This is a genomic window from Tumidithrix helvetica PCC 7403, assembly GCF_965232925.1.
GTDB classification, from domain to species: Bacteria; Cyanobacteriota; Cyanobacteriia; order Pseudanabaenales; family Pseudanabaenaceae; genus Tumidithrix; species Tumidithrix helvetica.
Genome location: NZ_CBDDRA010000020.1, coordinates 57,672 through 113,373 on the forward strand (window position 1 = coordinate 57,672; position 55,702 = coordinate 113,373).

General features: G+C 44.3%; 52 protein-coding genes, 1 tRNA gene and 4 pseudogenes (1 of these 57 running past the window's edge). 24 read left to right on the top strand and 33 right to left on the bottom strand.

The window, feature by feature from the left end:
* Window positions 1–1,405, top strand: the 3' portion of a protein-coding gene (locus ACP2WE_RS17925) for an ABC transporter substrate-binding protein (protein WP_425216918.1). 170 nt of this gene lie to the left of the window's left edge; the window shows 1,405 of its 1,575 coding nt (coding positions 171–1,575); its start codon lies beyond the left edge, outside the window; its stop codon occupies window positions 1,403–1,405.
* Between the two features lie 256 nt (window positions 1,406–1,661).
* Here ACP2WE_RS17925 and ACP2WE_RS17930 read toward each other — a convergent pair whose 3' ends face one another.
* Both ACP2WE_RS17930 and ACP2WE_RS17935 read right to left on the bottom strand, forming a co-directional pair.
* Window positions 1,662–2,060 (bottom strand): type II toxin-antitoxin system VapC family toxin, encoded by a 399-nt coding sequence (locus tag ACP2WE_RS17930; RefSeq protein WP_425216919.1) that lies wholly within the window; start codon window positions 2,058–2,060, stop codon window positions 1,662–1,664.
* Complete coding sequence (locus ACP2WE_RS17935) at window positions 2,057–2,302, bottom strand: type II toxin-antitoxin system Phd/YefM family antitoxin (RefSeq protein ID WP_425216920.1); 246 nt, start codon at window positions 2,300–2,302, stop codon at window positions 2,057–2,059. Before ACP2WE_RS17935 ends, ACP2WE_RS17930 begins: the two co-directional genes overlap by 4 nt.
* A gap of 322 nt (window positions 2,303–2,624) precedes the next feature.
* Between ACP2WE_RS17935 and ACP2WE_RS17940 the strand changes: the two genes are divergently transcribed.
* The gene (locus ACP2WE_RS17940) at window positions 2,625–3,950 is read left to right on the top strand and encodes an adenylosuccinate synthase (protein WP_425216921.1); all 1,326 of its coding nucleotides are present in this window, start codon (window positions 2,625–2,627) and stop codon (window positions 3,948–3,950) included.
* 88 nt (window positions 3,951–4,038) lie between these two features.
* A complete protein-coding gene (locus ACP2WE_RS17945) occupies window positions 4,039–4,593 on the top strand; it encodes a 50S ribosomal protein L25/general stress protein Ctc (RefSeq protein ID WP_425216922.1) in 555 nt (184 codons plus the stop codon).
* Between the two features lie 167 nt (window positions 4,594–4,760).
* On the opposite strand, the gene ACP2WE_RS17950 is transcribed toward ACP2WE_RS17945, so the two are convergent.
* A complete protein-coding gene (locus ACP2WE_RS17950) occupies window positions 4,761–5,390 on the bottom strand; it encodes a Crp/Fnr family transcriptional regulator (RefSeq protein WP_425216923.1) in 630 nt (209 codons plus the stop codon).
* Window positions 5,391–5,640: 250 nt separating this feature from the next.
* Between ACP2WE_RS17950 and ACP2WE_RS17955 the strand changes: the two genes are divergently transcribed.
* The gene (locus ACP2WE_RS17955; RefSeq protein WP_425216968.1) at window positions 5,641–7,002 is read left to right on the top strand and encodes an NAD(P)/FAD-dependent oxidoreductase; all 1,362 of its coding nucleotides are present in this window, start codon (window positions 5,641–5,643) and stop codon (window positions 7,000–7,002) included.
* Between the two features lie 66 nt (window positions 7,003–7,068).
* Here the strand turns inward: ACP2WE_RS17955 and ACP2WE_RS17960 are convergent, their stop codons facing one another.
* The 10 genes and pseudogenes from ACP2WE_RS17960 to secG all read right to left on the bottom strand — a co-directional run.
* On the bottom strand, window positions 7,069–7,200 hold the full coding sequence (locus ACP2WE_RS17960; RefSeq protein WP_425216924.1) for a hypothetical protein: 132 nt from the start codon (window positions 7,198–7,200) through the stop codon (window positions 7,069–7,071).
* A 555-nt stretch (window positions 7,201–7,755) separates the two neighbouring features.
* A pseudogene (locus ACP2WE_RS17965) lies at window positions 7,756–8,093 on the bottom strand (DUF5713 family protein).
* A complete protein-coding gene (locus tag ACP2WE_RS17970) occupies window positions 8,038–8,193 on the bottom strand; it encodes a hypothetical protein (protein WP_425216970.1) in 156 nt (51 codons plus the stop codon). The pseudogene ACP2WE_RS17965 and the gene ACP2WE_RS17970 overlap by 56 nt, the downstream one beginning before the upstream one ends.
* Window positions 8,194–8,211: 18 nt before the next feature.
* Window positions 8,212–8,592 carry a PIN domain-containing protein gene (locus ACP2WE_RS17975; RefSeq protein ID WP_425216925.1) on the bottom strand — a complete coding sequence of 127 codons (381 nt, stop codon included), beginning with the start codon at window positions 8,590–8,592 and terminating at the stop codon, window positions 8,212–8,214.
* A gap of 69 nt (window positions 8,593–8,661) precedes the next feature.
* Complete coding sequence (locus tag ACP2WE_RS17980; RefSeq protein WP_425216926.1) at window positions 8,662–8,946, bottom strand: hypothetical protein; 285 nt, start codon at window positions 8,944–8,946, stop codon at window positions 8,662–8,664.
* A gap of 120 nt (window positions 8,947–9,066) precedes the next feature.
* Window positions 9,067–9,144: pseudogene (locus tag ACP2WE_RS17985) on the bottom strand (toxin-antitoxin system HicB family antitoxin); the annotation flags it as partial.
* Between the two features lie 137 nt (window positions 9,145–9,281).
* Complete coding sequence (locus tag ACP2WE_RS17990) at window positions 9,282–10,151, bottom strand: NPCBM/NEW2 domain-containing protein (protein ID WP_425216927.1); 870 nt, start codon at window positions 10,149–10,151, stop codon at window positions 9,282–9,284.
* A 436-nt stretch (window positions 10,152–10,587) separates the two neighbouring features.
* Window positions 10,588–12,654, bottom strand: coding sequence for an elongation factor G (locus tag ACP2WE_RS17995; protein ID WP_425216928.1), 2,067 nt, complete (start codon window positions 12,652–12,654; stop codon window positions 10,588–10,590).
* 219 nt (window positions 12,655–12,873) lie between these two features.
* Window positions 12,874–14,412 carry an SGNH/GDSL hydrolase family protein gene (locus ACP2WE_RS18000; protein WP_425216929.1) on the bottom strand — a complete coding sequence of 513 codons (1,539 nt, stop codon included), beginning with the start codon at window positions 14,410–14,412 and terminating at the stop codon, window positions 12,874–12,876.
* Between the two features lie 328 nt (window positions 14,413–14,740).
* Window positions 14,741–14,959 (bottom strand): annotated as a pseudogene (secG, locus tag ACP2WE_RS18005) (preprotein translocase subunit SecG); the annotation flags it as partial.
* Window positions 14,960–15,133: 174 nt separating this feature from the next.
* On the opposite strand from secG, the gene ACP2WE_RS18010 reads away from it, so the two are divergent.
* On the top strand, window positions 15,134–15,457 hold the full coding sequence (locus ACP2WE_RS18010; protein WP_425216930.1) for a carbon dioxide-concentrating mechanism protein CcmK: 324 nt from the start codon (window positions 15,134–15,136) through the stop codon (window positions 15,455–15,457).
* 102 nt (window positions 15,458–15,559) lie between these two features.
* Here the strand turns inward: ACP2WE_RS18010 and ACP2WE_RS18015 are convergent.
* Window positions 15,560–16,029: ATP-binding protein (locus ACP2WE_RS18015; RefSeq protein ID WP_425216931.1), on the bottom strand; the 470-nt coding region annotated here is incomplete at its 5' end.
* A 1-nt stretch (window position 16,030) separates the two neighbouring features.
* A pseudogene (locus tag ACP2WE_RS18020) lies at window positions 16,031–16,583 on the bottom strand (circadian clock KaiB family protein); the annotation flags it as partial.
* 138 nt (window positions 16,584–16,721) lie between these two features.
* On the opposite strand from ACP2WE_RS18020, the gene recJ reads away from it, so the two are divergent.
* Complete coding sequence (recJ, locus tag ACP2WE_RS18025; protein ID WP_425216932.1) at window positions 16,722–19,184, top strand: single-stranded-DNA-specific exonuclease RecJ; 2,463 nt, start codon at window positions 16,722–16,724, stop codon at window positions 19,182–19,184.
* 131 nt (window positions 19,185–19,315) lie between these two features.
* On the opposite strand, the gene ACP2WE_RS18030 is transcribed toward recJ, so the two are convergent.
* From ACP2WE_RS18030 to ACP2WE_RS18040, 3 genes are all read right to left on the bottom strand, one after another.
* On the bottom strand, window positions 19,316–19,489 hold the full coding sequence (locus ACP2WE_RS18030; protein WP_425216933.1) for a DUF8639 family protein: 174 nt from the start codon (window positions 19,487–19,489) through the stop codon (window positions 19,316–19,318).
* A 54-nt stretch (window positions 19,490–19,543) separates the two neighbouring features.
* Window positions 19,544–20,149 carry a low-complexity tail membrane protein gene (locus ACP2WE_RS18035; protein WP_425216934.1) on the bottom strand — a complete coding sequence of 202 codons (606 nt, stop codon included), beginning with the start codon at window positions 20,147–20,149 and terminating at the stop codon, window positions 19,544–19,546.
* Window positions 20,150–20,477: 328 nt separating this feature from the next.
* Window positions 20,478–20,549, bottom strand: a tRNA-Thr gene (locus tag ACP2WE_RS18040).
* Between the two features lie 60 nt (window positions 20,550–20,609).
* Between ACP2WE_RS18040 and ACP2WE_RS18045 the strand changes: the two genes are divergently transcribed.
* Window positions 20,610–21,005, top strand: a complete 396-nt coding sequence (locus tag ACP2WE_RS18045) for a VOC family protein (RefSeq protein WP_425216935.1) — start codon at window positions 20,610–20,612, stop codon at window positions 21,003–21,005.
* A gap of 34 nt (window positions 21,006–21,039) precedes the next feature.
* On the opposite strand, the gene ACP2WE_RS18050 is transcribed toward ACP2WE_RS18045, so the two are convergent.
* From ACP2WE_RS18050 to ACP2WE_RS18060, 3 genes are all read right to left on the bottom strand, one after another.
* A complete protein-coding gene (locus ACP2WE_RS18050; protein ID WP_330482775.1) occupies window positions 21,040–21,552 on the bottom strand; it encodes a MogA/MoaB family molybdenum cofactor biosynthesis protein in 513 nt (170 codons plus the stop codon).
* On the bottom strand, window positions 21,549–21,890 hold the full coding sequence (gene psb28, locus ACP2WE_RS18055) for a photosystem II reaction center protein Psb28 (RefSeq protein WP_425216936.1): 342 nt from the start codon (window positions 21,888–21,890) through the stop codon (window positions 21,549–21,551). Before psb28 ends, ACP2WE_RS18050 begins: the two co-directional genes overlap by 4 nt.
* Window positions 21,891–21,956: 66 nt before the next feature.
* Complete coding sequence (locus tag ACP2WE_RS18060; protein ID WP_425216937.1) at window positions 21,957–23,174, bottom strand: M20 metallopeptidase family protein; 1,218 nt, start codon at window positions 23,172–23,174, stop codon at window positions 21,957–21,959.
* Window positions 23,175–23,386: 212 nt separating this feature from the next.
* On the opposite strand from ACP2WE_RS18060, the gene ACP2WE_RS18065 reads away from it, so the two are divergent.
* Window positions 23,387–23,737, top strand: coding sequence for a phenylpyruvate tautomerase MIF-related protein (locus tag ACP2WE_RS18065; RefSeq protein ID WP_425216938.1), 351 nt, complete (start codon window positions 23,387–23,389; stop codon window positions 23,735–23,737).
* A gap of 14 nt (window positions 23,738–23,751) precedes the next feature.
* Here the strand turns inward: ACP2WE_RS18065 and ACP2WE_RS18070 are convergent, their stop codons facing one another.
* A complete protein-coding gene (locus ACP2WE_RS18070) occupies window positions 23,752–24,576 on the bottom strand; it encodes a YdcF family protein (protein WP_425216939.1) in 825 nt (274 codons plus the stop codon).
* Window positions 24,577–24,661: 85 nt separating this feature from the next.
* Here ACP2WE_RS18070 and ACP2WE_RS18075 point away from each other — a divergent pair, with 85 nt between their 5' ends.
* A complete protein-coding gene (locus ACP2WE_RS18075) occupies window positions 24,662–25,954 on the top strand; it encodes a hypothetical protein (RefSeq protein ID WP_425216940.1) in 1,293 nt (430 codons plus the stop codon).
* A 1,009-nt stretch (window positions 25,955–26,963) separates the two neighbouring features.
* The gene (locus ACP2WE_RS18080; protein WP_425216941.1) at window positions 26,964–27,803 is read left to right on the top strand and encodes a hypothetical protein; all 840 of its coding nucleotides are present in this window, start codon (window positions 26,964–26,966) and stop codon (window positions 27,801–27,803) included.
* 101 nt (window positions 27,804–27,904) lie between these two features.
* Here ACP2WE_RS18080 and ACP2WE_RS18085 read toward each other — a convergent pair whose 3' ends face one another.
* Window positions 27,905–28,423, bottom strand: coding sequence for an RNA recognition motif domain-containing protein (locus ACP2WE_RS18085; RefSeq protein WP_425216942.1), 519 nt, complete (start codon window positions 28,421–28,423; stop codon window positions 27,905–27,907).
* A gap of 376 nt (window positions 28,424–28,799) precedes the next feature.
* Between ACP2WE_RS18085 and ACP2WE_RS18090 the strand changes: the two genes are divergently transcribed.
* On the top strand, window positions 28,800–29,336 hold the full coding sequence (locus ACP2WE_RS18090; RefSeq protein ID WP_425216943.1) for a CAP domain-containing protein: 537 nt from the start codon (window positions 28,800–28,802) through the stop codon (window positions 29,334–29,336).
* A gap of 15 nt (window positions 29,337–29,351) precedes the next feature.
* Here the strand turns inward: ACP2WE_RS18090 and ACP2WE_RS18095 are convergent, their stop codons facing one another.
* On the bottom strand, window positions 29,352–30,203 hold the full coding sequence (locus tag ACP2WE_RS18095; protein WP_425216944.1) for a tetratricopeptide repeat protein: 852 nt from the start codon (window positions 30,201–30,203) through the stop codon (window positions 29,352–29,354).
* 250 nt (window positions 30,204–30,453) lie between these two features.
* On the opposite strand from ACP2WE_RS18095, the gene ACP2WE_RS18100 reads away from it, so the two are divergent.
* The 6 genes from ACP2WE_RS18100 (at window position 30,454) to ACP2WE_RS18125 (ending at window position 38,587) form a co-directional block, all read left to right on the top strand.
* Entirely contained in the window at window positions 30,454–31,605 is a 1,152-nt protein-coding gene (locus ACP2WE_RS18100) for an NAD-dependent epimerase/dehydratase family protein (RefSeq protein ID WP_425216945.1), read from the top strand.
* 239 nt (window positions 31,606–31,844) lie between these two features.
* A complete protein-coding gene (locus ACP2WE_RS18105; RefSeq protein ID WP_425216946.1) occupies window positions 31,845–32,222 on the top strand; it encodes a response regulator in 378 nt (125 codons plus the stop codon).
* Complete coding sequence (locus ACP2WE_RS18110; RefSeq protein WP_425216947.1) at window positions 32,209–33,237, top strand: diguanylate cyclase; 1,029 nt, start codon at window positions 32,209–32,211, stop codon at window positions 33,235–33,237. The genes ACP2WE_RS18105 and ACP2WE_RS18110 overlap by 14 nt, the downstream gene beginning before the upstream one ends.
* Window positions 33,238–33,348: 111 nt before the next feature.
* Window positions 33,349–34,062 (top strand): response regulator, encoded by a 714-nt coding sequence (locus ACP2WE_RS18115; RefSeq protein WP_425216948.1) that lies wholly within the window; start codon window positions 33,349–33,351, stop codon window positions 34,060–34,062.
* A 135-nt stretch (window positions 34,063–34,197) separates the two neighbouring features.
* Window positions 34,198–35,541 (top strand): glutamate-5-semialdehyde dehydrogenase, encoded by a 1,344-nt coding sequence (locus ACP2WE_RS18120; protein WP_425216949.1) that lies wholly within the window; start codon window positions 34,198–34,200, stop codon window positions 35,539–35,541.
* 490 nt (window positions 35,542–36,031) lie between these two features.
* The gene (locus ACP2WE_RS18125; protein ID WP_425216950.1) at window positions 36,032–38,587 is read left to right on the top strand and encodes a sensor domain-containing protein; all 2,556 of its coding nucleotides are present in this window, start codon (window positions 36,032–36,034) and stop codon (window positions 38,585–38,587) included.
* A gap of 78 nt (window positions 38,588–38,665) precedes the next feature.
* Here ACP2WE_RS18125 and ACP2WE_RS18130 read toward each other — a convergent pair whose 3' ends face one another.
* The 3 genes from ACP2WE_RS18130 to ACP2WE_RS18140 form a co-directional block, all read right to left on the bottom strand.
* On the bottom strand, window positions 38,666–39,187 hold the full coding sequence (locus ACP2WE_RS18130; RefSeq protein WP_425216951.1) for a sterol desaturase: 522 nt from the start codon (window positions 39,185–39,187) through the stop codon (window positions 38,666–38,668).
* A 399-nt stretch (window positions 39,188–39,586) separates the two neighbouring features.
* Complete coding sequence (locus ACP2WE_RS18135) at window positions 39,587–39,934, bottom strand: STAS domain-containing protein (protein WP_425216952.1); 348 nt, start codon at window positions 39,932–39,934, stop codon at window positions 39,587–39,589.
* A gap of 425 nt (window positions 39,935–40,359) precedes the next feature.
* Entirely contained in the window at window positions 40,360–41,034 is a 675-nt protein-coding gene (locus ACP2WE_RS18140) for a response regulator transcription factor (protein WP_425216953.1), read from the bottom strand.
* 344 nt (window positions 41,035–41,378) lie between these two features.
* On the opposite strand from ACP2WE_RS18140, the gene ACP2WE_RS18145 reads away from it, so the two are divergent.
* Entirely contained in the window at window positions 41,379–44,342 is a 2,964-nt protein-coding gene (locus ACP2WE_RS18145; protein ID WP_425216954.1) for a PAS domain-containing protein, read from the top strand.
* An 11-nt stretch (window positions 44,343–44,353) separates the two neighbouring features.
* Window positions 44,354–45,178 carry an ABC transporter permease gene (locus tag ACP2WE_RS18150; protein ID WP_425216955.1) on the top strand — a complete coding sequence of 275 codons (825 nt, stop codon included), beginning with the start codon at window positions 44,354–44,356 and terminating at the stop codon, window positions 45,176–45,178.
* Between the two features lie 5 nt (window positions 45,179–45,183).
* Here ACP2WE_RS18150 and ACP2WE_RS18155 read toward each other — a convergent pair whose 3' ends face one another.
* Window positions 45,184–45,381, bottom strand: coding sequence for a hypothetical protein (locus ACP2WE_RS18155; RefSeq protein ID WP_425216956.1), 198 nt, complete (start codon window positions 45,379–45,381; stop codon window positions 45,184–45,186).
* A 96-nt stretch (window positions 45,382–45,477) separates the two neighbouring features.
* Here ACP2WE_RS18155 and ACP2WE_RS18160 point away from each other — a divergent pair, with 96 nt between their 5' ends.
* Entirely contained in the window at window positions 45,478–46,662 is a 1,185-nt protein-coding gene (locus ACP2WE_RS18160; protein ID WP_425216957.1) for an RNA-guided endonuclease InsQ/TnpB family protein, read from the top strand.
* A gap of 154 nt (window positions 46,663–46,816) precedes the next feature.
* Here the strand turns inward: ACP2WE_RS18160 and ACP2WE_RS18165 are convergent, their stop codons facing one another.
* The 3 genes from ACP2WE_RS18165 to ACP2WE_RS18175 form a co-directional block, all read right to left on the bottom strand.
* Entirely contained in the window at window positions 46,817–47,425 is a 609-nt protein-coding gene (locus ACP2WE_RS18165; RefSeq protein ID WP_425216958.1) for a DUF3455 domain-containing protein, read from the bottom strand.
* 42 nt (window positions 47,426–47,467) lie between these two features.
* Window positions 47,468–47,860: a C6orf136 family protein gene (locus ACP2WE_RS18170; RefSeq protein ID WP_425216969.1), complete on the bottom strand. Its 393-nt coding sequence runs from the start codon at window positions 47,858–47,860 to the stop codon at window positions 47,468–47,470.
* A 235-nt stretch (window positions 47,861–48,095) separates the two neighbouring features.
* Entirely contained in the window at window positions 48,096–48,329 is a 234-nt protein-coding gene (locus ACP2WE_RS18175; RefSeq protein ID WP_425216959.1) for a hypothetical protein, read from the bottom strand.
* A gap of 413 nt (window positions 48,330–48,742) precedes the next feature.
* Here ACP2WE_RS18175 and ACP2WE_RS18180 point away from each other — a divergent pair, with 413 nt between their 5' ends.
* Window positions 48,743–49,645: a pentapeptide repeat-containing protein gene (locus tag ACP2WE_RS18180; RefSeq protein WP_425216960.1), complete on the top strand. Its 903-nt coding sequence runs from the start codon at window positions 48,743–48,745 to the stop codon at window positions 49,643–49,645.
* Window positions 49,646–49,789: 144 nt separating this feature from the next.
* Here the strand turns inward: ACP2WE_RS18180 and ACP2WE_RS18185 are convergent, their stop codons facing one another.
* Together ACP2WE_RS18185 and ACP2WE_RS18190 are read right to left on the bottom strand one after the other, a co-directional pair.
* Window positions 49,790–51,433 carry an MBL fold metallo-hydrolase gene (locus ACP2WE_RS18185; protein ID WP_425216961.1) on the bottom strand — a complete coding sequence of 548 codons (1,644 nt, stop codon included), beginning with the start codon at window positions 51,431–51,433 and terminating at the stop codon, window positions 49,790–49,792.
* The gene (locus tag ACP2WE_RS18190) at window positions 51,426–51,815 is read right to left on the bottom strand and encodes a hypothetical protein (RefSeq protein ID WP_425216962.1); all 390 of its coding nucleotides are present in this window, start codon (window positions 51,813–51,815) and stop codon (window positions 51,426–51,428) included. The genes ACP2WE_RS18185 and ACP2WE_RS18190 overlap by 8 nt, the downstream gene beginning before the upstream one ends.
* Before the next feature lie 200 nt (window positions 51,816–52,015).
* Here ACP2WE_RS18190 and ACP2WE_RS18195 point away from each other — a divergent pair, with 200 nt between their 5' ends.
* From ACP2WE_RS18195 to ACP2WE_RS18205, 3 genes are all read left to right on the top strand, one after another.
* The gene (locus tag ACP2WE_RS18195) at window positions 52,016–52,855 is read left to right on the top strand and encodes a septal ring lytic transglycosylase RlpA family protein (RefSeq protein ID WP_425216963.1); all 840 of its coding nucleotides are present in this window, start codon (window positions 52,016–52,018) and stop codon (window positions 52,853–52,855) included.
* Window positions 52,856–53,514: 659 nt separating this feature from the next.
* Window positions 53,515–54,552, top strand: a complete 1,038-nt coding sequence (locus tag ACP2WE_RS18200; protein WP_425216964.1) for a pentapeptide repeat-containing protein — start codon at window positions 53,515–53,517, stop codon at window positions 54,550–54,552.
* A gap of 58 nt (window positions 54,553–54,610) precedes the next feature.
* Window positions 54,611–55,528, top strand: a complete 918-nt coding sequence (locus ACP2WE_RS18205) for a histone deacetylase family protein (protein WP_425216965.1) — start codon at window positions 54,611–54,613, stop codon at window positions 55,526–55,528.
* Window positions 55,529–55,702 lie beyond the last annotated feature (174 nt).

The following is a 55,702-nucleotide window of genomic DNA, read 5'->3' on the forward strand; positions in this document are numbered from 1 at the left end:
GCTCTATACCTACAAATTGGGAACAACTGAATTAGTGCCGCAGTTGGCAGCCGATTTCCCCAAGGTCAGCGATGACGGTCTGGTTTATACAATTCCCGTTAGAACTGGAATCAAGTTTCACGATCGCACGGATTTTGACGCGAGAGCGATGGCATTTTCTTTGCGTCGATTTATGCGCTTACAGGGAGCCCCTTCCTATGTGCTCTCAGATGTGATTGAAAAAATTGCCGCACCTACGCCAACGGAACTAATTATTACGCTGAAACAACCCTTGCAGTTTTTCCCAAAGTTGTTAGCCTTTACAGGCGCATCGGCGATTTCGCCGACTGTATACAAACATATTACGGGGTTTGAACCGAATAAGTTAATTGGTACAGGGCCTTATCAACTCACCCAATATAACGAAGGAAGTGTGTTGCATCTAGATACTTTCCCTGATTATTGGGGTAAAAAACCCGAAAACAAAGGAATTGATATTCAGTTTTTCTCGTCGGGGGCGAATCTCTTTAACTCCTTTAAAACGGGTGGAGTCGATGTGGCATTTCAGACACTCAGTCCCAACCAGATTCGCAATTTAGAAGTGAATGCCGCAAAGCAAGGTTGGACTGTTGCCTCGGGGCAAGGCGGGACGATTCTCTATATGGCATTGAACGTGCAGCAGCCTCCATTGACGGATGTTAGGGTGCGGCAAGCGATCGCTGCGGCAATCGATCGTCCGCTCCTACAAGAACGTGTATTTCAAAATCAACGAAGTTCTCTTTACAGCCTACTACCCAATACCTTGGCTGATTACAAGCCGACATTTCAGAAACTCTATGGCGATGGTAATGGCGATCTAGCCAAGAAATTACTGACCGAAGCGGGCTATTCCGAGCAAAATCCAGCGCGGATAACCCTGTGGTATCCGCCCCAATATGCTGGCAATGGTGACCTCGTGGTGAGTACGCTCAAAGCCACCATGGAAAAAGCTGTCGGGAAAATCTTGCAGATCAAAACGGAACGAGTGGAAAATACGGTAGGTTACGGATTTTTAGAACAGGGTGCCTATCCTGCTTATCTATTGGACTGGGTTCCCGATTTCTTCGACCCAGATAACTATATCAAGCCGTTTCTAGACTGTGAGGAAACAAAGGACAACTTCTGTACAAAGGGAAGCACAAAAACACAAGGGTCGTTTTATAATAGCCCTGAAATGAATAAACTGATCGTTCAGGAAAGACAAGAGCGCGATCCGAACAAGCGTTCCTTACTATTGACCCAAATTCAAGAGCTGCTTGCTAAGGATGTCCCACTCATTCCACTTTGGCAAAATAAAGAATATGCTTTCGCCCGCCCAAACCTCAGCGGTGTAACGGTTGAACCAACCCAGCAACTTCTCTACTGGACGATTAAAAGGGCAAAATAAATTAAGGTAGGCAACCTCACGAGTGGATAAAAGTAACGATAATATGCTGTCGGCAGTCCTCTTCAGTCTTCAATTTCTGTAGGCACAGTAAAAAAATCTGAAGTTATCGCTTTTATTGATCGCTGGGATGAAGATGAAATTATTATTCCTAGTTGTTCAGTTTATAATATTAAGACTTTCAAGATATAGAATAGAAATCAAGGTTCTGTTAGAAGTTCGTTTGGTATGTGTTGGCAACTTGACGCGGAATGCTCGTTCACGAACTAGCTGCCCAGATAACAGAAACCTCATATCGATCGAACATGGAATCTGCACTCACAAGAGTCATGCCCTCGATCTGAGTTTGGGCAATCAACATCCTGTCAAAGGGATCGCGATGGAGTAAAGGCAGTGCTGATGCCCTTAAAGCATGGGAGGCGGTGATTTCTAGCGATCGCGCTCCTAATTGAGCCATGCGAGTAGAGATGTAATCATCGATTGGTTCTGGAAGTGGAAGCTTGCCGATCGCCACTTTAATTCCTATTTCCCAGACACTAGCAACTGAGAGCCAAACTTCATTCGTCTCATCAACAATTTGGGCAATTGCCTGCTCACTTAACTTTTCTGGTTGAGAAAACCACCACAGCCAACACTGGGTATCTAACAAAAGCTTCACGTTACATCACCTTCAAAAGCGGCTAAAAGCTCTTCTGGCAGAGGTGCATTAAAGTCATCTGGCACGACAAACTTCCCTCGATCTTGTCCCAAGCTAGATCGACGATCTAAAGATGTGCGAAATGGAACCAACTTGGCAATGGGAATGCCTCGGTTTGAAATCACAATTTCTTCTCCATTCTCTACGCGAGATAATAGACGAGAGAAATTTGTTTTAGCTTGATGGATGTTTATCGTTTCCATACTTTTTAGGACTAAGTCTGTAAACTAAGTTTAGTGTGATTATCGCGATCGCGCAAGAGATAGATTTTTGGACTTGCGATCGTAGTTAGCCCCAATTCTCAGTTTGCGTGCAAGATATCTGTGTTAATACCATTTTCAAAAAATGATGCAACGCATCTTTTTGAAAAGACCGCGCTCGGCGCGGAACCCCAAATTCGATCTGTTGCAAATTTAAGAGAAATTGGTATAAGAATGCATAAAATCGTGATTGACAAGAGATCCCTTATCTGGCAATACTAGATATTTGTGAGATCTTTCTTTATTAAGAACTTAATTTAAACTCTTGGCTAACGTAATTGTTATTGGGGCGCAGTGGGGCGACGAAGGTAAGGGCAAAATCACAGACTTGCTGAGTCGTTCTGCAAACGTTGTAGTGCGCTATCAAGGTGGTATTAATGCCGGGCATACCGTAGTTGTTAACGACCAAACCTTTAAATTGCATCTGATCCCATCTGGGATTTTATACCCACAGACCGACTGCATCATTGCCAGTGGTACGGTAATCGATCCCAAGATCCTTTTAGAGGAGCTGGCACAGCTTAAGCAGCTTGGGGTGACGACAGACAACCTGTTTATTGCTGAAACTGCTCATGTGACGATGCCCTACCATCGCCTCATCGATCAAGCATCCGAAAAGCAGCGAGCAGAGCATAAGATCGGCACAACGGGGCGAGGCATTGGCCCAACCTATGCAGACAAAGCCGATCGCATTGGTATCCGCGTGCTCGATCTGATGGATCCCGAAGTTTTGCCAAAACGACTGCGCTGGGCAGTAGAGCAAAAAAATATTATTCTGGACAGGCTGTATGACCTGCCACCACTCGATCCCAAAGAAGTGATCGAGCAATATCAAGGATATGCCGAGCTATTACGCCCCCATGTGGTGGACGCTTCGCTTAAAATTGATGATGCGATCAAAAAACGTCTCAATATTTTGTTTGAGGGCGCACAGGGTACGCTTTTAGACCTAGATCACGGAACCTATCCCTATGTCACATCCTCTAATCCTGTAGCGGGGGGTGCTTGCATCGGGGCTGGGGTCGGGCCTACGATGATCGATCGCATCATTGGCGTAGCAAAAGCTTACACAACCAGAGTGGGTGAGGGACCTTTCCCAACTGAGTTGAATGATGAGACTGGGGCTTTGCTCTGCGATCGCGGCGCAGAGTTTGGCACGACGACCGGTCGGCAACGACGTTGCGGCTGGTTTGATGGCGTAATTGGGCGCTATGCAGTCAGAATCAATGGTTTGGACTGTTTGGCAATCACCAAGATGGATGTACTAGACGAACTAGACGAAATCAAAGTATGTATTGCCTACGAGCTTGACGGTCAAGTCGTACGCGATTTCCCTAGTAACTCTCGTGCTTTTGCCCGTGCTTTACCCATCTACGAAACGCTCCCTGGCTGGCGCAAACCAACCAATGACTGTAAGACCCTTGCCGAATTACCCACAGAGGCAAGAGCTTACCTGAAGTTTTTAGCAGAATTAATGGAGATTCCGATCGCGATCGTTTCCCTTGGTGCAAGTCGAGGACAGACGATTATCGTTGAAGACCCCATTCATGGGCCCAAACGCGGGCTGCTAAGTTTGGAGACAAGCCTCTAAAAGACAAATCTCTAAAAATTCAGCCAACAGTAAAAAAGAAACTGACAACTGATAAACGTTAACTGATAACCGATAACTGACTACAGATATGCAACTTACAATCGAATCCCAAACCCGTTCTGAAAAAGATACCCCTCGTGCCCTGCGCCGTTCTGGCAAAATCCCTGGAACCGTCTACGGTCATAAAGGCTCTGAATCTACAGCCATTTCCCTAGATGCTAAAGACGTTTTTACCTTGCTGCGTACCGCAGTAATTAATAACACCTTAGTTGAACTCAACATCTCGGATGGTGACTTTAAGGGCAACACGCTATTAAGAGAAGTACAGCACCACCCTTACAAAAATGAGGTCTATCACCTTAGCTTCTTTTCGATCGCTGCTCAAACCAGTGTAGAAGTAGAAATCCCCCTACACTTTGTGGGAGTTCCCGTGGGCGTAAAAGTCGGCGGTGGCTCTGTGGACGTGACCATGAAAGCCGTTCGCGTTTCTTGCCCCCCCAATAGCGTACCTGAAACCATCGAAGTAGACATCACAAACCTCAATGTGGGCGAAGGGATTCACATTAGCGACCTCGTTTTCCCAGAAGGCGTTGTGCCCATTACCGACACCACACCTTTGGTTGTGACCATTCTCAAGAAATAGAAATTACCTCTCCCCTAACCCCTCTCCTAACAGGAGGAGAACCGAGTTTAGCTTTTGGGTAGATTTGATTACCTACAAAGTTTCGGGAATATAAGTAATAAAAAGACGGCTACTAATCTTAAGATTGGTAGCCGTCTTCTCTATAGTGAAATTTTTCCAGCGGATCGCTAGACTGCCTCTTCCGCAATGACGATGTGGCGATCGCGATCGATCCATAACCAGCCGTCTGCCTGTAGTTGCCCTAAAGCTCTAGTTACGGTGACGCGCGTGCTACTAATTGCATTGGCAAGATGTTGATGGGTTAATCGAATGCTGAGCCTCATACCGCCATCGGTGGGTTGCCCAACTTCTTTTTTTAGAAATAGCAAGATTTCTCGCAATCGATCTTCCACCCGTTTGTTGCTAACTAAAGCTAGCATTGCCTCAGCTTGTTGCAAGCGACGATTAAGGTGACGAAAAATACTGAGGGAGAGTTCGGGTGATTCCTCAATTTCAGCCATGGTGAAGCGCATTAAATCGACATCAGACAGTGCGATCGCTTGGTAAGGCTCCAGCATCGTGAGGGGCAAACCAAAAGGCATCGACTGAAAAGCTAGACCCACTAAAACCTCATCCCCACTGGGATGCAATGTACTCAGTTGAACCACTCCCCGACAGACAACCCAGACCTCATGGCTATGCATGGGAATCGATTGGCTGCTCTCAAAGAAAGATAAATTTCTGCCTCGGTAGATTTCTTCTAGCGATCGCCGCCAGTCAAATCGGAAAGCTGCTTCGGAGTTTAAAAGGTAGGTCATAGGTATCGTAGTACACATCACCATACTAGTAGCCTTGACTTAAGACGAGGTTAAGAGCAGCTATTGAGTAGGTAAAGCTTTCGATCCCAAACAGCACCAAGTCAAAAAAAGTTTCCCTGAATACCAATGTTTTCAAAGAAATTGATCATAATTTGTAATATCTGTTTGTAATTTTTCACAGGCATTGGTCTCAGTTACAAACGGTAGCAAAGAATTCGTGCTTACAAGACTCGTATTTAGCAGGTAAATGATGCTCACAATCCAGAAAGAAAGCACAAAAGCAGCGATCCAAGACGCCTCAGCAGATCGCAAACATCATACGATCGTCGTGGGTGGCGGTTTTGGGGGACTCTATGCCGCCAAAGAGCTAGCAAAACTACCGATTAAAGTCACCCTGATCGATAAGCGTAACTTCCATTTGTTTCAACCGCTCCTCTATCAAGTCGCAACGGGTACGCTCTCGCCAGCCGATATTGCGTCGCCGCTACGGGCGGTTTTGGCGAACAAAAAAAACACAACGGTTTTGATGGCTGAGGTGGCAGATATCGATCCCCAAGCCAAAAAAGTCGTTCTCACCAGCCAAGAAGAGTTGAGTTACGACTCTTTAATTGTGGCAACGGGTGTAAGCCATCACTATTTTGGTAACGAACAATGGGCAGATTTGGCTCCAGGACTCAAAACCGTAGAAGATGCGATCAATATGCGCCGCCGCATTCTGGGGGCATTTGAAATTGCCGAAAAAGAGACCGATCCCGAAAAGCGGAAGGCATTACTGACCTTTGTGGTGATTGGTGGCGGTCCCACAGGTGTAGAACTGGCGGGAGCGATGGCAGATCTGGCAAACCATACCTTAAAGAACGAGTTCACAGGCATTGATACCACTGAAGCTAAAATTCTTTTGCTTGAAGGCTTCGATCGCATTCTCCCACCCTACCCGCCTGAGTTATCTGCTGCTGCCGAAAAGTCGCTGACTCAGCTAGGTGTAGAGGTGAAAACCCGCGCGCTGGTGACAAATATTGAAAATCATGTGGTGACCTACCGTTGTGGGGATCGCGTCGAGCATGTCGAAGCCAAAACGATTCTCTGGGCAGCGGGTGTCAAAGCCTCAGCGATGGGCAAAACCCTTGCCGATCGCACGGGGGCAACGTTAGATCGAGTCGGTCGCGTTACCGTAGAGGCAGATATGGCGATCGCGGGATATCCCAATATCTTTGTGATTGGGGATCTGGCAAACTACGCCCACCAAGGCGATAAGCCCTTACCTGGTGTCGCACCTGTTGCCATGCAGCAAGGTGAGTTTGTCGCCCGTTTGATCGAATCGCGGGTCAAAGGAAAACCTGCACCTAAGTTTCGCTACCGCGATCGCGGCAGTTTAGCGGTGATCGGTCGCAATGCTGCGGTGGTAGATTTAGGATTTATCCAATTTACTGGCATCATCGCATGGTTGACCTGGACATTCCTGCACATTCTCTATCTTGTGGAGTTTGATAACCAATTGATCGTGCTCTTGCAATGGGGATATAACTATTTCACCCGAAATAGCGGCGCACGCTTGATTACAGGTCAATACCTTCAGGTGATGGAGGAAATGGAGGGAATTAAACCCAGCTAGTTATAGCTATTAGCATTGAGCGATTAACCCAAGTTGCTGTGTTTTGGGAGGAAATTTATCCCAGTCTTATTCTGTGGCTTGGGCTTTGATAAAAGCTGTGACCTCGGCGGGACGAAGCCCTAATTGACGGGCAGTTTGTTTTGGAGATAAGTTTAAAGCCCTCAATCTAGCAATTTCTTGGGTTTGCTCGGGAGTCATACATAAACTTAAGGATAGTGAGATCTCGCTATATTAAAGCTCTTGTAATGGGGAGATAACTGTTTTGCCCAAAACATTGGCGCACGCTTGAATGCAGATCGATAATTTTAGATAATTGAGGGAGTGGAAGGAATTATATTGGTTCGCTCCACAACAGGGCAAAGGGGTGCATGTTTCCTGCGATCGTTATGGATGTCATGTGCGATCGCGATGGCTGGGTTGGGGAATCACAAAAAAAGCCCGCAGGAGTTATCTTGCGGGCTAGAGGTTTGTAGATACGTCGCTAGTAAACCTATTGTTGCTTTTTCAAGAGATTGGCTGTGCGATCGCGGTACTTGTTTCCTGCGATCGTTACGGATGTTTTGTGCGATCGCGATCGCTGGGTTGGGGAATCACAAAAAAAGCCCGCAGGAGTTATCTTGCGGGCTAGACGTTTGTAGATACGTCGCTAGTAGACTTATTGTTGCCTTTTCAAGAGGTTGGCTGTGCGATCGCGGTACTTGTTTCCTGCGATCGTTACCGATGTTTCCAGTGATCGCGATCGCATGGGTTTGACTACCAGTCACGAGTTGCAATGACATCTTCGATGTCTACCTCAAAGCCATAAGCCTTAACAATAAACTCGAAGTCAGCACCGATTGCCTCACGAGCACCTGTTTCAAGTTCGCTGTCGTTCTCCTCAAATTCCGCAGCAAGTTCGTTGAACTCATTGGTTGCTGCATGTGTGAGATGGAATAGACTTTCGTTGTCTTTTGGGTTTTTCTCTCAATTGCCTCACACAGAACGATTAAAATTTGCTTGGCTTTATCTACAAGATTATTAGGAAAATAGTCATCTTCATACATGTCCTGAAGGAATTTGTGACTCAGTATTTGTCGGTTCGTAATGGTCATGGATTTGTGGAACGGTTGTGAGAATATTTTTTGAGACCCAACGGTGAAGTTGAGCCGCCAAAGTCAAACTCTGGCTTTGAAGATAGCACTTCGCCTCCATCGTACTGTTAGGTGGCGATCAACTGGGAGTGACATTTTGCCATAACTCGGCTGTAATAAACCTTGACAGATGCCCCACATTCGTTGTCACAATCACAATATCAGGGATTCCCAGAGTTATGGCTTGAGCCACCAAAACCATATCACCATCAATTGTTTTGTCACCTGCCGTCGGTTGACCTTGCTGACGAGCCTGCGCCCAAAATTGTGCAGCTTGGCGCATCGCAGCCGTTGTAATTGGCAAATATTCAATCAACTCAGCCAAGTTATCAAGGCGAGAAATGCCCTTCGTCTTGTTTGCCCGCATTAACTCTCGGCGAACCTCATAGTCAGCAATTTCTGGAATTATAATGCGACTACCTGAATGTGATGTGGGTTTGGAGCCACTTGGCACAAGCATTACTTTCGGTAGACAACTTTGGATTAGTAACTAGACCAAGTGGTGCAGCATCCAAGATTATGACTCGACTCACCAACTCAAACCCTTCATCTCAACTGGAAACAATTTACGATCGGAGAGACGATCCTCATCCAACGAACGGATCAAGTATTGACCTGTTTCTTTCTGTTCCTCGACATCTTCATCATCTATCCAAGACTGAAGCAGATTAACTGCCTTGGTTTGTTTTTGCCTTAATCCAATAATACTTTTTAAAAGCTGCAATGTCACAGACTCAATTGAAAGCCCTTTCTGCTTAGCTTCCTGTAAGAGATACTGTTCAACTTCTGACGGTAAATCGAGGGTTAGCGTCATGGATTTTTTGAGTATGTTCACTCTGATTCTAACATTCTTGGCGATCTCAATACTAGAATGAGTTTGATTTTACTTATGAAACTTGACTCAGAATTTCGCCTAAATGTTGTTGAAAACCCTAGAAATTCCATCACGATCTGCGAGGTCATACAGACTTCTGTGTAATGAGTCAGGAATTTGAACTTGAATAATACTCATGGCAACTTTCCTATCAAACGTAAAAACTCTGAAGGCTCAATATTTATCACTCGGTGCAGACACGCACTCTGAGTGGTGTGGGAGGGAAAGGCTAAACACCCTTCTCGACCCAATTATGCTGACAGCAATACATATTACTAACCCTTCAAAATTCTTGCTTCAGTAAAGAAAAGTCCGCTTTCATTTTTGCCATTACTTGTTACTTCTAGCGTTAACGTTTTCTTCCCCGCTACATCCAGTGGTACGGAAATTATTTGGTTCCCTTGGCTACGACGACACTCACCAGCCCAAAGAGGCTTTCCATCAGCTGATATTTTCACAGTGTAAAGACCATTAGTCGTACTACCAGCAGGTAAATCAGGTAACCCAAACTGTAAAAGAGCAGCCTTCTGAGATCCGTCTAACTTGAACACAAAACGACTCTCATTTGCATAGTAGTTAACGCCGAAGAATGACGTGTAAGATTTACCTAAAATCACAATCTCTTTCTTCTCAAACTGTATCTTTCCTGTGTCTGAGGCAGATTGAATTAATGAATCAGGTTGAAAATCACTGCTCTGTGAATACTTGCTGAGATCAGGTGGCGGTGTAGAAAGATATGATTTCTCATCAAAACCTGGCAAGTCACGATTGACGATAATGATGTTATTGTTGCCAACGATTGACGGGCTATCTTTCCGATTGAAGGATTCTTTTGGATCGCTTACAAGCTGCGAATTATCTCCACTATTTGCTACAGAGTTTTTATTTCCTACTACATTTTTATCTCCTTGAATTGATGGATTTATATTTTCCGTTACTGTAGTTGTGTTGACTGGTTTATTGAAACTCATTTGACCGTTTTTAACGGTAACTGCATCTTGCGACACAAGAAGGTATAGAAAACCGCAGCCAGCAGACAAAATCCCACCTAGAACACTTCCAAGAAAAAGTCCTGTGTAGAATGCCGCCTTCCGATTGAACCGAGGAATAGGAACTTTAGATGGTGTGGGTACTTGAGTTGTCAACTTTAAATCTCCGCATCTTTAAAACTTACTAATTAACGTTTCACTAAAAAATATAATATTCGGATTCAGGATTTTCGATGTATTAAAATTTCACTTGGACTAGGCAGCATAATTATTAAGTTCTATCCCAATTGCGATGGAACTACGATATAATACTGAAATTACCGTGTAATCTTAAGTTTGTCCACCGCACTTAATAAATCTAAATTATTATAATATTCTCATAATTTCACCTCTACTTCTCTTGCTTGTATGTCGGAAATTGCAAACATTTACAAGCAATCCAATTGACAAACGATGAGGCTAAAGCACTTGAGTCGCAGCACGGAAAAAAGTTATTTGTCTATCGCCCCTAGCCCAATCTAGCTCCAAATAGCTCAGCAAGAGTTTGACTTCGCTGAACTATTTGGAGTTGATAATTGAAATCGCTTTTCCATTAAGAGACAACGATCGCACTGGCTAACTTTTCGGGTACTTCTTGCAAGCGATCGAAGGTAGCGTTAAAAAAGCCAACGCCCATCGTTAGCGATCGCAGTTCCAAAATTAGCGTCTGCATTTCCGCTTCGGGAATATAGGCTGACACTGTATCCCAATTTTGCCAACTGTCCTTGGCATCATAGCCGAGAATCTGTCCGCGTCTGCCACTCACCAATCGCAACACGCTCGACGTATATTCATTGGGAATGGAAATCTCCACCAACGCGATCGGTTCCAGCAAAGTCGGTTCGCATTGCTTCATTCCTTCCTGCATCGCCAGTCTTGCCGCCTGTTTAAAGGCTTGTTCGGAACTATCCACAGAATGATAGGAACCATTGGTGAGGGTTACGGCAATATCCACAATCGGGAAGCCTAGCGAACCTTTGCTCAGATATTCGCGCACACCTGTCTCCACCCCTGGAATATATTGGCGCGGGACTGCGCCACCCACAATGGTTTCAGAGAACTGAAAGCCTTCACCTCGAGCGAGGGGTTGAATGTTGAGATAGACATCACCAAACTGCCCGTGACCGCCAGATTGATGCTTGTATCGTCCGTGCGAAGAAGTAGCTTTGCGAATCGTTTCTTTATAAAGAACTTGAGGAGCGCTCTTGGTCATTGCCAGATTGTATTTGCGCCGCATCCGATCGATCGCAACTTGTAGGTGGATTTCTCCCTGTCCCCACAGCACGACCTCGTGGGTTTCCAGATGTTGCTCCCAACGTAGGGCGGGATCTTCTTCGCAAAGTTTATTGAGGGTGGCACTGAGCTTGACTTCATCGCTGCGTTTTTCAGGCGCGATCGCCCAAGCAAACACAGGGGGTGAAGCGATCGCAATCGGCAGCGGATCGATCGCATTCGGCACAGAAGTTAGTGTATCTCCCGTTTTGATGCCTTCCATCCGCGCGATCGCCACAATATCCCCTGCGTAAACTTCAGATACGGGCTGCTGCTGTCCGCCCATCAGGCGATATAGACCACCGATCCGAATGCCATTCAGCACAATGCCATCAGTGAGTTTACCTAGCCACAGACGCACGAGCGAAAGCTTTCCACCTTGCGGCGTGTAATAGGTTTTGAGAACTTGAGCGATAGAAGTTTCCACCCCCTCTTTGGCATAACCTTCTTTGGCATAGTTAGCAAGTTGTTGGCGATGGGCGATCGTTACGTCGGGTTGTGGCGCTTCGACCAGCAAGGCTTTGAGCAGGGGACGCACACCATAATCTTGGTCGGCAATTCCAAAAAAGACAGGCACAATTTGATCGGCACTCAATTCCTTCTGAATATCTTCGATCACCTCCTCTTGGGGTGGATTGATTTCTTCAAGGAGTTCTTCTAAAAGGCGATCGTCAAAATTCGCCAGTGCTTCCAGCATCTTTTCCCGTTCTGCTTTTTCTTGCTCTGCCAGTTCTTGGGGCAAAGCAATGCGATTGGGTGCAGCATTGGCGCGATATTGATAGGCTTCTTCGGTGACCAGATCGACAAAGCCAGTCAGATCCGAACCCAAGCTAATCGGATATTGCTGCGGTACGAGGGGGCGTTTCGAGACGGCTTTGAGCGCTTGTAAAAGCGTCAGAAAGGTAGGGGCATGACAGGCATCGCCAGAGCAAGCCCGATCCATTTTGTTGACAAAAATAATGTGGGGAATTTCCCAATCGTCTAGAAATTTGAGTAGGGGAGACAGGGTATTGACGCGATCGCTGGAAGGTTCGCAGACGACGATCGCCGTATCCACGCCCATAAGCGCGTTGTAGGTTTCTTGGAGAAATTCCACCGAGCCAGGACAATCGATAAAATTAAACCGAATGCCCTGATATTCCGTACTCGCAACATTCACCTCCACACTCATGGCGCGATCGCGCGCTTCTGCCGAACTGTCTCCAACCGTATTTTTGTCCGTTACCTTGCCTTTACGCGTAATTGCACCCGTAACTGATAGAAAGCTTTCGAGAAGGGTCGTTTTGCCACTTAGATAAGGCCCGACCAGAGCAATATTGCGGGTATCTAAAACTTGTCGATCGTTCATAACGCATCTGCCTTTTGTAAATCTGCGTTGAAATCGTCTTTTTAGGGAATGAGAAACCATCCTGCATAGGTTTTCTCATTCCCTAACTTCAGACTTCTATAGAAACGATCTTAGAAAGTATTGCGCACTACATCTCGATTTTGTAACGACTCAAAACATTTGCCCAGTTATTTGCAAAGTATCTTTGATATTTCTTTAAATTACTTTACAGATGAAAGTTTACAGAGGCAGGGCAGGAGCTGTCGCCTTGACAAGGGATAGCGGATCGAAAGTAGGAATAAAGTTGTCTGGCAACTGCATGATGCGCTCTAGGGCTGATTGGCTTCCTAAGGAAAGGGAAATGCGATCGGGAGCGGCAAAACTCTCAACCTTAGGCGCGAGGCTTTGAGCGATAGTTACTAAAGCATCGACTCCCAAGATAAAGTGACCAGCAGTCGTCGGATGGACGTCATCCCAAAAGAGGTACTGATTGGGGTTTTGGCTCGAAATGACAGCATTGGGGTCGCCGAGAACCATAGCATTGGGATCTAAGAAAGGATCTGTGACATTGGTAAATCCATACCGAGATGGATTGGCAATCACATTGTTGAACTTGCTATAGAAATCCAAGGGAATGAAATGACTGTCAGGTAAAGCCCCTGCTAAAGCCCAAACGGCTGCCCCAAGCAAGCGATCGTGCGCCAAGGTTAAATTTGTGAGCCTAGATTCTTCCGCTGCTCCAGCCGCCAAGGCATGGGGAGTTTTTCCTAGGTCTGGTAGGTTAGGGATGAGAAAATTGCGGGCGCCTAAACTATAGAGCGATGCGATCGCTGTCGTGAGATTGGTTACAGATTGCAGCGGCGTTAAGACATTACTGCTGTCAAGATAATCATTGCCTCCAGCTAGAATCACGTATAACGCCTTAGAATCAGCAGCTTTGCCAACACTAATGTGGTCTTTGATAAACCACGACACCTGCTGAAGCACACCAGGAATTAACCCTGCAATCGTGCCGACTGGCCCGCTAGTATAGCCAGTTTGAGCATCCCCAAACGCAAAATTAACGCCCTGAGAAACCGTGGCTCCATGAAAGAAGGGACTGACTCCCAACCCGCTAGAGGTAAGAGCAATAGGAGAAAGAATGGACGATGTGGGCGAAAGAAAGCTGATTTTGCTGGATACTTGGAGCGGCAGACCCAGCCCTACTGACAAATAATCAATCCAGTTGGGACCATTGCTAAAGCGCCCTGCAAAATAAGGATCGCTGGGGACTATCGGAATATTAGCGCCCAGTTTTTGGGCAAAACTAGTTATGTTAAAAATATTGCCCTGATCGGAAAGACTGTCTCCAAAGACATAGAGTTTGCTAAAGGGTGAGTCTGAACGGATAGGAGTAGAAGCGCTAAACACCGCACCTGTTGGCAAAATTGACTTCTGTACCAAGGCAGGCACTGATGGAGAAAAGTTGGCGATAGAGTTCCGAACAAAGGCACTGTCTTGAAAGCTATCTAAGTCGTTGAATTGGCGTGATGAACTTGTAGTTACAGGAAAGCTAGGTACGATCGCCTTATCTGTTACAGTGTTTTGCATTTTCGCCAAGGCAGGCACTGGCGATGAAGAAATTCTCGTCTCAATCGGAATTAGCGTGTAAAAATATTGGGCGATCGCAGGATTTTGGTGAGTGAATGCGATCGGGTTGGAATCGTTAGCATTTGTGACTTCGTCTCTTGAAGCAGCTTTTGCCGTAAATTTGCGATCGGCTCTAGTCATCGACTTCATAAAATCCTCTCACAGCAATTGCATTAACCTATTAATTTCATTAATCTTGCTAGAAAAAGGAGGCGATCGCAACGCTGCGATCGCATTTCTATAAAGTACTCACCTATCAGGCACAAAGATACTTGCCACCAAGCCGCAAACACGAAAAAATCTTGGCTGAGCCAAATTACGATTACTTCTCGCTTGGGGCTGTGCTGGGCTTTTCACTAGGTAAGGTCTGAGGCACAGGAATAGCAGGTGCAGCCGAGGGAACGGGGTTTGATTGGGAGGGGTTACCAGAATTAGTAGGTGTAACTACATCTGCTGGCTTGGCAATACTCGCGGGAGAAATCCAACCGCCGCTTAAAATTACGGTCAAGGCTAAAAACAGCACGGTCAACGCCCATGTCACTCGATTGAGCGTAGTCTCTGCACTTTTGGTGCTAGAAAACAGTTGCGCTTGACCACCAATGCCTCCCAAGCCGTCCCCTTTGGGACTATGCAACAGGACTAAAAAAATTAGAGAGGCGGCAATGACTGCCCAAACGATCTTGATCGAAGTGTACATAAACTTATGAGGTGAAATCGAGATTGAATACGCAAACGTTTATCATATAGCTTAGCCCATTGCTTTGAATGTACGAACATATAAATCAAGGCTAAACAATAACATTTCAGCCCCTTTCAGATTTATGATGGTTGACTGGGTAGTCACTGACAAAATAATTTTTGGAGAGCATTCATGGGAGTCGCCGTTGGTATGGTTGAAGTGTTGGGGCATCCTCCTGCACTATCTGTAGCTGATGTCATGGTAAAAGCTGCTAACGTCACGTTGGTTGGCTACGAGAAAGTCAGTGGTGCGCGGCTCACAATCATTGTACGAGGGCCAGTGTCAGAGGTGAAAATTGCGGTAGCCGCAGGCGTTGAAGCTGCCCATAAGATCGAAAAACTGAGCGACAAGGACAAATCTTTATTCCTGTCTTCTACCGTAATTCCCCGCCCTCATGAAAATCTTGATTGCGTTCTCCCGATTCACTTCCGTGAGGCAATGGAGCAATTGGGTTAGCAAGGCTGGGCTAGATCGCGAACTAGGCGAGCATTTCGCATAGCTCCTATCGAGTTTCCCCTCGGTATGAGCGCAGATAATTTCTTTAAATCCAGTCGATCGCTAGTAAACGGGCAAGGTGAAATGAAAACTGCTGCCTTGAATGCCTGCATCATCTACCCAAATCTGACCGTAATGGGCGCGAATAATGCGGCGACACAGGGATAGACCAATGCCATACCCATCGGCTTGATCGTCTCGTTCGAGTCGATAGCGATCGTCAAACACGCGATCGCGTTTCTCGGTCGGAATGCCAGGACCATTGTCAACAATCGAAACTTCGATTTTCTGGGCAGTACGATGCAACACATTTAACTCGATTTTCCCGCCAGAGGGCGTGTACTTGATCGCATTTCCCAATAAGTTCATTAAAACTTGGCGAATTTTCTCCTCATCGGCATAGACAAGCGGTAGATCGTTGGGAATGTCCGTGATAAAGGTCTGCTGCTTTGCCTCAAGGCTATTGATCAGGTAAAAATCATTCGATACGCTAGTGCAGAGCTGTTCGAGACGCAGCTTTTGTCTTTGAATCTNGAAACTCAGAACTTGAGTTGCGTCCTGCCTCTAAAATGTCGGTAATCATGGCATCAGCAACCTTAATCTGACTGCGTGCATGTTTAAATAAATGCTTAGTCATCTTGGGATCGAGCTTGTCACCACTGATTTCAATCGTTTCTAAGGCAAGCGATACGGCAGTGAGAGGATTGCGCAGATCGTGCGCCAGCATGGCAATCACCCGATCTTTAAAGCGGAGTTGTTCCTCTAGATCGGACTTGTCTTGGGCTAGCAGAAATACTTCATCAGCTAACCGAATTACCTCGGTTGAGTAAGCAAGACTATTACTTAGATCCTTGGTTTGACTTGACAGATCGAGGTTTTGTGCTTGTGTCTGCCAAGTGAGCCAGCAGGTTTCTAACTGGCTAATTAGATTTTTGCCAGCAATGGTTTGACGTGGAGGTGGCGTAATCTTGACAAGAGCAGGGGTCATGACTACTTTAAACAGTTCAGCAAGTTGAGGCTGTCCTGTTACATTAATTACTTGCAGATCGGAGATGCAGCTTTCATCTCTTTGCAAAAATTGCTCCATCTCCCTGACTAACTCATTAGCACTGGGACGCTCATCAATAAAGAGCAGTAGCTGAAGAGTTGACTTAGATGGAGTTGCACGCACTGATTTCCAACCTAGAGAACTTAAGCTTAGTTTAACAATTATATAGTTGCTTGCATGACTTTACCTAATCAGCGATGGCAGATTTTCTCACCTCAGCCACATTTAGCCGAGTTCATTGCCACTTCAACGGGCTTATCAACCATGCTGGCACAGGTACTGATCAATCGGGGCATGGATACGGTCGAATTAGCCCAGCGTTTTTTAGAGCCAGACAGCGAGCTTTTACCCGATCCCAAAGACGAATTTCAAGACTTAATTCCCAGCCTCGATCGCATTGAGAAAGCCATTCGCAGCCAAGAAAGCATCGCTATTTGCGGCGATTATGATGTCGATGGTATGGCCAGCACGGCTTTGTTAATTCGGACATTCAGGGCATTGGGGGCACAGGCTGACTACGCCATTCCGAGCCGTATGACCGAGGGCTACGGGATTAACGATCGCATTGTCAGAGAGCTTAATGGCAAAGGGGTGACTTTACTGATTACGGTCGATAACGGCATCGCTGCCTACGACGCGATCGCTTTGGCAGAAAGTCTGGGCACATCGGTAATCGTCACCGATCACCACGATATTCCGATTGAATTACCCCCCGCCACAGCAATTTTAAATCCGAAATATAAAGTCAATCCCAGTTCGCCCTATGCCACGATCGCTGGGGTAGGGGTTGCCTATGTCTTGGCATTGGAATTGGCCGATCGCTTTGGCAAGCGAGCCGAACTCGCCGATCCGCTTTTAGAACTTTTTACCCTAGGCACGATCGCCGATCTTGCCTCGCTGACAGGAATTAATCGCCGTCTCGTCCAAAAAGGGTTGCGCCTCTTGGCACAGTCAAAGTTGCTAGGTGTTACGGCTTTAATTAATGAGTCTGGCATTGTCAAAGAGAAACAAACGGGGTTAAAACCCGAAGCGATCGGGTTTGGGCTAGGCCCGCGTATCAATGCGGTGGGGCGGATTGGCGATCCTAGAACCGTGATCGATCTGTTGACCGCCGAAGAAATGGGGCAAGCGATCGTCTTGGCGCAAGAATGCGAAGCCACCAATCGGGAACGACAGGTTAAATGTGCCGAGATCGAACAGGAAGCGATCGCTTACATCAGTGCCAAAATTCAAAGCAAAGAACTCGATTTAAAACAGGAACGGGTTTTAGTTGTCGTCGATCGCGAAGTCAAAAAATTCTTAGCAGATCGAGCCAAGCCTAAGGGAACCAAAAAGAATACCAAAACGGAACCTCTTTCCGCTGAAGCAGGTTGGCATCATGGGGTAATTGGTATTGTTGCCTCGCGTTTGGTGGAAAGGTATGGCGCACCTGTTTTTATCGGTAGTGTGGAAGACGAGACGTTGGAAATTGGCGAAGATTCGGAATTGAACCAAGAGGAGAACCACAGCAAAACTCGATTCTCTGTACGCGGCATTCCCGAATTTCACGTATTCAAATCTTTGGAATTCATCAAATCCATTCGCGATAAGGGGGGTGGACATAAAGCTGCGGGCGGTTTCTCGATTTCCACTGCTAATCTAGATCTGTTGCGTCAAGCGTTAAGAGAGTTTGCCGATCGCGAAGCGGTCACTGCCGAACATATTCAACCCCTAATCGAAGTGGATGTGCTTGCCGATCTTGGTCATATTTCCATGACCCTATTGCAAGAAATCGATCGCCTTCAACCCTGCGGCATTGGCAACTCCGATCCCGTATTCTACAGTCGTGATGTGCGAGTGCTGGCTCAGCAACGTCGCGGCAAAGAGAAGACCAAACATCTTGCCCTCGAACTCGACAAAGGGAATGGGGAGAAAATTAAAGCGATCGCTTGGCGTTGGGGAGAATATTGCCCAATCCCCGATCTCGTCGATCTGGCTTACAAACTACGCGCAAATCAGTGGCAAGATACGACTTCTGTGGAATTGGAAGTTATTGGGATTCGAGCTGCCAGTCAGGATGCCAGTCAAGATAATGACTATGCCGTGAATTCCACGCCAATGGAATTCGCTCGCAAGGATTGGCAGCCGATTCTAGACTATAAGTCTGCACCAAATTTGGAAGTAGTTCCTAAGTGGCAAACCCTGGCGGAGGCAAGCAAGCCCCTCGCTCGACCGATCTTGCTCTACGGCTACGATCGCCCTGCGAATTTATTTAAAGGGGATGTCGATTGCGATCGCCCGCGTCGTCGGTATACTTCTCTCGTGCTGTGGAGTTTGCCGCCTTCGGTGACACATTTACGTTGGCTGATTGCACTTGCCCAACCCGAATTTATTTGTGTCGGACAGCAAATCCCCAAAATCCCTACTGATGAAGAATTGCTATCTCAAGTGGAATTGTTAGTGGGCAGCGATCGCCTCAACTTATTAGATCTGGCGCAGCAGTGGTGGGTGGCTCCCTGCACCATTGTGGCAGCCCTACGACAACTGGGCTATTCTTGCCCCAATTTCCCATCTACCTATGCTCTGGATGATGAATTGCAACGTTTGCAGAAATGGTACAATTGTTCCCTTGAGAAGCTGTCAAATATTTGTAAGAGTTGATTGTAAGAGCTGATTTGAGAGCATTTCAGTTTCACCATGAACTTCTTTGAGAGGTGGAACTCAGCACTCAGAACTTAGCACTCAATTGATTACCAATTCAGTTGTCAATTCAGATGAAATGATTGCAAGAATCAATAGTCACTGTCAGCAACGCAGATCCCCTGACATTTAATACCGTTATTGGCAGTGCGACGGCAATGGGGACATAGGATTGGCTCGTCTATAAGTTCGTTCTTAAGTTCGCGAGAGGACTCATGATGATTGTGGCGTTGAAACGTCATAGCGTTAAGGGCGGAAGGCTGCATAATAAATTTTGAGGATTTGAATAACAGCCTAACAAACCTAACAGGATGCAAGTACTACTTTTGGGTAGAAACTGGCTCAATGGGTATAATTTTATCAACCCGAAAGCCAGCCAATGTAAAATCTTGAGGGATTTTTTCGGTTGGATAGGGTTCGATCTTCGCAAATTGTTGCTCGTCGATCGACAACACCCCTAAAACGCTAATCGGTACTTGCAAAAATAGGTTCGCTGCCGCAAATGCAATAGAGGCAATCAATAGCCCGACAAAACGAGATTGCGTAAGTACAGAAGATGCGATCGCCGTTAAAGGGGGCAATTGATATAGAGCACACAAGATTCCCACCATCGCCATCGCTGTTGCAGCACTGAGGATTCGCTGTCTCGGTGTTTTAAATAAACTCAAGATCTGTCGCTGTTGGAAGGTGATTTTATCAGGCTTCATCGCTAAAACGAGAAGGCTGAAAATTTCAAAAGGACGAGACCACTGCATCAAAAAAATAGGAATCACTCCTACCCCTACCATCAGCAAAATTTCTAGCCACAGGATTGGTAGGCGATCGCTTACCGATAAACCAAACCAAACGATGCCTAAAAAGACAGGAAAAGTAACAATTCCAGCTAAGTGAATCCACAAAAACGGTTCTGATTTAAAAGAAGACATATATGAAAGATTGATAAATTAAGGGCTAAGAGTTAACACTACTTAGCTGTAAGCATCGCGGTTCAATTACATCTTAACTCTTTAGTTAGATAGATCTAAAACTATATGATGTATAAATTAACATCGCTACGCGAACATCGATGGGCTGACTTTGCATCTCGGTATAACGGTGTAGCCTAATCAAAAAACGCTTACGACAAGAAATTGGCAAAAGCCTATGCTAGAAATGCGTAACCAAGCCTTGTTAAGCTTTCATCACTGCGCGCAGACAATCAACACTAATAGTAGGCATCTGTCTCAGCGTTTTACCAAAAGAGAGATATCCTTAAGCTGGTGATGGGAATTGAACCTACGACCGGCTGATTACAAATCAGCTGCTCTACCACTGAGCTACACCAGCGCAAAACCTAGATGATAATTCTAGCAGAGGGCATATCAATTATCAAACAGAATATTTGCCATGGAAATTGACTATATTGCTTTATTTGTCTCAGATGTCAATCTTTCTGTAACTTTCTATCGTGAGGTTTTGGGGTTTCAATTTGACAAGCCGATCGCGCAGGATGGGACTGAAGGGCTTAGCGGCAGCTTAAAAATTGGCATTTACGATCGGATCTGGCTAGCTAAATTATTTGGCGAAAACCAGGACTCTGCACTGAATAGCCATTCCTTTTTACTATCCATGACCGCAGACCATTTAGAGACGACCTATCAGCACCTACTTCAATCCCAAATTCAAGATCTAGTGCCAAACGTCAACCCACCCAAGATGATGCCTTGGGGACAGAAAATCATTTTTCTCACCGACCCAGATGGGAATTTACTGGAAATCGTGGAGAAACGACCCAGTTCTTGACTTCGGCTCCGCTCAGTCACCGATGATTTGACAGCTAATGCAAGCCTTTTAATTGGCGCACGAGGTGAATAATTTCAGGCAAGATGAGCTGCTCGATCGCTAATTTCACTGCATTGCTAGAGCCGGGCAACGAGAACACCAACTTGCCTTGATAAATCCCTGCCTCAGAACGAGAAGCGATCGCCCTAGAACCAACCTCTTGCCAGCTCAGGTAGCGAAACATTTCACCAAACCCGGGCAGGGTCTTTTCTAATAAGCCAGCGATCGCATCGTAGGTCGTATCCCTAGGCGCAATTCCTGTCCCCCCATTCAAGATCACGGCATCAATTTCAGGGATTTGTGCCAACTCCAGCATATGTTGGCGAATTTGGTCTGGCTCATCCTTGACCAAGATATAGCTGCCGATTAAATGCCCTGCATTCAATAGCGATTGCTTAATAAAGTTCCCACTCTTATCTGTTTCGGGCGTGCGGGTGTCGCTGACAGTGATGACTGCACAGTTAACCTGATAGGTGGGCGGATCTGGACAAGGATTCGAGGGTTTCATTTTTTGTTAAATCCCATATCATTGGCTTCGGCATAGCGATCCATAAATCGCATAAATCGCTCCCACTCACTTTCGCCTTCCATTTTGTAGACGGCTTCAATGCCTGCGGGTTTGCCATTGATAAACTTGGCATTGACGTTGCGGGTAACCAACTCACCTTCTTCGTCGATCATAAACAAGCCTGTAATATCGGTTAAGCCACTGTTTGCAGAACTCGTACAGTTCGGCTCGTTAATAATGAATGTTGCCGTACTAGTACTGCCATCCTTAGAGCGGGTCAGCCTTACATCAGAAACTTCCTCATCTATACCACGCGCTAATTGAATTTTGGCTGTCATGTTAAACCTTTTTATTAAATTTATTTAACTTTAAGTATAGTGGGATACGTATTCATGTAACTGAGCCTATTGGCAGAATTTCTCGACGCAACGGGTAAAAATCTCTACGCCTGTGCTCAGTGCGGTTTCATCAAAGTTAAACCGAGGGTGGTGGTGTGGATAGGCTAAATCTTTTTCAGGGTTTGCCGAGCCTAAAAAGAAGTAGCACCCAGGCACAGCTTGCAAAAAGAACGACATATCTTCGCCGCCCATGGTCTGGCATTCGGGCACAATTCCCGCAGGCGTTTCTACAACGGACTCTGCGACCGATCGCACTAACTCCGCGATCGCATGGTCGTTAATTACAGGTGGATAGAGTTTTTGATAGTCAAACTCGTAGCTAGCGCCATGACTTTGGCAGACCCCTGCAATAATTTGTTCGATCCGTTTGGGAATCAAATCGGCTAAAGCTGGATTGAAATACCTTACTGTGCCGCTGAGACGAGCCGTATCGGCAATGATGTTGGTAGCACTACCCGCATGGAGTTCGCCAATGGTCACAACCGCAGCATCTAAGGGATTTACATTCCGCGCTACAATCGTTTGCATGGCATTCACAATCTGAGCTGCGACTAAAATCGAGTCAATGGTTTGGTGCGGCATCGCCCCGTGTCCGCCTCTACCCAAAACATGTAGGTGAAAAAATTCTACGGCTGCCATCAAAGCACCTGCACGCACGCCCACTGTCCCGAGGGGAAGGTTATTCCAAAGGTGCAGTCCGATCGCAGCATCAACCTTAGGATTCTCTAGAATACCCGCTTCGATCATCGGTTTCGCGCCACCAGGCCCCTCCTCAGCAGGCTGAAAGATGATTTTGACCGTGCCTGCAAAGCTGTGACGATGTTGCCAAAGATGATGGGCTGTCCCAAGGGCGATCGCCGTATGTCCGTCATGACCGCAGGCATGCATCATGCCATCGATTTGCGATCGGTAGGAAACAATATTTTCTTCCTGGATTGGCAAAGCATCCATATCGGCTCGAATTGCCAGTACCTTTCCTTTGCCTTTTCCCCCTCCTGCGATCGTGGCAACAATGCCTGTTTGCGCAATGCCTGTCTGATGGGGAATTCCCCATGTGGTGAGCTTATTGGCAACAAACTCTGCCGTGCGCTTTTCTTTAAAGCCCAACTCGGGCCATCGATGCAACTCGCGTCGCCACTGCACTAAGCTGGACTGCAACGCTAAAATTTCGGGTCGAATGCGAAATTCAGTAGAGGGGGGGAAATAGGGAAGAGAAGAGACCATGTTACAAATGAGTTCAGCGTTTTGTGCGAGCGATCGGGTAATTGTTTACTTGAGGGATTGTGAGATTTTGTTTTCTTATTCTAAGCAATTTCAGTAATGGTATTAAAATACACAGTTCCTATAAATATTTCTGTAACAAATATGCTTGTCTAAAGATTTAGGCTCTAGTGCCATGATGGATACTTAAATTCAGTTCTTAGTTCTTAAAATTTATGCCGTTAATTAAAGTTCAAACCTCAACTTCTGCACCAGCAAAGCCTGACTTAGATGCCCTGCTTAAAAAACTATCTGCGGCTTTAGCAAATCACTTAGGTAAGCCTGAATCTTATGTCATGACAGCCTTTGAACCAAATGTAGCGATGACCTTTGGCGGAACGCTAGACCCAACCTGTTATGTGGAGATCAAAAGCGTGGGCAGTATCACCGCACAGCAAACTAAGGCGATGAGTAAAGATTTTTGCCAACAGTTAGCTAAATCGCTGAGTGTCTCCGAAAACCGCATTTATATTGAATTTGCCGATGCCAAAGGCTATCTCTGGGGATGGAATGGTTCGACGTTCTAAAGCAAAAAGGATATTTAAGCCCAGCCCAAAATCGTATAAGTCCAAAGACCAACAATTTCTCTAAGAGCATTGTTGGTCTTTCGCAATGCCTCTGCATTGGGTAGAAAATCGAGGATCGCTGTCCAGCCTTTGTCGTTGGTGTTATTGACAATCCAAAAGTCGGTCGGAGCTGCGATCGCTTCGATCCCTAATCGTTTAAAAATCGCTAGCGATCGCGGCATATGCAGCGCTGAGGTTACAAGTAGAATCCTATCGATCTTGCGCGTTTGCAAAATTTGCTTGACATTGACGGCATTCTCTCTCGTATTCAATGAGGTCGAATCTTGGAGGATTGCTGAGGCTGGAACCCCTAAGAGTTGAGCGATTTCGGACATATCCTGAGATTCTGGGTTGCCACCTTCGCCATACCACTCTGCTCTGCCACCACTGACGATCAGCCAAGGGGCTTTGCCTTGTTTCCAAAGTCTAGAGCCATGAACGATCCGATCGCCTGCTTCATTCACCTCATACCAAGGGCGTGGTGCGATCAGAGGCTTTGTGCCACCCCCCAGAACCACGATCGCATCGGCTTTGGGCAATTCGACCGATGGTAGGTTTTGCCACTCTAGCGATCGCATCAAGGTATTCGCAAAAGCTTCGTTACTGCTGACTAACAACACCACTAAAGCCATACCCACACAAATCATCGGAATTCGACTGGGTTTGCGATTGACAAAGCCAAGCGCTCTTTTGAGCTTTCTGCGATCGCGCCACATACTAATCAGAGCAATAGTCAGCAAAATTGAGACAAATCCCAAAGGTGCCAGAAATAGAGGCAAAATCTTGGACAAAACAAGCATGACTTTAGAGATAACCTTTACAGATCGGACTTGATTAACTAGGATATTCCCCTATTGCGGGCTAGTAAAAATTTCATGAGGGATCATGTTTGATCTTCTGACAAACATTCTGGTTTGGATTGTTGCCATTCCAATCTTGATCAATCTATTTAACATCATTCCCAAAGAGTGGTTTCGCTACATTGGGCTATTTATTTTTGGTGTAGTTCTCATTATTGGCTTTGTCAATCTCAGATTTGTCGATCAGCCCGTTCCTAAACTCGTTATCGATCTGTTTACGTTTCCCTTCACCGTTACGGGAATTATTTTACTCCTGCTGTTTTTTAATTTACTCAGACTAAAAAATCCCAAGTCTTATGTCAGAAGTGGAAAAGAAGTTGATAACAAAAATGCCCTCGTCAAGCTTGAAAAAGTTAGTCTAGAGATTTTGATTGCTTTCATTATTTTTGCGATCGCCAGTAATAATGCCTTTTCTACTTTATTCATCAGCTATTTAGAGCAGCAAGGCGATAATGCGATGGAGCAATCGCAGCGACGGCAAGTTGTCAACCTCACAGAACAAGATCTCGCGGATATTAAACGGAATGTATTTGAAGTGATTGTCGTACTTGCCGATAACACGCCCTACGAACCCAGTTTACTAGAGGCTGCAAGGGTTTGGCAGAATGCTATTCGCAAACCAATTATTCTGGTCAGTGGGGGCAAAGAGACTGGTCTTCCCGCTGGTTATCCCTGCGCCATCGCGCCTGAAAATCCACCTTTTCGCACCCGTGAAATGGTCAGAGATGAAATTGCCACGCGTACAGGAGTTGCAAATATTGGGCTTAGGTATGATGCGCGTTATGACCCATATTTCAGCGATCGCAAAGTGCCCACAGAGCCTTTAAATAAAGTAACGATGACCGATGCCGATGATATGTGTGCCTTTCTGACTAGGCTTCCAAATGCGATACCTCGATCTTCCATCATCATTGAAGCCAGTGGTCTAACCATCCGCAGTAGTGGCGAGGAAATCAAAAAGCTAGAAGAGAAAAAAATTATTGGTGTCGATCCTAAAACTCACGCCAAGATTTTGCTACTGGCAACTCCCCTAGAGGGTAGCCGTACTTTTTTATCCTTTCGGAATCAAGGCTTAAATGTTACCTTACGAACGATTTATCCCACTGAGACGGCTAGAAGAAATGCGGATGATAGACCTTGGCCGCTCAAACCTAGCATACGCATTAAACCTGAATTTTTTCTCTTTAGTGCTGAGTCTTACCTACGTTCCGAGAGGGCTTGGAATGAATTTAAACAACTCGTCGTATACACGCTCAGATTTTGGATGCAACCACCTGTTACCGATCAACCTCCCTATCTACCCACGCCAGGTAAGTGATCATAAAGAGTTCTCATACTCATTTCGATGTAAAAATGCTGAGCCAAATTTAAGCGCAGTCCTTGCAAAACAAGATAATACTTGGAAGTTTTTAGAGATCTGGGTCGATCCAGTGATTTTCCCGCCCTAAATTCTCATGCTAGTTGGCAATCGCGATGGCAGTTGTCATATTTTTAACCCCGCCTCAAACTATAAACTTATCGTATCTCATGCTAACTATCAAACTGCCCAAAAGTGACTACTTGAGGATGAATACGAACGGGTCAAAGGGCAACTTTTAGCTGATGAAATCATGCAAATGCTTAGCTTCAAGAACGCGACTTAATGTAGTTGAAAATATTTGTAACAGGATTATTTAAGAGTAATTTACATTTATCTCGCAAAGTTATTTAATATGATGTAATCACGAAAACAATAAAAAATGAGTAAGTCAGAAATTATTAATGTTCCTCAAATATGTTGTCGTTGCACTAGCAAGAAGAATTTACTTCCGTGGGGAATTTGTCTAAAATATCTAAAGTCGCATTTTGTTATTGTAAGAGTTTACAGAACTATTACTTTTGATGTATTCATTTGTGAATCCTGCTCAAGGCATATAAAAGCTTCGCAACAAAAAATCAATAGAATTATTATATTTTCATTGTCTATAGCCGCTATCTTTAGTATTTTGATAATTATATGCAGTGTATTACCAAAAATTCAAAAAGGTATTGCAATAGACTTCCAAGAATTTATGTTAATTGTATTAGCCAGTTTGTCCATTTCTTGTGTAGCAGCTATTTCTTTGTTTTTTGTTCTTGCATTAATAGTAGTTACTCTAAACTATGATGCTTTCTTTGGTTTAGCAAGAATTAGCTTCTTCCCACCTATTCGAATAATCTTTTCCAATAAAAAATACACTTCCCTATTCAAAACTATTAATCCGAACTTAAGGTTTTAATTGAAGAGCTGGTGTAACCCAACTAACGTGAAGTCAGACAAATCCACCCAAAAAACTTCCCAAACACTTATGGATTCTTGGTTGACAGATGAAGTTAAAGAATTGCTTTGCAGACCCTGTCTAGATATTTCATCTGGAATAGCGAAGAAATTAAACAATCGGATAAAATTAAAACAGAATATAGATGAACGAGCATTAACTGAGTACTTAGTAGATTTACTAGATACTTCATCACTAGAGAATGTATGGGGAAGTGTTAGAGAATTGCTGCGAGATCAAAATATCTACTTAGATACTAATGTCCGAAAATCAACAAAAGAAAATAAAACAGGCGCAGACATAGGTTTAATTATTAATCGTAAGATATGTCAAAGAAAGACTCAATCAGAAATACGATATAGCTGTCTGATCCAGTGTAAAAAAATTGACATTAATGGCGTAATAGGAGATTTCTTCCATGAAGTTAGGTCTACAAAAAAATCTCAAAGTAGCTTGATGCTTGATATTACTCCTAGTGCATTTTATTTCATCTTCACGCCTTCATGTTTGCTTGATATTGATTATTCGTTAGTACCTATAGCCTTTATTACCATTGGCGGAGTGTGTAAATCTTCGATATGGGATATGCGGCATTTTGGATGCGATGAAGTATGGTTTCCATTTCTATCAAAGAATCAAAAAGATTCTACGACAGGAGTTCTAGTTGTTCCCGCTCTTGCTGTGGAAGCTCAAAAGAATAAAAGTAAGGACGTAAAACTAGAAGATATACTGCCAAATTGTATGCCCCTTTGGTACTGGTTTTCAGAAGTATTAATAGCTGGCTTTGTTGGCGACCCAAGAAAAGAAACAATAGAGACAGCCACAAATGGTGTGGAGTTTTCTGTTGAAATCATAATTGGTGGTCAGTAAGGAGAGTTAACAACGAACGTAACACGCCATCAAATACAAAAAGGGGGCAAGTCTGACTTACTCCCTTTTTGTTTCTTGAAGATTGATATAGAGGTTACAGATTAATTCACAGCTTGGGCTGCCAGAAGTTGCTGCTTAAACTTTTCAAGTTCGTTAGCCCAACGGGGATCGGGCTGATGTGCTTCTAAAGAGGTTGAAGTGGAAGAGGTTGAAGCGGTGCGACCACCGCCTGAGCGCTTAGACTTGCTACGCTTGCTGGCAGCAGTCTTGGGTGTAGGCGCAGGAATATTTGAAGTTACAGCTACGCTTGGCGTACCTTCAGCATCGGGAGATGACTCTTCGCCACCTTCGCCATCTTCTGACTTACCTTTACTGCGTGGCAGAGCTTTCTCAAGCTTTAGCACCGCTCCGTTAAAATCAAAGCCGTTAAACTTTTCAATTACCGTGTCAGCTAGTTCGGGTGTACCAACGGTAACAAACCCAAACCCACGACATCTACCTGTTTTGCGATCGGTGATTACCTTTAAAGAAACCGAATCACCTGACTCGTTAAAAATCTTTTCTAGCGCTTGACGATCTAATTCCGATGGCAAGTTGCCAACATAAAGACGAATGGACATGATACTGAGAAACCTCTATATTTTGAAATCTTCAAGAGTGGGGTTGCAGCAGCAGTGACTAAAAAGACTTGTGCACTTAAAACTTAAAATCGAATGTGCTGCGTGTTGTATAACATTTAACTTTTTTTGACGTTTTCACGCCACCTATCAAAATACCATACAATGATTTGCTTGTTTATGGCAATGATAATTTAGGCAGGGCAAACGTTTCAAAAATGCTGGTGTATTTTTAAGCGATCGCACTTACACAACCATAAGGTTTCAATCGATTTAGCCAGCAAACCCCCTAAATTTCAAGGGTTTGGAACTTGGCAGCCCAATAAGTAGTCTGAAGGCTAAATTCAATTACTTATTCATAAAATCTGCCCAAAATGCTATGCGCTCTTCACAATTATTAAGGATAGCGATCGCCTCAGTTCCCGTACATATCCTCTGGATCGCGGCATGGTCAGCTACCCCAGCGATCGCTAGACCCATAACTACCTTTTACACGCCGATCGCCCAAAACACTGGCCAAAATGCCTATGAAACCGAACTTTTGCGGCTAACCAATCTAGAGCGGCAGAAGGTAGGTTTAGCCCCACTCAAGCTATCATCGCAGTTGAGAAAAGCGGCTAAAAAACATGCTTTAGATATGGCAATCAATAATTATTTCAGCCACACGGGGCTCAATGGCTCCAGTATGGTCAGTCGAGTTAAAGCCACAGGCTATACCTACAGTGCTGTAGGCGAGAATATTGCCGCAGGTAGACCAACCCCCTCTGCCACGATTCAACAATGGATGAATAGTTCGGGGCATCGTGCCAATATCCTCAATCCCAAATTTAACGAAATCGGTTTTGGCTACGCGAATGTTCCAGATAGTCGCTATCAGCACTACTGGGTACAGGTATTCGGTAGTCCACGCCGTTAGGGATTAGCGCATGATTTATTCGTTTTTGGACTCTGGCGAAGGACTGGGTTGTAAAAGATTCAGTTTTTCATGGGCTTCAAACCAGTCAGGGCTGAGTTCGATCGCCGCTTGTAAGCAGGCGATCGCTTCCTCTTTGCGATCGCTTTCTGCTAAGACCAGCCCTAGGTTGTAATAGACTTGAGCAAAATGGGGATCGATATCTAAAGCTTCTTGGTAAGAAATCAACGCGTCCCGTAGATTGCCTTGCCGCACAAATACATTGCCCAAATTGCAATGAGCGTCAGCATAGTCGGGCTGTGTAGTAATTGCTTGGTGAAAGTGATCGATCGCGCGATCGAGTTGCCCTAACTGCAAGCAAGCAATTCCCAAATCGTTATAGTCTTTTGCCCCGATTAGATCGATATCTACGGTTGTGGCTTGGGCATAAACCTCCGCTGCTGCTTTCGTATTCCCTTTAGCTATGAATAATTCGGCAAGAGCGCGATAGGCTTGAATATAGAGGGGATCGAGGCTTAAAGCTTGTTGATAGCTACTGATTGCTTCCTCTGACTTTCCTCTGGTTTGCAGCGAGTTGCCCAAATTTAAATGGGACTCAGGCGTAAAAGCTTTGGGTTCGAGTTCTAGGGCGATTTGATAATGCGCGATCGCGAGTTCTTGCCAACCTTGCTGTTGGTAGGCATTCCCCATCATAATATGGGCGACTGGCAGTTCTGGATTTAGTTGAATTGCTTTTTCTAGACTAGAAATCGCTTCTAGAATATTGCCTTGAGCCAAATAGGTCTCACCAGTTTTGACATGAGCGATCGCCATTTGACGATTGGCTTGATGGATATGATTGGAATTGCTATCTAAATCGTCCGCCGCCATAGGTTCCATCCATTTTTTAATTCTGCAACGCTCTAGAGAATAGCCTAGATCGATTTCTGCTTCTTTTTTTCTGTTTTTGTGAGTGAATTGGACATCTAGTAAGGCGATCGCTACTTAATTCTCTTAATGTAATCTTAATCACAAAAAATATAGATTTTAGTGTAGCAAGAGGAACAATTCCTGATAGGGTAAATCTTAAGCCAAAAACAAGCAAATTTTAAGATTTAGTTAAGCTGGAAGCGGAATTTTCATGAAAGTACTAGTAATTGGTGGTGACGGTTACTGTGGCTGGGCTACGGCTTTACATTTAGCAAATAAAGGTTACGAAGTCGGCATTGTCGATAATTTGATTCGGCGACACTGGGACAGCGAGTTAGGTGTAGATACGCTCACGCCGATCGCCTCGATTCAAAAGCGGATCGCCCATTGGCAGGATCTCACGGGCAAAAAGATCGATTTATTTATTGGGGACATTACAAAATACGATTTCTTGCAAGATGTCTTCGCAAAGTTTGAGCCCTCCACAGTTGTACATTTTGGCGAACAGCGATCGGCTCCTTACTCCATGATCGATCGCGAACATGCCGTACTTACCCAGGTGAATAATGTGGTGGGTACGCTCAATATCCTTTACGCGATTAAAGAGCATTGCCCAGAATGCCATCTGGTCAAATTAGGCACAATGGGTGAATATGGCACGCCTAACATTGACATCGAAGAAGGCTACATTACGATCGAGCATAACGGGCGCAAAGATACCCTGCCCTATCCTAAACAACCAGGCAGTTTTTACCATGTGAGTAAGTGCCAAGATTCTCTTAATATTCACTTTGCTTGTCGTATTTGGGGGCTACGGGCAACCGATTTAAATCAGGGAGTTGTCTATGGGGTTCTCACCGAAGAAACAGGCATGGATGAGCTTTTGATTAACCGACTAGATTACGATGGCGTTTTTGGTACGGCTTTAAATCGTTTCTGCATTCAAGCGGCGATCGGACATCCACTTACGGTCTATGGTAAAGGCGGTCAGACACGCGGATTTTTAGATATTCGCGACACGGTGCGTTGTATTGAGATCGCGATCGCTAACCCCGCCGAACCAGGCAAATTGCGCGTATTTAATCAATTTACCGAAATGTTTTCTGTGCTTGACCTCGCCCACATGGTGCAAAAAGCTGGTCAAACCATGGGAATCAAGGTAGAAATCGATCACCTCGAAAATCCTCGTGTAGAGTTGGAAGAGCATTATTTCAATGCCAAGAATACCAATTTGCTCGATTTAGGCTTACAACCGCATTTCTTGTCTGATGCCTTGCTGGATTCACTGCTAAATTTTGCCGTGAAATATCGCGATCGCATCGATCCAGATCAAATTTTACCCAAGGTATCTTGGCGCAGGTAATCTATCTAAGGGAGATGTTGTAAAGAAGGCGGCTATATCCCATGCTTTTGGGGTATAGCGCTATACTTATCTATATTCAGAGGTAGCTATACTCTTTAAGAAGTCAAGAGTGAGTTTAGTTCTTGGTTGCCGGATTTAGTTGGTTCTAGGCGTTTGTATTGCTGGTCTGCTAAATACAAAAAGCAAGCACAAAAAGTCTTTCGAGACATTCGGGGAATATCAGAAAAGAGACAGTTGTCATGCCCAAGATATTACTGGTCGAAGACAATTACATGAACCGAGATATGCTCTCGCGTCGCCTGGAACGCAAAGGTTTTCAGATTGTTGTTGCCGTAAATGGTGCAGAAGGCGTAGCCTTGGCTCAAACGGAAACGCCCGACTTAATTTTGATGGATATGAGTTTACCAGTGCTAGATGGTTGGCAAGCCACACAGCAGCTAAAATCGATGCCCTCAACCAAAACAATACCGATCATCGGCTTTTCTGCCCATGCCATGGCAGGCGATCGCGAAAAAGGTATTCATGCAGGCTGTGACGACTACGATACCAAACCCTTAGAATTTCAGCGTCTTTTAGGCAAAATCCAAGCTTTGCTAACAAAATATGTCACCAATTAAGGATTTTGTTCTACTGATTGTTGATGACAATGAGATGAACCGCGAGCTTTTAGAGCGGCATCTTAAGCATCAAGGATATAGCAAAATTCGGATGGCTGTGAATGGTCAACAGGCGATCGACGTTCTGAATGCAGAAAAGGTTGACCTTGTACTTCTAGACATTATGATGCCTATCATCAGTGGCTATCAGGTGCTTGAATATCTCAAAGCCGATCCTCATCTACGATTTATCCCTGTGATCGTGATTTCTTCCCTAGATGAAACCGATCGCATGGCAGCTTGTATCGAACTAGGTGCCGAAGATTATCTACCTAAACCCTACAATCGCACTATTCTCAAAGCCCGAGTCAATGCCTGCCTAGAAAAAAAACTCTTGCGCGATCAAGAAACTCTCAATCGCCAAAAGCTCGAAGCAGCTTATAAGGAATTAGAAGAGGCTTATAAAGAGCTAGAGGAAATCAAAAATAAACTTGAGCTGATGACTCGGCAAGATGGGCTAACAGGCATCGCCAACCGCAGCTATTTCGATCAGATCCTCATCCGTGAATGGAAAGCCTCGATGCGCAATCAAGAATCTCTTTCGCTGATTATGTTTGATATTGACTTTTTTAAGCAATTCAACGATACCTATGGGCACTTAGTCGGTGATGAATGTTTGCGTAAGGTGGCGAGGGTTGCAGAACGGGTTATCTGTCGTCCAAGAGATGTAGCAGCCCGGTATGGGGGCGAAGAATTTGCCATGATCTTGCCAGACACCAATGCTGATGGTGCTATGCTCATAGCACAGAAATTATGTGATAGTGTTGAGGCTCTGGAAATTCCTCATGCTTTGTCTAAAGTAAGCAAGTATGTCACGATTAGTATTGGTGTAACCACAAACATTGCCGATCCAACTTATTTAGCCGATCGCTTGATTGGCAATGCCGATCGTGCCCTCTATCAAGCGAAGCGTGAAGGACGAAATCGGGTCGTTGTCTGCTTAGATCGCCCTTTGGTGATTCGAGAATTAGCCTAGCTATTAGATGCTATTCAAACTTTGGCGATCGCCCAGCCTACAGAGCGAGATCGTTGCTCAGAAAAAACACAAATAATCAATATGGTTCAATCGCTAAAGGGGAAGCACTCTATGGAAAATAGGGATATCAATGTCTTAATTGTTGATGACAATGAGATGAATCGTGAAACGCTTGCGCGTCGCTTAAAAAATGAGGGCTTCAACTTTTCGATGGCTGTGAATGGACGAGAAGCTTTAGAAATGGCAAGATCGCGGCGCTATGACCTGATTTTGCTCGATATTATGATGCCTGAAATGGATGGATACACTGTACTCTCTAGACTTAAGTCTAACGAAGCCATGAGTGGCATTCCCGTAATCATGATCTCTGCGATCGAAGAGATGGAAAGTGTGATGAAGTGCATGGAACTCGGTGCCGATGACTATCTCACCAAACCCTTTGAGCCTGTTTTATTGAAAGCAGCGATCGCGCGATGTATTCCTCAAGCATCTTCCAAGGCATTGGATCCAGTGCCAAGAACTCCTCTATCTAGTCGGGTAGATGCGTTCAAAACGACACTCCAGTTAAACAATCCATTGCCTTCCGATAAGTTTGAACTTCCCGAAGAGACGACCAAGGGTAGACCAACCGATCAGTTGACCGTTGAAGAAATCGTGTATCGGATTCTTAATTCGGGTAAAATCAGCCGTAAGGGCTATCTTTATCTCAGCAAAGCTCTCTATAATTCTATCTTTTCTAGTCGAACCTTCACCGAGCAGCAAAATTCTCAAGTTTCTCATATTTTCGAGTGCATTGCGAAAGGTCGCATCCAAATAGTTGATTAGACCAAGAGTACCTAAAGATCGTATAGAGATCGTGGATAATTAGATATTGACCTTTAGCATTCAAGCCACGCATCCCTAACCCCCTAAATTTCTAAGCACAAACGGGCTTTAAATCTCTGACAACTGAATTTCTATATGACTTCTACTCCTCTAACCCAATCGCTGGCTGAATCTGTCCAAGTCACTCGTACAGCGGCGCGAACTCTTGCCAAGTTGCCAACCCAAGCCAAAGATGCTGCCCTCGAAGCGATCGCCAATACCTTGGAAAAAAATGGCGATCGCATCCTGCAAGCCAATCAAAAAGATGTCGAGGCTGCTAAATCTGCACAGTTGCCCATTGCCATTCTCAATCGTCTCAAATTAGATAGCAATAAGTTGGCGAGCATGGTTGCGGGAGTCAGAGACATGGTTCGATTGGCGGAGCCCGTGGGTATCACCCAAATTCATCGAGAATTAGATACGGGTTTGACCCTAGAGCGCATTACCTGTCCTTTAGGCGTTGTGGGTGTAATTTTTGAAGCTCGTCCTGATGCGGTCACACAAATTGCCGCCTTAGCAATTAAATCTGGGAATGGCGTCATTCTCAAGGGTGGCAGCGAGGCGGTTAACTCCTGTGAAGCGATCGTGGCAGTAATTCATCAAGCACTTAAAGATTTTAGCAAAGGGAAAGAGTTGGCAGTTTCTCCAGATGTGGTGCAACTGCTGACGACCCGTGCCGAAACATTGGCAATTTTGCAAATGGATTCGTCGATCGATCTGATTATTCCCAGAGGCTCTAATCAGTTTGTCCGCTACATTCAAGACAACACGCGTATTCCCGTTTTAGGTCATGCTGAAGGCATTTGTCATTTATATGTGGATGCCAGTGCGGATATTATCCAAGCTGCCGCAATTGCAGTGGATGCCAAAACCCAGTATCCTGCGGCTTGTAATGCCATTGAAACCCTCTTGGTTCACCAAGCGATCGCCGTTGATTTTTTACCGATTGCAATCCAGTCTTTACAGCGTCAAGGCGTAAAAATTCGTGCGTGCGATCGCACATTTCAACTTATGCAGCAGATGGGCAAAGCGATCGACCTGCAACCTGCGACCGAGAGTGATTGGTCTACGGAATATAGCGACCTGATTTTAGCGATTCGGATTGTGGACTCGTTGGAAGAGGCGATCGCGCATATCAATACCTACGGATCGAGACATACCGAAGCGATCGTCACCCAAGATCCAAATGCTGCTTCTACCTTCTTAAGCGATGTCGATGCGGCAGGAGTTTTTCATAACTGTTCCACGCGCTTTGCCGATGGTTTTCGCTATGGCTTTGGTGCAGAGGTGGGCATTAGCACCCAAAAAATGCCTCCACGCGGCCCCGTTGGGCTTGAAGGGCTCATCACCTACAAATATCGACTGATTGGAGACGGTCATATTGTGGCAAGCTACAGTGGTAAAGATGCCAAGACCTTTACCCATAGAGATCTAGCGTAATCCATATCCTGTTAAGCTCCCAAACAATTCTGTTTGTAGAAGTAGGTTTCGCTCAAAATTCCTACAGAAAACTCATGCTAAATTCACTAAATCATGAGAACAGCTACTTCATACAAAGTTGCTTAGGAATCAGCATAAATTAATGTTTATGTCGCTTTACTTTTTGCAAATGGTATTATCGCATCCCAGAAATTACGGATACTTGAATTCTACTAAAAAGACGATCCTTGAACCATCTGGGTAATAGTGTATTTTTTGATGCTAACAACTTACAATTTGCATAAATAATATAAAAGTCTTGATTTGCGAAGATATGGCAATTTGCTTCTTTACAGAGGTATAGCATTTGCGTAATATCCTTTGCAGTCTGTAAACGTTTATCTTCCAAATGTCACAGCGATAGAATGTAGAGAGTAGGTTATTAAGCACCTCTAAGATCGAACGCAAATTTTCAGTTCCTTAGCATTAGACGTTAGTAGTCGATAAAACATTGTCAGAGGAAAGGTTAGATAATTTAAGGCCGTTTTATCAAGAACTGATCAAGCAAGAGCAGCTCAAAAAGATCCTACGCATTGCCCAGGAAAAGGAAAATGCCACGATTGGCGTGTTTTCATCATCTTTGGATGGAGATTTTTGGGAAGTCAGTCAAGCCTTTTGCGAACTGCTAGGCTACAAGGCTAACGAGTTATTAACCCAAACCTTTAGCGCGATCGCCTACCCTGAGGATCTTGCAACCTATCTACTTACGAAAGATCGGCTGCTCTTAGGGGATATTGACATCTGTCACTTGACCATGCGCTGTCTGCGTAAAGATGCCCAAAGCGTCAATATTCTGCTCAGCATTTACCCTTTGCAGTCCGAGCATGGCGAATGGTACTTTCTCTATAAATTTGAAGATATTACCGATCGCGATCGCACCCAAAAAGTTCTCAAAGAATCAGAAGAGCGCAGTCGTCTTTTATTTGAAAGCAACCCAAATCCCATGTGGATTTATAATGCTGAGTCCCTCAGATTTTTGAGCGTAAATGCGGCTGCAATTCAGCACTATGGTTATAGTCGCGAAGAATTTTTGTCGATGACCGTTAAAGATATTTGTCCTCAACAAGATGTGTCCGCATTGGTAAAGTATCTCGAAACAGTTCCTGAGGACGCCTTGTTCTCAAACGAGTCAAGGCATTGCAAACGGGATGGCACGATCGTTTTTGTCGAAGTTACTTCTCATTCACTTCCCTATAACGAACAACCTGCACGAATCGTTCTCGCCCATGATATTACAGAGCAAAGACTTACCGAGGTAGCGCTCCAACAAGCAGAAGCGAAGTATCGCAGTATTTTTGAAAATTCCGTGGGAGGCATCTTTCAGTCAACGCAGGATGGTCGCTACATTACAGCCAACCCAATGCTTGCCAGTATCTACGGTTATGATTCCCCTGAAGACTTAATGCGTGAATTGACAGATATTGCAACGCAACTCTATGTCGATCCCCAGCGACGCACGGAATTTGTCGAGACACTAGAAGCACAAGATGTAATTTGGCGATTTGAATCCCAAATTCGACGTAAAGATGGTTCGACGATTTGGATCTCTGAAAATGCTCGTGCAATACGTGATTCTAATGGTCGTCTATTATGTTATGAAGGAACAGTTGAGGACATTACAGAGCGCAAGTTAGCCGAAGCGAAGATCGCCCATTTAGCTTTTCATGACTCGCTAACCGACCTTCCCAATCGATCGCTATTTAGAGATAGGTTAAATCAGGCAATCTCTTTAGCAGAAAGACAATGGCAAGAGAGAAGCACGCATGGTAGTTATTCTACACCAGACGATGCTGCACCAAGCCTATCTGTTCTATTTCTCGATCTAGATCGATTTAAATTTGTCAACGATACCCTAGGGCATGCTGCTGGCGATACCCTTTTACAGGCAGTCTCTCAACGCTTGCTCAAATCTATTCGTAAAAGTGATACCCTCGCACGGATGGGAGGCGATGAGTTCCTAATTTTACTACCAGAAATTAGGGGAGCCGAAGATGCGATCAGCGTAGCCCAAAAGATTTTAAAAGGTTTAGAAACAGCTTTCATTCTTAACGAACAAGAAGTTCATATTGGTGCCAGTATCGGCATCAGTTTTTATCCTAATGATGGAACCGATCCAGAAACCTTAATGAAAAATGCTGATACCGCCATGTTTCGAGCAAAAGAACAGGGGAGGAATCATTATCAGCTTTACACCCATGTAATCGGTATGAGCGTGTTTGAACATGCTTTCATGGAAAATAGCCTTAGAAGAGCACTGCATCAATCTGAGTTTTGTCTATTTTATCAGCCACAAGTAGACCTCCACTCTGGGCAAATTGTCGGAATGGAAGCACTGGTTCGTTGGCAGCATCCTGACCTTGGGCTAGTTTATCCTGGACAATTTATTCCTCAAGCTGAGGAGTATGGCTTAATTGTGCCATTAGGTGAATGGGTAATGCGTCAAGCTTGTTCGCAAAACAAATCATGGCAAGATATGGGACTGTTACCCATAAGTATGGCAGTTAACTTCTCTGTGCGACAATTTCAATCTCCTACCTTTGTGGATACCGTAGCGCAGATTTTAGAGGAGACTGGTTTAGATCCTAAATATTTAGAATTAGAAATTACCGAAGGCGTGGTCATGAAGGATGAAAACATTGCAATCGCTTTACTTCAACATCTCCACGAAATGGGTATACAGATTTCGATTGATGACTTTGGTACGGGCTATTCTTCGCTAAGCCATTTGAAGCAATTCCCTGTGGGCAAGATTAAAATCGATGTTTCTTTTATTCGGGATATAAACATAAGTAGTGATGATGCTGCCATCACCACGGCGATCGTTGCGATGGCACACAGTCTCAAGCTTAAGGCGATCGCCGAAGGAGTAGAAACCGTCGATCAATTAAAATTCTTACAAGCACTCAAATGCGATGCCATGCAAGGCTTTCTGTTTAGCAAACCCGTTCCCGCAGATGAAGCCACGAAGATGCTGGTAGAAAAGCGACATTTCGTAGTAAGTGAATAGTTCCCAAATCTTTGAGTTCAATCTAAAAGCAGGGATAGATTCTATCCCTGCTTTTACAGCTTTGCTAGCGAATTGGTATTAGCTTACGGTTCCAATTTGATGCGTTTGTTTGAATTTACGCCTTACAAACCGTAAAAATGTCAGCCATCTTTGGGCAGGGGCATCGAAAAATGTAAAAATGTCACCATAAGCAGCAAACGCATTGAGATGATGCTGCCAATGCCTTTCAGGGGTTGTAATAAATAGTAAATTACACAGAATTAGAAACGGTTTAGGCGTTTTCCATTTCAGAATAGAAACATGTCTCCAAACTACGTGAAGTTCACCCAACAGAAGTCCAATAACCGTTCCTACTGGAGAAAACTGCCACAGCCAAGGTGTAAAGACAAAGTAAGGTAACGCACCCAGAATTCCGTCAAGCATAACGAGGGGGTTTCTAGTTAAAACCGCATAATGAAGGAAACTGCGGTTTTTGCCATGATGCACGATTGTATGAAACTTGCCGAATACATGCTCTGGTACATGGTACAAGAAGGTAGACAAGAAGTCACCAAGCAGAAGTAAGAGCCAAATTGCTGTAATTGCTTTAATAATTTCCAAAACAAATCCTCACCACTAACCATATGTTAGAAGATGAAGTTAAAGCCCTGTTTATATCTAGTTTAAGATATGAATATTTGCTCAGGTTAACTAAACTATTGCGATCGCCAACTTAAGTTGGGATTTTATAGCTGCTTCATTTACTTTGACTTATGAAGGTAATGATTAAAAACGGTCGTTGAAGAGGAAAACGATTAGAACAGTTAAATTTATTACAGGGACTGAATTGTAACGATCTCATTGTCAGATCATTATCAAGTTATACAATCGATCGAATTGTCTTGCAACTTTCTTCTTTTGGGAATTGTTGACATTTTTGGAAGCTTAGTGGGATGGACTTATATACTCCATTCAACGATGAACTTGTACCTTTCGGAACATCTCACCTATGCTTAACATCTAACTAGCACGAAGAAACGGGGGCTCAGAATCAAGATTATTCAGGAATTCATAAACATCAGGACAAAGATTTAGCACTTTATCCATCGAAGTTAAATGAAAGAAAGAAATCACGGAGTCCGAAGTAACAGAACCAACAACCAGCCGAAACCCGAACTGTCTTGAAAGCCTTAAAGCTCCTAAAATAACGCCTAGCCCAAAGGTGTTGATATGGGTGACATCTTGCATATCGATTACAAAATAGTCGATTTCTGGAGTAGCAAGAGCTTGTATCTGAGCAAAGATCGTGAAACGACTCTCATGATCCATTTTCCCACTTGGTCTAAGTACATGAACTTTTTTTTCCATTGTCACCACTTGATTGCAGAAATGAGATCGTTGCGAGTACAAAAATCAGATCGGGTTTTCCCCTTAAAAAAAACAGACTTTTTTCATAATTCCTTTTTTTTAGGATAAGCCGAAAAAGATAAGATAAAGCCTAGCAATTTGAGAAGAAAGCGACTAGAATAATCAAGTTTATACAAAATTTCTTGACGAGTTAAAAACCAGCTAAAAAAGCAAGATAAAGTTCAATAATTTGAGAAGAAAACGATTAGAAACGTTTAGGTTTAATAGCAGTCGAGCTATGAATAGCTCGATCTAAATGAGGATTTTAGTTGAGATTCTTCTGTTCGAATCAATACAGAGATTAGATGTAAATTACAAGATCGACAGAATGTATAACCTGTTGTTATATAAAGCTTTCACCTATTCATAAGATGTGCTAATGGATACTATTTAAGGCGATAGCCAACACCACGCACAGTTTCAATTAGATCGTCAGGGGCTCCAGCTCCGATCAGCTTATTTCGTAAACTTTGTAGATGGGCTTTGACAGTATATTCTGAAGGTGAATCGGCAAGATCCCAAATATTCTCAATGATTGCACCTCTGCTAAGGACGCGACGTCCATTCTTGATCATGAGTTCAAGTAATGCATATTCTTTTGGGGTAAGTTGAACGGGATGCTGGTTGTAAGTGACCTCATAGGTATCCAAATTAAGCTCTAAGTTTTCCCATTTCAGTACGGTGTCAACCTGTTTTAAACCCTGCTCTCGACGCTGCCAAGCTCGAATACGAGCAAATAGCTCTAGCAGGTCAATAGGCTTAGTAATAAAGTCATCAGCACCCGAATCTAAGCCAATCACTTTATCTACTGTGCTGCTACGCGCGGTAATCATAATAATAGGGAGAGTAAACCCATGAGAGCGAATGCTGCGACAAAGCCTAATTCCATCCAATTGGGGCAGCATAACATCTAGTAATATCAAACTATATTGATTAGCCTGAATCATTTGCCAGCCAGTTTCACCATCAAAAGCAACATCAACCACATAGTTTTGATCGGTGAGGGCTTCTACGAGGGTTTCTGAAGTTTTGAGATCGTCTTCTACAAGCAGAATCTTCATTGAGAATATTGTGTTTTATCGATTAGTAAGCAATTACGTCAGTTTTAACTATGCGTAAAAACCTACTGGCAAAAATAATAAATGGAGGCAAACATAAGATTGGAAATATAACTGGAGTAAGTTAAATACTTTTTGCAAAGTACCTCTTTAAATTAATTAATCTATATTTTACTTAACCACAAAAGTACCAAGAAATCAAAGGTGTACAATCTGAGTATATCCTCAACCTTTCATGCAAAAATCAATTTAAGGATTGTGATATGGATCCAAATAAAAACCAAGGTTTATATAAATAATACTTAAGCTCTGAAGCACATCTGAGATAAAAAGAGGGATTGCTTAGAATGTCATCAACAAAAATTCTAGTAGTTGAAGATGAGGTAATTACAGCCAGGGTCATTTCAGAAGAGCTCACTATGCTGGGATATATCGTTACGGACATAGTTAATTCTGATGAAGAAGCGATCGCTAGTGTGTCTGAAAATAAACCAGACTTGGTACTCTTGGATATCAGTTTGAAAAGCTCAAAGCGAGATGACATCGCGATCGCTACCACCCTGCGCGAAGCATTTCACCTCCCAGTGATTTACCTTACTGCACACACGGATGACGCTACGCTGGAACGAGCCAAAAATTCGGCTCCCTTTGGTTATCTAGTCAAACCTTTTGATGAGAGCGATCTGCGTGCTTCAATTGAGATTGCCCTGTACAAGCATCGTATGGAAAGTCAAGTTGCGGAACGTGAGGAGAGATTTCGACAACTGGCAGAAAATATTAACGATATATTCTTTTTGTTTTCTGCTGATTTTTCACAGGCAATTTATGTGAGCCCCGCTTGCGAAATTATCTGGGGTTATCCACCAGAGACTTTTTATGAAAATGCCCACATTTGGCTGACATTAGTTCATCCAGCAGATCTAGAGAAAATGCGGCTAGCCCCAGCACAGGCGAGGCAGGCAGAACAGTTGTTTGAATATCGGATTATTCGTTCCGATGGAACGATTCGTTGGCTGAGAACTCGTGCATTTCCAGTACAGAATGATATAGGTGAAGTTTATCGTATTGCTGGCGTGACCGAAGATATTAGCGATCGCAAACAAGCAGAAGATTCATTAAGGCTGCAACTCCAACGTGAGAAGTTAATTACTGAAATCACACAACAAATTCGCCAGTCTTTAGAACTTGATGAAATCCTTTCTGAGACTGTTACTAAGGTAAAACATATATTACAAGCCGATCGCGTGTCGATTTTTCGTCTTTATCCTGATGGCAGAGGCAAAATAATTCAAGAAAAAGTCGATCCCAAATACCCATCGTACTTAGATCTGACATGGCTAAATGAATATTTTGAGCCTAGCTGTTTTGCCTATTATTCTCAAGGACAACCGCGCATCATCTCGGATGTCATGACGGACGAATGGGGGACTTGTCTGGTGGAGTTGATGCAGTCTATGGGAGTAAAGTCTAAGATTGTCGCTCCAATTTTGCAACACTCACAGCGCAACCGTGAGAACTATCAAGAATCTAAACATGGGGACTTATGGGGACTATTGATCGCTCATGCCTGTACGGTCGATCGCAAATGGCAGGGGTCAGATGCAGAGTTACTACAACAAATCGCGAATCAATTGGCGATCGCGATTCAACAAGCACAGCTCTACACCCAAGTTAAAGATGAACTAGCCGATCGCATAAAGATAGAAGCGAAGTTACGTAAAAGTGAAGCAAATTTGGCTAAGGCAGAAAAATTGGCACATTTGGGTAATTGGGAATACGATCTCACCACAGGAAAAATTATTTGGTCTGAGGAGTTATTCCGAATTTGGGGTAGAGAACTTGCATTGGGTGAGCCAACCTATGCAGAATTATTGCAGATGGTACATCCCAGTCAGAGAGAAGAATTTGATACCACTGTGGCAAGGGCAATTCAAGCAGGAAAAAGTTATGAGATGGATTTGCAAATCCTACATCCAGATGGTTCTATAAGATATATCTGTTCTAGAGGCACAACTATACTTGATGAGAATGGTCGGAGAATTGCGCTATTTGGTGCGACCCATGATATTACAGAGCGCAAACTAGCCGAAATCGAACTTAAGCTTGCGAAAGAAGAACTAGAAAGTAAAGTAAGAGAAAGGACTTCTCAGCTAATGGCGGCAAATTTTTCTTTGCAAATGGAAATTGAAGAACATAAACGCACAGAGACGGCACTATCTCAAAGCGAGGCCCAACATTTAGCTTTACTAAATGCAATTCCTGACTTAATTTTTCGGATAAAAAGCAACGGGGATTTTATTGATTTTAAAGCTAGACGAGAACTGTTGGTGATGGAACCTCAGACAATTAAAGGTTCTAATATCGCTGATTCACCGTTGCCATCAGATACGATCGCTCAAATCATGAAAGCGGTTGAACGAGCGATCCAAACAAGTAATCTGCAGACCGTGGACTATTCTTTGGAATTACTCGATGGACAGATCCATTACTTTGAGTCTCGCATTTTGGTAAGTGGGAAAGATGAAGTCGTGGCATTTGTGCGGGACATTAGCGATCGTAAAGTTGCCGAAGCATCTCAACTGGCTTTGCAAAGAGAACTAGAACTTGCCAGATTACAGCGTAACTTCTTTTCAATGATTTCCCACGAATTTCGCACGCCATTGGGTGTAATTAAAATGTCGGCTCAACTCATAGAAAACAGCAGTAGCCAAAATATAGACGAACGGACTAGAAGGAATTTAATGCGAATTCAATCATCTATCTCTTACATCACCAGTCTCTTAGATGACATGATCACGCTTAATAGAGCCGAAGCTAATCAATTAGAGTTTAATCCGCAATCAGTTAACCTACTTGATTTCTGTCAAACCCTTGTTGATGAGCTACAGTTCGAAAATCAAACAGGAAATCAAACGAGAATTGTGGTTGTTCCTCGAAAAATTCAAAGTCAACAGACCGATCTAGATCCTAAACTTTTACGTTTTATCTTGTCAAATTTGCTCTCTAATGCAATCAAATATTCAGATCCTGCGTCTCAAATTATTTTTATGATTGACTACAGCCAAAATACGATCGTCTTTAGCATTCAAGATCGGGGCATTGGTATTCCCCTCGAAGAACAGAAGTACATTTTTGAGCCTTTTTATCGCGCCAGGAATGCAGATTCTTTCACTGGATCTGGTTTGGGACTAACCATTGTGAAAAAGTGTATCAAAGAGCATGGAGGTGATGTCTCGCTCACTAGTAAAGTAGGAGTTGGTACAACCTTTGTGGTTACACTTCCTTCTCAGCCTCCATTGCTCGATCTGTAGAAACTTTGACTATGAATTCAACTTCTCAGCGTCTCATGTTTGTTGGTATATCGATCAGTACGCTCTTTGCATCGATCGCTCTTTTTTATCCAGTTTTAGTGATGTGGGGCATGCTGGCAAATCCTAACGAATTTTTGAGCAACCCCATTCACGAAGCGCCTTCTCTAACACATTGGTTTGGTACAGATCAGCAGGGGCATGATGTCTTTACCCGCACGATCGCTGGCGCAGGCGTTGCATGGCAGGTTGTGTTGACGTCCACGATTTTGAGTTTACTGGTGGGTGTACCTTTAGGCATGATCAGCGGCTATAAAGGTGGTTGGATAGACAAAGGCTTGGTGTTTGTTATGGATGCGATTTATACCCTGCCGGGGCTGCTGCTATCGTTGACGATCGCCTTTGTCGTGGGGCCAGGTGTGTGGAATGCCGCGATCGCGCTCAGTGTTGCCTATATTCCACAGTACTTTCGCATTATTCGCAATCAAACGGTGAGCGTCAAAACCGAGCTATATATCGAAGCTGCCCAAGCGATCGGAGCAGACACTTGGACGGTTTTAACCCGCTATCTGGGACAAAATGTGATTCAAAGCTTGCCTGTGATCTTTACGCTCAATGCCGCAGATGCGATTCTCACCTTAGCGGGGCTAGGCTTTTTAGGGCTAGGCATTCCTGAAGATGTGCCGGAGTGGGGACACGATCTGAAACAAGCTTTAGATGCGCTTTCCACAGGTGAGAATATCTGGTGGACGACCTTGTTTCCCGGTTTGGCTATTACCATTATGGTGGTTGGGCTCTCTCTTGTAGGTGAAGGCTTAACCCAACGTCAGAAACGATAAAGCAATCATTCGCTAACGGGGCGATCGCCCTCAGTCTCGATCTCTTTGGGTAAAAATCGATTTGCTGCAATCTCAAGGATTTTGTCAATCGATGTATCTTGAAGAAATTTACGAGTCGCGGCAAGATGTTCTAGGTTTGGGCAGCGATCGCCAAGGATGCAACCATTGATGCAGGCTTCTTTACAGTTAATGGCTTCACTCATCGTAGATTTGGGTAGAAACCCCGTCCTTTAGCAACGCGAAGGACGGCTTTATATTTTAATTGAGTGCATCACAGAATGCGTACTATAATGTGAGGCATGGAAAAAGCTTTCAAATACCGATTCTATCCAACTCCTGAGCAGGAAACCTTGCTTAGGCGAACGATGGGATGCACTCGTTTGGTCTACAATCGGGCCCTCGCCGCAAGGACTGAGGCCTGGTATGAGAGACAGGAACGAGTCGGATATATTGAAACTTCGGCAATGCTGACTGAATGGAAAAAACAAGAAGACTTGCAATTTCTCAATAAAGTTAGCTGTGTGCCATTGCAACAAGGATTGAGGCATCTCCAAGCAGCATTTAGTAATTTTTTCGCAGGTCGGGCGCAATACCCAAACTTTAAGAAAAAGCATCATGGCGGCAGTGCTGAATTTACAAAGTCTGCTTTCCGATGGAAAGAGGGCAAAGTATTTTTGGCTAAAAGCCCTGAACCATTGGCTATTCGATGGAGCCGTCAATTTCCTAAAGGTGCGGAACCTTCTAGCATTACGGTGAAGCTCTCGCCATCTGGACGGTGGACAGTATCTTTGTTGGTGGATGTCGAGATTGAACCATTGTCTGAGTCTCCTAATCAAGTTGGAATTGACCTGGGGATTACCAGTTTGATTGCTTTGAGTACAGGTGAGCATGTTGCTAATCCCAAAGGCTTTGCGGCTAAACGCACTAAATTGCGTAAAGCTCAAAAGGCTTTGAGCCGTAAGCAAAAAGGATCGAGCAATCGTCAAAAAGCGAGACTCAAAGTCGCTAAAGTTCACGCCGAAATAAGCGATGCTCGTAATGATTTTCTTCACAAGTTGACAACTCGATTGGTGCGTGAAAACCAAACCATCGCCGTTGAGGATTTGGCTGTGAAGAATATGGTCAAGAACCACAAACTTGCCCTTGCTATTAGTGATGCTAGTTGGGGTGAATTGGTGAGACAACTTGAATATAAGTGCGATTGGTATGGTCGTACTTTCGTCAAGATTGACCGTTGGTTTCCGAGTTCTAAGCGATGCAGCAATTGTGGCTACATCGTTGAAAAGTTGCCGTTGAATATTAGAGAGTGGGATTGCCCTAAATGTGGGATAAACCATGACCGAGATACCAACGCAAGTAAGAATATTTTGGCGGCAGGGCTTGCCGTGTCAGTCTGTGGAGCGAGCGTAAGACCCGATAGGCATGAGTCTAAAGGGCAGTTGCGAAACCCCAGTAATGGGAAGAAACAGAAACCTAAGTCGTGAGTCTTAGGAATCACCGTTGCTTTAGCTCGGTGAGGATGTCAAAAAGGGCTTAAGTATTTTTTTGATTAATGGTGTTTTGGGATAAGCAAAGTGCTAAGAAAAGAGCCATTGCAATCCTTAATTGTTTGCGAACAATTGCCCAGATTGGCTATTGCTACCATAGCCCTTGAACGGTGGTAGAACCGTAGAAATAATAATCAGCTTCGTATCCAACTCCAATCTCTTTACCTGCATTTGAGGCATTGCAAGTTGTGGTGGGAGCCAAACCGCCAGAAGTATTGAGCCTTTGAATACTGGTGACATTGGACATCATACCCCTGCCTTCATGGGAAGTAACTTCAAGTAGCAGCCAAGGAATCGCAGTAGGATCGGGAGCCCCAACTTTTGCTTTTACCTTTGCCTTGACCTTGCTTTTATCGAGATATTCCCAACTTGGTCCGCCATAGTGGTGAATAATTTTCATACCCCGATCGTCAAATAGATAGGCTTCAGGAGCTTTGAATGTCCACGCAAATTTATTCTTGTCATTGGCTTTACAAGTATAAATCTGCGCACCTTGTGCAGAAGCCTTAAATAAGAGTTCCTCTCCTGGGCTGACTTGCAGTTTTTCAGGGACAATAGGTTTTACCGTTGCGGCGATCGCTGAACCAACGAAACCAAGCCCTAATAGCGCACCCAATAAGCATGGCGTCAAGCGAGCACTTCCTAATCCATTGCCCAGATTTCCCTGATATTTAGCTTGCTTAGACAAGAACGTTTTCATGAAATTTTTCCTCTATTCCACAATCGTTATTTTAAAAGTGTATTACTTTGTCGAGAAAATAAAATGTTGCTTCACCACATCCCAGCGATCGCAGTCCCAATAATCGACATGAGAACTAATTAGCCCTGCCTCATTCACTTGGAGTTCGCTCCAACCTGTTACTGAAATACGAGGCTTCCAAGGTAAAGGGGCATTCCAACTCATCGTCCAGCGAGTTTCGATCGTATTCTCGACGCGATCGATTTCATGGAGGTCTAATTTGAGCGCTTTAAACCAAGTGGTTATAAAGCCAATCATTTTTTTGTACTGCGCCAAACCCCGAAAGTTATAAACAGGATCTTTAAAATAAACATCCTCAGCATAGATGCTATAAGTTTGTGCCTCTGGAAATTTTTGATAATCGGCTTTGACAATCTCAATCAGGTTCGGATCCATCTCTTTTTTCGTTATACCAATTTCAAGTGAATTTGCCACAGATTTGGATTTGAGTTTCGCGCTACGCGCGGGGTTTCAAAAAAACTGCGTCGTAGTTCTTTTGAAACTGTTATTCGTGACTTTAAACAGATCGGGGATTTTATCTGCAACAGTTCGATTTAATCTGTCGCACGGCTAAGCCTATCTACCAAATTCTGGGGACACCCTAATAAAATGATAGATTGATGTAGTGCGATTATCCCACGCGAAAGGACTTGCTTAGAACGATACTGAGCGTTATTAGAGAAGCTGTCAAAACAATGGTTGTAATAAAAATAGGCATCTTTAGACTTTGCGCTTCAATGACCCGATGTTGAAAGGGTCTCTCAGTATCATTGGTTGGAACGATCGAACTTTGCCCAAAAGCAGCACTGGGCAATATCAATGCAGAGATCAGAATGATAGAAATCGTAATCAATGAGAGTTTCATGATTTTATCCTCCATCAAATCTCTAAGTTTTCTTAAAGAGATTCTCTACTTAAGAATACTAAGATCGATCGGGTAGAGTCCCTAAATATCATGAATCTAAACAATCTTAGTTAAGATTTATGCATAGATAATTTTGGGGGTTACGTTAAGAACCAATACATTTATTCCTAAGGGATACCTAATTTCAATACGCTCACGTTCCTTTTTCCATCAAAATCTTAGCTGCCTGCTTGGTTCGTTTAATTAAGGTTAGTGAAAAGATTGAAGTAATGCCAGAAAATTCAACTAAGCTTAGTCGCCTAAAGACAAATGATAGCAAGGTAAACAATCCGAAGACATTGTTAAATTGTTCACAATGCTAATCTCTAACCGCCATAACCCGTAAACTGTAATGATGGTACGGTGAAACTCTTATGATTGATTTAGACCGATGCTATCGATTACTTGGACTAGAGCCAAGTGCTTCTCTTGAAGAAGTGAATCAAGCCTATAGAGACTTGGCATTTATTTGGCATCCCGATCGCATTCCCAAGGATGACCTAAGGTTGCAGGCAAAAGCCCAAGAAAAATTAAAAGAGATCAATCATGCGCGCGATCAGGTGCGATCGCATCGCTCTTCCGCACAGGCTCACACGACACAATCTCACACTACACAAGCCCACTCTGCCCAAGGGCACTCCACACAAACCAATCAATATTCACACCAAGCTAAAAGCCAGTCCACACAATCAACCCAGTCAAACTATCAGGCACATCACCAACCCAATCCTCAGACCAACCACCAACAATATAGTTACCAAACAAATCATCAGGCTAGCCATCAATATGGCGCTAAAACCAAAACCCAATCGACCCAATACACTGCTCCACGCCAACCGCAGCAAACTTATCAACCGCGCTATCAGCCGACCCCCAAGCCCACACCTCAACCAAACCCTCAGCCAAAACGACCAGATCACTTGAGTGGAGCCGATCTCAGTGGGGCAGACCTGCGCGAAAAATATCTTGAAGGTCGCAATCTTAGCAACGCCAACCTTAGCAATGCCAATCTGACGGATGCCTTTTTGCATCAAGTCAATTTTGAAAATGCCAACCTGTACAGAGCTAATTTATTTAGAGCCAACCTCTTACAAGCAAATTTAGCCAAAGCGAATCTCAGGGAAGCAAACTTAATTGGTGCCGATCTGAGTGGCGCCGATCTGAGTGGTGCTGACTTGACGGGCGCTCGTATCGGTTACAACAATCGCATTATGGTAAAGCTAACGGGGGCAAACCTCAAAGGGGCAATTATGCCCGATGGCTCAGTTCATGCCTAATTCGTTGATGTGGATCAAGCCATTTTGCGGATGCGATCGCTACTTGAGCAAGTTAGGTTAAAACTATGTCTCGGATAATTCCTCAATAGCGCGGTTTGCTAAGTTAAATTAGCCTTACCCCGCTATTTTCGTTTTATAAGGGAACTATTCAATGTTTTCAGCAATCTTTTCAAAAGCTAAACAATAGCCATCACGACTAACTTTTAGACCTGACAAAGGTGACTCAAGGTTTAGGCAGCGTTGTCCTCGATAAAACTGGCAGTTGCCACAGACGCGCAAATTGTCATTGTCAGCATCAGCCAACTCATCCGAGAGTAATTCTCTTTGGGTGAGCCCCCGAATGATTAACTCTTCACCTTGCCACCTCGCTTCAACGATACCTGTATCGGCAAAGTTTAGCCAACGTGAATCGGCAGTGATTTCTGCAGGTAATGTCAGCACCACAGCCGAATCTAGCTCTGCTAACTCCCCTTCATAGGGATGTGGTGTAGCGCGATCGGATCTAGGTGGAATTGCGGTGTGAAAAGACTCACCCACTGCTAGCTCTAAACGTTTGCCAGAAGGGGGGCAATGAACGTGATAGCGATTGCTCAATTCGTCTAAATTTGCCAGATCTGCCAAATAGTCAGCACTGCCATGCATAAATACAATGTGCTGAGGCTTTAAATTGTGGATCAGCTGCGTTGTACCCGCAATATCACTGTGATCGGCTAAAAGATAGGTGTCAATCTTGGCAGAAATATTAGGAAAGTCATTATTTGAGAGATTTGCCCCACGACTTTGAAATTCGGGTAGAAGTATGAGCCAAGGTCTTGTCCCTTTACTGAGCCATTCTGTCCAGCCAGAATGCTTGTCAACCAATAAAATACAAGGCTCGGCATTAAGCTGCTGACCTGATTCAATGCGTCCGACATGCGGTCTTACTTTTTTGTCCCAAAATAGCGGTTGATGTTGCGCAAAATTTCGCACAGAGTTGGGTAAGTAAGGCATCAAATCTAAATAGGCATCGCACCCAAGCGCGATCGCGGCATCTACCCAAATATCAATATCTTTACCTGTAAATTGATGATGGCTGCGCAGTAACATTAAAATTTCTTGCCCAATCCCAATTCTCGATACGGGCAAGATCGCTGAATAACCGAGCGCGATCGCCTCGATAATTTTGGCAGCTAAATCGTTTTCTTGGCTGCGGCGGTGAGGATGCTTGGCTGTGCCATAGCTGCCTTCAATAATCAGAACATCGGGCGACAAACCCCGAAAGTCTTCTAATCGCAGGGACTCAACTAGGCGAGAGTTAGAGAGAAAAAAGTCACCCGTATAGAGAATTGAGTATTCTCGATCTTTGGCAGTGTAAGTCAAGCTCAAGCTTGCCGCTCCGGGTAAATGCCCAGAGGGCAGCAACTTTGCCGATAAGTTGGGTTGAATTTGATATTCTGTCCGCCAAGCCAAGGGAATGCAAAATTCGGGCGGGGCAAGGGCGGGATCTGCCCAAGCTAAAGGCAGCAAGCGAGTGGTTACTTCACTTGCGTAAATCGGCAAGTTAGGGGCAATCGCGTGCAGTTCTTTTAAACCGCGCCCATGATCGGAATGGGCATGACTGCAAAAAACCCCTGCCCAAGGCACGATAACTTCAGATGAAACCGCAGAATCGAGTCCTGACTGAAACAAGGCTGATAAATCGGTCAAGCCGCAATCAAGCAGAAACCAGTAGGGACCCAAGCGCACTTGGAAACATACACCCTCACCATGTTGACCCGACGCTAGCGGTAGGCATTCCAGTTCAGCCACAGGCAATTCCCTGTTCCCTCAGGAAACGCTTCGCGATCGGACGGCGGGACGCTGCCCCTCGATGATTGATTGTGGCAAAGTTTTGAGATTTAGGGTTTTGCCTAATAAGTAGCTCTCGTCGAATTGGTTGGGCGTTCGCTATTTTAATTTTGGCTAGTTTTATTATTTCCTTACTCAAAAAATTCCCATCTATTAAGGGGAAAAACAAATGAAATAAAGAATTTAAATGTGTTTTTAAATACATCGTTGAAACGCTTGACTGGGGCGTATTTGCATAAAAAATTAATGAAGAATTTCTTGGTGAAATAGACCTAAGTAATTTTATCTCTTCCAAAGGGGTGATTTTTGATCCCCATCGATCCTCTATTTTGTATTGAGGCATACAGAAACCTTACAAAAGTATTCCACTTTTGTGAAATGGTTACAGGGAAACCGATCAACCAGTTTTTAATGCTTCTCTAAGAAAAATATAAAACGAGAAATCTAAAACCTACTCTTTACAACAGTCTATTTACAAATCTTCTTTATATTCCAACCATCTAGAGATTCCGGCTTAACGAAATCTAGTTTGCAGTCTTTACTATGAATACCTTTGCAGCAATGTGGGTCGTATCAATCGGCTCCACTTTCTTTAGCGCGCTCTTTTTTAATCTCAACAAAACAATTCTTGGCTCGCCTTCCGATCAGAGCGTCAAGTATATTGACCAATCTGCTGTTAACAATTCTGTGCAATCTAAAGGTTTAACTTTTATCCCCAAGCGATCGCAGTTCCATACCATTTCTCTACAGGCTACTGCTGCGAACCATTGGATGATTTTTGTCAACCAGAAACCAATCTTAACGCTGAGCCACATTGCAGATGCAGCGACGGTAGCCGCGAGGCTAGAATTTTTGCTAAATTCCTCTAGCTTCGATCCGAACAAAATTCTGCCAGTGATTAGCAATGGTAATTACATTGGGCAATACGAGTCGGCAATGCTATTTACAGTCCCAATTCTTGGAATTGCTAACCCAGAATTAAATCTAACTCAATGGGTTAACAACTTACGTCAAGCTACAGGTGCAAAGCCCTTGACTTTAGTTGAGTCACAACAACAGATGTTTCAGCTTACGGCTACAGACCACAGCGTGCAGGGCGAGGCATCTTGGTATGGGTGGGATTTTCATGGCTTGCCAACTGCTTCAGGAGAAACCTTTGAGCAAAAAGGGTTTACGGCTGCTCATCCTTCTTTGCCCCTCGATACCTATCTAAAAGTTACGAATCTCCGCAATGGGAAATCGGTGATTGTACGGGTAAACGATCGCGGGCCCTATGTGGGCGATCGCATTCTCGATCTTTCCCATGCCGCCGCCATAGAAATTGATAGCGAACATGTAGGTGTTGTCGAAATTAGCGCGACGGTGATGCAAGTGCGATCGTAAGAAGGTCGCCCGTTTTGTTCACCCAGTTGGGTGATGTTGGCAAGCCATTCAAACCGATAATCTAATTACATTAAAGCCTTAAACTGACTGCGCCCAGAAACCCTTCTGGGCTTTTTTTTGTTTTTGAAGCAATCGCGAATCATGAGTCGTTGGCAATATCCAAGCGATCGTTCGCGGAAAAAAAAGGTCGCCCGTTAAGTTCACCCAACTGGGTGATGTTGGCAAGTTATCCAAACCGATAATCTAATTACATTAAAACCTTAAACTGACTGCGCCCAGAAACCCTTCTGGGCTCTTTTTTGCTTTTTGGGGACAGTCTCGAACGAGTAAACTTTATCGAAACCAAAGCGATCGACTAAGGTAGAAAGGTCACCCGTTTTGTTCACCCAGTTGGGTGATGTTGGCAAGCCATTCAAACCGATAATCTAATTACATTAAAGCCTTAAACTGACTGCGCCCAGAAACCCTTCTGGGCTTTTTATTTTTTAGAATATTTTAGAACAATTGCATCATAGGACACGGAGGATTGGCGTTTAGGTTTTGGCTTTTCGCTAGCAAGGGTTGGCAAAATACAATTACAGACTTTTTCTTGTTTCTGTATATACATAACCCTGAAATAATCACGCCAATCAAACCATCCAAATCGAGGAGTCACCTCTATGGCAAACGCAGAACATCTGGCATTGCTAAAACAAGGCGTAGCTACATGGAATCGATGGAAGGCTACTCATCCTGAAATTGTGCCAGATTTAAGTAGTGCTAACCTCAAACTTGGAAATCTCAGAGAAGCAGATCTGCGTGGGGTAAATCTGCGTTGGGCAAATCTAAGCTGTGCCAATTTGCTCGGTGCAAACTTGAGCAATGCCGATTTACGAAAGGCTAATTTGCGAGAAGTCGATCTATACCGTGCAAAGCTCATTGGTGCCGATCTCAGTGGTGCTTATCTCTGTCACACCTACCTCAGAGAAGCAAATTTCGATGGCGCTATCCTTAGTTCAGCCATGATGACAAATGCTGACTTAACTGAGGCACTGTTTAGTAATGCCGATCTCAGTGGTGCAAACCTCAGTGGCAGCGATCTAATCGGCTCAAATCTCAACCATGCCACGCTCAGTGATGCTGAGCTACAAACTGCCAATCTCTCAAAAGCCAATCTCAGCTTTGCGAATCTTAGTGGTGCCAATCTCAGTGAAGCTAATTTAAGTAACACCAACCTGAGTAATGCCATTTTGAGCAGTACTAATCTGACACAAGCGAATTTCAATAATGCTGACCTGAGCGATACCATTCTCAATCATGCTGTTTTGGTGGGAGCTGACTTGAGTGATGCTGTTTTAAGTAATGCTAATCTCAGTCACGCTAACCTGACAGATGCGATTCTCAATCGTGCCACCCTCAGCAATGCCACCCTCAGTAATGCAAATATTACCAATGCCCAGATGTGCGATGCCATTCTTAGCGATGCCCAGCTCGATCACGCCAACCTCACTGGCGCGAATCTTAATGGCGCTCAGTTGATTTCAGCTAGGTTAGAGGCAGCGTTTTTGATCGGCACAAACTTGATCAAGGCAAATTTACGACTGGCGGTGCTTACAGGCGTTAGTTTTCGAGATGCCAATCTCAGTGGGGCAAGTTTGAGTGGGGCAATTATGCGGGGAGCCGTGATGCCAGATGGCTCTGTGGTGGGTTACGAATAACGGGGTCTGGGCGTTAGGATGCTGTTCTATCGATCGCTTGGGATTGCTATAGCTCCAGATGGAACTACCGATTGTCTATCATCCTGATTATGTTGTCCCTTTACCCGATGGGCATCGATTCCCCATGGTAAAGTTTCGTTTGTTGACAGAAATGCTTTTGGCAGAAGGGGTCGTGCAGTCTAAACAATTGCATCTGCCTGAATTACCACCAAGAGCATGGATCGAGTCGGTGCACGATCCGAGTTACGTGCAGGCCTATTGCGAGGGTAGCCTGGATCGCAAAGCATTACGACGCATTGGACTGCCTTGGAGTGAAGGGTTGGCACATCGTACTTGCATTGCTGTAGGGGGGACAATACTTACGGCTCAGTTGGCTTTGCAGTGTGGGTTAGCCTGTAACACAGCGGGAGGAACCCATCATGCCTTTCCCAACTATGGATCGGGTTTTTGCATTTTTAACGATCTGGCGATCGCCGCAAGGGTAATCCAGCAGCTAGGATTAGCTAAAAAAATTCTAATCGTCGATTTAGATGTGCATCAGGGGGATGGCACGGCATTTATTTTTGCCGATTCTAAGCAAGTGTTTACCTTTTCAATGCACTGCCAGATTAATTTTCCGAGTACAAAACAAAAGAGCGATCTCGATGTTCCTCTGCCTGAAGGCATGGAGGATGATGCCTATCTACGCACCTTAGCGGACTATCTGCCCGATCTGCTCTCAGAGTTTAAGCCCGATCTGGTGCTTTACGATGCAGGGGTTGACCCCCATGTCGGCGATCGCTTAGGGAAACTAGCGCTTACGGATACTGGGTTGTATCGGCGGGACATGAAGGTTTTGAGTACTTGCTTGGCGCAACGATACCCCGTAGCCTGTGTAATAGGTGGCGGCTATGCTGAAGATTTACGAGCCTTAGTCTATCGGCATTCTTTGCTACATCGAGCTGCCAGTGAGGTGTTTCGCCACTATCGGCTTTAATTCAGATTGACCACCAATTCTAGAGAATCAGAATCTTTTTAATCTTTAGTTTGGACTAATCGGCAGCAAGGCAAGAGCAACAGAAAGGCACGAGAAAATAGAGCAAGAAATTGCAAAGGCTAAGTCAAGCTCAAACATGAAAAGAGAATTAGAAGCTAAATGGCAATTGACACA

Bases quoted from the DNA above. Each gene is read 5' to 3' on its own strand.
- psb28 (WP_425216936.1), bottom strand. From the start codon at position 21,890: ATGACAGCCAAAATTCAATTAGCGCGTGGTATAGATGAGGAAGTTTCT.
- ACP2WE_RS18120 (WP_425216949.1), top strand. From the start codon at position 34,198: ATGACTTCTACTCCTCTAACCCAATCGCTGGCTGAATCTGTCCAAGTC.
- ACP2WE_RS17980 (WP_425216926.1), bottom strand. From the start codon at position 8,946: ATGACGCTAACCCTCGATTTACCGTCAGAAGTTGAACAGTATCTCTTA.
- ACP2WE_RS17960 (WP_425216924.1), bottom strand. From the start codon at position 7,200: ATGACTCCCGAGCAAACCCAAGAAATTGCTAGATTGAGGGCTTTAAAC.
- ACP2WE_RS17950 (WP_425216923.1), bottom strand. From the start codon at position 5,390: ATGACCTACCTTTTAAACTCCGAAGCAGCTTTCCGATTTGACTGGCGG.
- ACP2WE_RS18090 (WP_425216943.1), top strand. From the start codon at position 28,800: ATGCGCTCTTCACAATTATTAAGGATAGCGATCGCCTCAGTTCCCGTA.
- ACP2WE_RS18190 (WP_425216962.1), bottom strand. From the start codon at position 51,815: ATGCCTCAATACAAAATAGAGGATCGATGGGGATCAAAAATCACCCCT.
- ACP2WE_RS18140 (WP_425216953.1), bottom strand. From the start codon at position 41,034: ATGAAGATTCTGCTTGTAGAAGACGATCTCAAAACTTCAGAAACCCTC.
- ACP2WE_RS18180 (WP_425216960.1), top strand. From the start codon at position 48,743: ATGATTGATTTAGACCGATGCTATCGATTACTTGGACTAGAGCCAAGT.
- ACP2WE_RS18115 (WP_425216948.1), top strand. From the start codon at position 33,349: ATGGAAAATAGGGATATCAATGTCTTAATTGTTGATGACAATGAGATG.
- ACP2WE_RS18050 (WP_330482775.1), bottom strand. From the start codon at position 21,552: ATGAAACCCTCGAATCCTTGTCCAGATCCGCCCACCTATCAGGTTAAC.
- ACP2WE_RS18135 (WP_425216952.1), bottom strand. From the start codon at position 39,934: ATGGAAAAAAAAGTTCATGTACTTAGACCAAGTGGGAAAATGGATCAT.
- ACP2WE_RS18145 (WP_425216954.1), top strand. From the start codon at position 41,379: ATGTCATCAACAAAAATTCTAGTAGTTGAAGATGAGGTAATTACAGCC.
- ACP2WE_RS18205 (WP_425216965.1), top strand. From the start codon at position 54,611: ATGGAACTACCGATTGTCTATCATCCTGATTATGTTGTCCCTTTACCC.
- ACP2WE_RS18095 (WP_425216944.1), bottom strand. From the start codon at position 30,203: ATGGCGGCGGACGATTTAGATAGCAATTCCAATCATATCCATCAAGCC.
- ACP2WE_RS17975 (WP_425216925.1), bottom strand. From the start codon at position 8,592: ATGCTTGTGCCAAGTGGCTCCAAACCCACATCACATTCAGGTAGTCGC.
- ACP2WE_RS18060 (WP_425216937.1), bottom strand. From the start codon at position 23,174: ATGGTCTCTTCTCTTCCCTATTTCCCCCCCTCTACTGAATTTCGCATT.
- ACP2WE_RS18200 (WP_425216964.1), top strand. From the start codon at position 53,515: ATGGCAAACGCAGAACATCTGGCATTGCTAAAACAAGGCGTAGCTACA.
- ACP2WE_RS18105 (WP_425216946.1), top strand. From the start codon at position 31,845: ATGCCCAAGATATTACTGGTCGAAGACAATTACATGAACCGAGATATG.
- ACP2WE_RS18070 (WP_425216939.1), bottom strand. From the start codon at position 24,576: ATGCTTGTTTTGTCCAAGATTTTGCCTCTATTTCTGGCACCTTTGGGA.
- ACP2WE_RS18080 (WP_425216941.1), top strand. From the start codon at position 26,964: ATGGATTCTTGGTTGACAGATGAAGTTAAAGAATTGCTTTGCAGACCC.
- ACP2WE_RS18010 (WP_425216930.1), top strand. From the start codon at position 15,134: ATGGGAGTCGCCGTTGGTATGGTTGAAGTGTTGGGGCATCCTCCTGCA.
- ACP2WE_RS18075 (WP_425216940.1), top strand. From the start codon at position 24,662: ATGTTTGATCTTCTGACAAACATTCTGGTTTGGATTGTTGCCATTCCA.
- ACP2WE_RS17995 (WP_425216928.1), bottom strand. From the start codon at position 12,654: ATGAACGATCGACAAGTTTTAGATACCCGCAATATTGCTCTGGTCGGG.
- ACP2WE_RS18065 (WP_425216938.1), top strand. From the start codon at position 23,387: ATGCCGTTAATTAAAGTTCAAACCTCAACTTCTGCACCAGCAAAGCCT.
- ACP2WE_RS18165 (WP_425216958.1), bottom strand. From the start codon at position 47,425: ATGAAAACGTTCTTGTCTAAGCAAGCTAAATATCAGGGAAATCTGGGC.
- recJ (WP_425216932.1), top strand. From the start codon at position 16,722: ATGACTTTACCTAATCAGCGATGGCAGATTTTCTCACCTCAGCCACAT.
- ACP2WE_RS17955 (WP_425216968.1), top strand. From the start codon at position 5,641: ATGCTCACAATCCAGAAAGAAAGCACAAAAGCAGCGATCCAAGACGCC.
- ACP2WE_RS18160 (WP_425216957.1), top strand. From the start codon at position 45,478: ATGGAAAAAGCTTTCAAATACCGATTCTATCCAACTCCTGAGCAGGAA.
- ACP2WE_RS17970 (WP_425216970.1), bottom strand. From the start codon at position 8,193: ATGGAGGCGAAGTGCTATCTTCAAAGCCAGAGTTTGACTTTGGCGGCT.
- ACP2WE_RS18045 (WP_425216935.1), top strand. From the start codon at position 20,610: ATGGAAATTGACTATATTGCTTTATTTGTCTCAGATGTCAATCTTTCT.
- ACP2WE_RS17945 (WP_425216922.1), top strand. From the start codon at position 4,039: ATGCAACTTACAATCGAATCCCAAACCCGTTCTGAAAAAGATACCCCT.
- ACP2WE_RS17935 (WP_425216920.1), bottom strand. From the start codon at position 2,302: ATGGAAACGATAAACATCCATCAAGCTAAAACAAATTTCTCTCGTCTA.
- ACP2WE_RS18155 (WP_425216956.1), bottom strand. From the start codon at position 45,381: ATGAGTGAAGCCATTAACTGTAAAGAAGCCTGCATCAATGGTTGCATC.
- ACP2WE_RS18085 (WP_425216942.1), bottom strand. From the start codon at position 28,423: ATGTCCATTCGTCTTTATGTTGGCAACTTGCCATCGGAATTAGATCGT.
- ACP2WE_RS18195 (WP_425216963.1), top strand. From the start codon at position 52,016: ATGAATACCTTTGCAGCAATGTGGGTCGTATCAATCGGCTCCACTTTC.
- ACP2WE_RS18170 (WP_425216969.1), bottom strand. From the start codon at position 47,860: ATGGATCCGAACCTGATTGAGATTGTCAAAGCCGATTATCAAAAATTT.
- ACP2WE_RS18035 (WP_425216934.1), bottom strand. From the start codon at position 20,149: ATGTCTTCTTTTAAATCAGAACCGTTTTTGTGGATTCACTTAGCTGGA.
- ACP2WE_RS18100 (WP_425216945.1), top strand. From the start codon at position 30,454: ATGAAAGTACTAGTAATTGGTGGTGACGGTTACTGTGGCTGGGCTACG.
- ACP2WE_RS18150 (WP_425216955.1), top strand. From the start codon at position 44,354: ATGAATTCAACTTCTCAGCGTCTCATGTTTGTTGGTATATCGATCAGT.
- ACP2WE_RS18030 (WP_425216933.1), bottom strand. From the start codon at position 19,489: ATGCAGCCTTCCGCCCTTAACGCTATGACGTTTCAACGCCACAATCAT.
- ACP2WE_RS18175 (WP_425216959.1), bottom strand. From the start codon at position 48,329: ATGAAACTCTCATTGATTACGATTTCTATCATTCTGATCTCTGCATTG.
- ACP2WE_RS18110 (WP_425216947.1), top strand. From the start codon at position 32,209: ATGTCACCAATTAAGGATTTTGTTCTACTGATTGTTGATGACAATGAG.
- ACP2WE_RS18000 (WP_425216929.1), bottom strand. From the start codon at position 14,412: ATGAAGTCGATGACTAGAGCCGATCGCAAATTTACGGCAAAAGCTGCT.